The organism is Pantoea sp. AG1095, from assembly GCF_003208415.1.
Classification (GTDB): Bacteria; Pseudomonadota; Gammaproteobacteria; order Enterobacterales; family Enterobacteriaceae; genus Pantoea; species Pantoea leporis.
In genome coordinates this window covers 1-57,671 of the sequence record NZ_QKMJ01000012.1, presented here as the reverse complement: position 1 = coordinate 57,671, position 57,671 = coordinate 1, and the positions used below count along the sequence as shown (strand labels likewise).

The following is a 57,671-nucleotide window of genomic DNA, read 5'->3' as shown; positions in this document are numbered from 1 at the left end:
GCATGGCAATAATAATCATTATCATTCGCGTCTGTAAAGCCCTTTTGCGAATTATTTTGCATTGACGAAGAGCGAGAATTCCTTGATGTTAAAGGGGATTTTATCCATTTTGCACAAGGAGTCGCTCATGAGTCAGATCGTTGTTCGTCATGCTATTCCCGAAGATGCCGCTGCTTTAACGCGCATGTACAGTCAGCCTGAACCGCAAGCCAACACGCTGCATCTGCCGTATCAATCGCCGACGCTGTGGCAGGACCGCCTCAGTAATCTGCGTCCGGGTGTGCATATGCTAGTGGCGTGCATTGACGATCAGATTGCCGGGCAACTCACGGTGGAAGTGCTGTCGGTGGCGCGCCGTCGCCATACCGCGACATTTGGCATGGGCGTCGATTCTGCTTTTCATCGGCGCGGCGTCGGTAAAGCGCTGATGTCAGCGATGATTGATTTGTGCGACAACTGGCTGCAGGTGACGCGCATTGAGCTGACGGTGTTCGCCGATAATCATAAAGCGCTTGGCCTGTATCGGCAGTTTGGCTTTGAGATCGAAGGCACCGCACGTCGCCACGCCATGCGCGACGGCGAAATGGTGGATACGCACTATATGGCGCGCTTGAAATAACCTGTTAAATCGCGCCGCTACAAATGCGTGCACATACCGTAGCGGCGCAATTTATTGCGCATTAGCGATCAATAACCTGCGCTTAAATCATCCACTGAACGCGGATCCGATGCGCCATAACGCGTGCCGTCCGGCCCAATCATAATGCTCTGCGTGCTGCCCATCGCGGGCATCACTTTCACATGCTGGCCTTTGGCTTCCAGCAGGCGCAACGTATCCGGGCTGAAGCCTTTTTCCACGCGCAGCTGATCGGGCAACCATTGATGATGGAAGCGCGGTGCGTTGGTCGCTTCCGCTACGTTCATGCCGAAATCGATGCTGTTCACCACCATTTGCAGCACGGTGGTGATAATACGGCTGCCGCCTGGGCTACCGGTAACCAGCCAGGTTTTACCGTCTTTTGCCACAATAGTAGGCGACATTGATGACAGCGGACGTTTAGCCGGTTGCACCGCGTTCGCCTCGCCGCCGACTAAGCCGTAGACGTTTGGCGTACCCGGTTTGGCCGAGAAATCATCCATTTCATTGTTCATCAAGATGCCGCTTTGTCCGGCGACAATGCCGCTGCCGAAGTAAGTATTCAGCGTGTAAGTCACCGCGACCGCGTTGCCATCTTTATCCACCACCGAGAAGTGCGTGGTTTGATTGCTTTCATACGGCGCCAGTTTGCCCGGCTTGATCTCGCTGGATGGACGCGCTTTATTGACGTCAATCTGCTGCGCCAGGGTTTTGGCGTAGGCTTTGCTGGTCAGCGCCTGCTGCGGCACTTTGACGAAATCAGGATCGCCAAGGTATTCGGAACGGTCGGCGTAAGCGTATTTTTCCGCTTCCGCCATCACCTGCATCGCATCCGCGCTACCAAAGCCGAATTTTGCCAGGTCGAAGTTTTCCAGGATATTGAGGATCTGCACGATGTGAATCCCGCCGGACGATGGCGGCGGCATGGAGAACACTTCATAGCCGCGATAGGTGCCGCTCACCGGTTTACGTTCCACCGCGCGATAGGCCGCCAGATCCTGCTTGCCGATCAGGCCGCCGTGCTGCGCCATTTCACCGGCAATTTCATCGGCGATTTTGCCTTTATAGAACGCATCCGGCCCTTGCTGGGCGATCAGCTGCAGGCTACGCGCGAGGTTTTTCTGCACCAGACGTTCGCCCTTCTGATACGGCTTACCGTCGGCTTTGTAGAAAATCGCGCGGCTGTTGTCGTGGTTGATCAGCGTCTCTTTGCCGTAGGTGGCGAGATCGTCGGCCAGCGCATCGTTCACTACGATACCGTCACGCGCCAGTTTGATAGCAGGCGCCAGTAATGTGCTCAGCGGCAAGGTGCCGTATTTCTGCGCCGCCAGCGCAAAACCGGCCACGGTGCCCGGCGTGCCCGAGGCTAAATGAGAAGTGAGTGACAACTTACTATCAGCGTTGCCCTGCTTATCAAGGAACATATCGCGTGACGCGCGCGCCGGTGCCATTTCTCGGAAGTCGATGGCGGTGGTGCGGCCCGATGCGGTACGTAGCAGCATAAAGCCCCCGCCGCCGAGGTTACCGGCCTGCGGATGCGTCACCGCCAGCGCGAAACCCACCGCAACGGCCGCATCCACCGCGTTACCGCCCTGCTTAAGAATATCGACGCCGACTTCTGTCGCCATCGCATCCACCGATGCCACCATGCCATGTTTGGCTTTTACCGGGTGAAAGGTATCACTATCAACGCCATACGAAACCGGCGGCGCGTTGGCGGGCGCAGCGTGTGCGCCCTGCACCACGGTAAAACTCATCAATAATGCCCAGCCGAACTGACGCACGTTGCCCTGTATCCTCATCCTGCCACCACCCTTTTAAAGTTATTTATACCCTTCATACTTCAAGGTGCAGATGCGTTGGCTGCTCTCGTTCACCCGAATCACTTACTTGTGTAAGCTCATCGGGACTCTCTCGTTTGCCGCCTTCCTGCGCCTTGAATTATTTTGGGTATCCATTTGTTATTTATTGATGCAAGTGTTTGCAAACACGGTAAAAAGCGTAGCAGTAAGCTAAATTCGGCGCACTCCTGGATCATAGGTTTGTGATATCGCATAAACTTATGGCTGCAGCGCGTGTTGCCACTTTGGCAGCATCAGCACACAGCAGGCTGCATGAATGGAGGAAGACCATGAACAAATGGCTAATTGTGATCGCAGCATTGCTGCCGTTAAGCAGCATGGCAAATACGTTGAACAGCACCAACGACCCGAACAAACCCGGCTTCAACCCGAGCCAGCAGCGGATGCAGTCGCAGATGCAGAATCAGCAGCAACAGCAGAAGCTCAGGTTGCAGCAGAATCAGCAGCAGCAAAGTCAGGATGTCCAGCGCAAGGTGCAGGAACAGCGGGATAGCGCCCAGCAGCGGGTGATTCAGTCGCAGCCGGGCCAGAAACAGCAGCAGAACTAGCGGAAGTCGGGACCGATAATATCGATGCGGTCGGTGCAGATAGCATCGACGCCCCAACTCAACAGCTCGCGCGCCCGCGCGGGCTGATTCACGGTATACACCAGAATATGCAGACCGGCCGCTTTCAGCTGCGCGGTGCGTTTGGCGTCGAGTAATTTGTGGTTGAGATGGATCGACACGCAATCCAGACGCGCGGTCAGCGCCTGCCAATCGTCGTGCCACTCATCCAGCAGCAACCCGCGCGGCAGTTCAGGTGCTGCCTCCATCGCCGCCTCCAGCGCTGCGTAAGAGAAGGAGGAGAGCAGCGGTGCGGTTTGTCCTTGCCACAGTTCGCGTGCGGCCAGCGCCACATTGCGGCCAGTTTCCACCTCCTGCCCGGTGGTGGGTTTGATCTCGATGTTCGCCATCATCTGATGCTGGCGACAACGCTCGGCCACTTCGCTCAGCAGCGCCAGCGGTTCGCCTTCGTAATCGCGGCTAAACCAGCCGCCGGCATCCAGCTGTGACAGCTTATGCCACGACAGCGCGCCCGCCACGCCCCAACCGTTGCTGGTGCGATCCAGCGTATCGTCGTGCAGCAGGAAAATTTGCTTATCTTGCGACAGCTTGGCATCAAACTCGATCATGGTGTGACCGTGCTGCGCGCCGACATCAATCGCCGCGAGGGTATTTTCCGGGGCCAGTTTGCCGCCGCCGCGATGCGCGACAATGTGCGGATAAGGCCAGTTGTGTTGACTCATTCCAGACGCTTTCCATAGGTTGAATCGAAGAAGTGTAACGCATCTGACGGCAGATGCAGCCACAAGGTGCTGCCCGCCAGCGGGCGCTCGCTGTGTGGCAAACGGACCACCATGCGTGCGTTACCGATGCGGCCGTGCGCCAGATTGTCCGCGCCGAGCATCTCCAGCGTTTCTACCACCAGCGGAATGCCGCCCGCATCGCGGCTGCTGAGTTTAATGTGTTCGGGACGAATGCCGAGCGTCAGCGGGCGATTGGCCCATTTGGCTCTGCTCTCGCCCAGCAGCAAGCTGTTAAGCGCATCCAGCGTGAAATGCGTGCCGCCGCTGCTGATTTGCCCTGGCAGCAAATTCATGGCGGGCGCGCCGATAAACGAGGCAACAAACTGGCTGGCCGGACGCTCGTAGACTTCCACCGGCGTGCCCACCTGCTCCACCACGCCTTTGTTCATGACCATCACGCGTTGCGCCAGCGTCATCGCTTCTACCTGGTCGTGCGTCACGTAGATGCTGGTGGTTTTCAGGCGGCGATGCAGCTGTTGCAGCTCAAGACGCATCTGCACGCGCAGGCGCGCATCCAGATTCGACAGCGGCTCATCAAACAGGAAAACCGCCGGTTCACGCACGATAGCGCGCCCCATCGCCACGCGCTGACGCTGTCCGCCCGACAGCTCACGCGGGCGGCGATGCAGCAGATGATCCAGCTCGAGGCTGCGCGCGGCTTCCATCACGCGCTGATCAATCTGCACTTTGCCCATGCCGCGAATTTTCAGGCCATACGCCATGTTTTCGCCCACCGTCATGTGCGGATAGAGCGCGTAGTTCTGGAACACCATGGCGATGCCGCGATCTTTCGGCTCCATGTGGGTGACGCGTTTGTCGTCGATGTAGATGTCGCCCGACGATACGCGCTCAAGGCCCGCCACCATGCGCAGCAGCGTCGATTTACCGCAGCCGGAAGGGCCGACCATCACCATAAATTCGCCATCGTTAATGGTGATATTCAGGGGCTGAATGATCTGATTTTTTCCGTCGTACGATTTGGTAACGGTCTGAAGGGTTACGCCTGCCATTTATTTATCACTCTCTACCAGGCCACGCACAAACGCACGTTGCATCACGAGTACCACCACCACCGGTGGAATCAGGGTTAATAACATTGCCGCCATCACTTCATTCCACTGCGTCGGCCCGCCGCTGCTGTTGATCATGCTTTTCACTCCGGCGACGGCGGTGCTGAGGCTGGCATCGTTGATGATCAGCAGCGGCCACAGATATTGGTTCCAGCCGTAGATAAAGGTGATCACGAAGAGCGCGGCGAGATTGGTTTTGGACAGCGGTAACACAATGTCCCAGAAGAAGCGCATCGGGCTGGCACCGTCGATACGCGCCGCCTCAATCAGCTCGTCCGGCAGTGACATAAAGAACTGACGGAACAGGAAAGTGGCCGTCGCCGATGCCATCAGCGGCAGCGTTAAGCCGCTGTAGCTGTCGAGCATATTCAGCGTCGAAATCACTTCCACCGTCGGAAAAATACGCACTTCCACCGGCAGCATCAGGGTGATGAAAATCAGCCAGAAAAACAGCGAACGCAGCGGGAAGCGGAACCACACCAGCGCGAAGGCGGAGAGCATCGAGACGCTGATTTTGCCAATGGTGATGCCGAGCGCCATCAGCAGGCTGTTGAGCATCATCATGCCAAATGCCGGGCCGTTGCCATTCACGCCATGCGTCCAGATCCGCGCGATGTTCTCCCACAAATGCGTGCCCGGCAGCAGCGTCATCGGCACCTGATACACCGCCTCGTTATCCAGCGTCGCCGCGACAAAAGCGATATAGAGCGGGAACAGAATGGTCAGCACGCCCAGCACCAGCAAGGTGTGGCTAAAGATGTCCAGCCCGCGTCGATTCTCAATCATTGGTATTGCACCTTACGCTCGACAAAGCGGAATTGCAGGATAGTCAGGCCAATCACCAACAGCATCAACACCACCGATTGCGCGGCGGAGGATGAGAGATCCAGCCCGGTGAAGCCTTCGCGATAGATTTTGTAGATCAGCGTAGTGGTGGCCTGCACCGGACCGCCGCCGGTGGCGGCATCGATCACCGGGAAGGTATCGAAGAAGGCATACACCAGATTGACCACCAGCAGGAAAAAGCTCACCGGCGTAATCAGCGGCAGGGATAAATTGAAGAAGCGACGCACCGGACCGGCGCCATCGATCGCCGCCGCTTCCACCAGCGATTTGGGAATCGACTGCAGCGCGGCGAAGAAAAACAGGAAGTTGTAGCTCATTTGCTGCCAGATCGACGCCAGCACAATCAGGAACATCGCCTGACCGCTGTTTTGCGCGTAGTTCCAGTTGTAGCCCATTTGGTTCAGCAGATGGCTGAACAAACCGAGGCCCGGATTAAACAGGAACATCCACAGCACCGCCGCTACTACCGGCGCCACCGCGTACGGCAGCAGCAGCAAGGTTTGGTAAAGCTTGCGCAGGCGAATCACGTAATCCACCAGCGCCGCCAGCAGCAGGGAAAAGGTCATACCGCAAATCGTGACCAGCGCACTGAATTCAATGGTGGTCCAAAAGGACGCCAGATAGTACTCGTCGCTGAACAGGCGTTTAAAGTTCGCCATTCCGACGAAGGTGCTGGAGATGCCAAAAGGATCAATGCTTTGCAGTGAATACCACAAGGCTTCACCGGCTGGCCACAGAAAGAAGATGGCCGTGATCACCAGTTGCGGCAGCAGCAGCAAATAGGGCAGAAAACGGGAGCGAAATACCGGGCGCGATGAGGACATAGCAGGCTCAATCCAGGAGAAAAATCGGGGCGAACACCTGGCGTCGGCCCCGAGATAACAGCGTTACTTCACTTGCTGCTCAAAACGGCGCAGCAGTTCGTTACCGCGCTTCACAGCGTTATCCAGCGCAGCTTGCGGTGCCTGTTTGCCGGTCCACACGCCTTCCAGCTCTTCATCCACGACAGTACGAATCTGTGGCATGTTGCCCAGACGCATGCCTTTGGTGAACGGCAGCGGATCTTTGTTCAGCATCTGACGCGTAGCGATGTCTGCGCCAGGGTTCTTGTCATAGAAGCCCTGTTGCTTAGTCAGTTCGTATGCGGCGGTGGTGATAGGCAGGTAACCGGTTTTCTGATGCCATTCGGCAGCGATTTCCGGCTGTGCGAGGAACTTCATGAACTCCGCCGCGCCTTTGTAGGTGTTGGCATCTTTGCCTTTCATCACCCACAGGCTCGCGCCGCCAATGATGGCGTTTTGCGGTGCATTTGGAACAGTTTCATCGTACGGCATCATGCCAACGCCGAAGTTAAATTTGGCGTAGTGTTTGATGTCGGCCAGCGAACCGGACGACGCGGTGGTGATGCCGCAATCGCCGTTGTAGAACTTGGCGGTGGATTCATCTTTGCGACCGAAATAGGTGAAATCCCCCTTCTTGTTCATCGCTTCCAGCATTTCGATGTGGCGCACCTGCACCGGCTTGTTGAATTCAAGTACAGCATCGGTACCGTCAAAGCCGTTATTTTTGGTGGCGACCGGCAACGCGTGCCAGGCGCTGAAGTTTTCAATCTGAATCCAGCCCTGCCAGCCGCTGGCGTAACCGCAGGTCAGGCCCGCTTTACGCAGCGCTTCGGCGTCTTTCGCCAGCTCCTGCCAGGTTTTTGGTGGCTGATCCGGGTTCAGACCGGCTTTTTTGAACGCATCTTTGTTGTAATACAGTACCGGCGTGGAGCTGTTGAACGGCTGCGAGATCAGCTGGCCTTTGCTGTCGCTGTAGTAACCGGCAACGGCTGGCACGAACTGCCTGGGATCCATTTGCACGCCGGCGTCTTTAAACACCTGGTTGACAGGCACGATGGCTTTTGATGCCATCATGGTCGCCGTACCGACTTCATACACCTGCAGCAGCGCAGGCGCTTTACCGGCGCGCACCGCCGCGATACCCGCTGCTAAGCTCTGCTCGTAGTTGCCTTTGTATGTCGGAACGATTTTGTAATCGGGATGAGCCTGGTTAAAACGTTGTGCCAGAGAATCAACTTCTTTGCCTAACTCGCCTTCCATTGAGTGCCAGAAAGGGATCTCAGTTGCAGCCAGCGCATTACCGCTGAGCGCCAGACCGAGCACGGCACTCATCAGGCGGGGACGAAGCGTAAAAGCGGACATAAGGTTTTTCCTGTGCTGTTAAGTACGCGCGAATACGCGCATTTTTTAGTTCGCGACGTAACATGACACGGGGAAATGACGGATTAATAACAGGTTTATGACGGGGATGTGACAGGTGGGTTAGGAGTGCTGGCTGGTACGTGCTGGCTGTCCCCCTCCTCGGTCCTCCCCCATTAATGGGGGAGGAAGATGCTGCTATATGTGAGTTGGGAGTGGCATGTGGCAGCGTCTCCTTCCCCCGCTTGCGGGGGGAAGGCCGGGATGGGGGACAGCGAGCACCAACTTACGCGCCTAAATACGCACTCCGCACTGCTTCGTTGGACAGCAGCGCTTCGCCGCTATCCTCCAGCACTACATGACCGTTTTCGAGCACATAACCCCGATCCGCCAGCTTGAGCGCCTGGTTGGCGTTCTGCTCGACGAGGAATATGGTCATGCCCTCTTTACGCAGCTGCTCAATGGTGTCGAAGATCTGCTGAATGATAATCGGCGCCAAACCCAGCGACGGCTCATCCAGCAGCAGCAAACGCGGCTGGCTCATCAACGCACGACCAATCGCCAGCATCTGCTGCTCACCGCCGGACATGGTGCCCGCGCGCTGTGCTTTACGTTCTGCCAGCCGTGAAAACAGCTGATAAACGCGTTCGATACGCTCCAGATACTGCTGACGCGTGGCGAAAAAACCGCCCATCGCCAGGTTCTCTTCCACCGTCATGCGCGAAAACACCCGACGGCCTTCCGGCACGATGGCAATCGCTTCACGCATGATTTTCGCGGTTTGCCAGTCGGTGATCGTTTTACCATCAAAGGTGATGGTGCCGCTGGTGGCGCGTGGTTCGCCACACAAGGTGCCGAGCAGCGTGGTTTTACCCGCGCCGTTGGCACCGATCAGCGTGACGATTTCACCCTGATTGATGTGCAGATTAATGTTGTGCAGCGCCTGAATCGGACCGTAATGGGCGTTGACATTCTGCAAAGTTAAAATCGGGTTTGCCATGTTACGCCTCACCTAAATAAGCACGGATCACATCCGGATTGTTACGCACCTGTTCCGGCGTGCCGTTAGCCAGCGGCGTTCCCTGATTCACCACGTAAATGCGGTCAGAAATGCCCATCACCAGCTTCATATCGTGTTCAATCAGCAGCACGGAAACCTTGTGCTCACCGCGCAGTTCGGCGATCAGCTCATCGAGTTCGTGCGTTTCTCGCGGGTTAAGACCCGCCGCCGGTTCATCCAGCATCAGGATTTCCGGACGCGTCACCATGCAGCGCGCAATCTCCAGACGACGCTGCTGACCATAAGCAAGGTTACCCGCCTGACGGTTAGCCAGATCCAGCAAACCGATGCGTTCAAGCCAGGTTGCCGCGCGATCCAGCGCTTCGCTCTCACCGCGACGGAAAGCCGGGGTTTTGAACAAGCCGGAGAACACGCCGCTTTTCAGGTGCTGATGCTGTGCCACCAGCAGGTTCTCAATCACCGTCATTTCACGGAACAGACGCACATGCTGGAAGGTACGCACAATGCCCATACGCGCAATCTTCTGGCCCGGCAAACCTTGCAGCTGCTGATCGCGCAGTTTGATGGTACCGCCGGTCGGTTTGTAGAAACCGGTCAGGCAGTTGAACACCGTGGTTTTACCGGCACCGTTCGGACCAATCAGCGAAACAATTTCCTGTGGATGCAGCTCAAGCGCCACGTTGTTGACGGCTAACAGGCCGCCGAAGCGCATCATCAGGCCTTCAACGGCTAATAAAGGCTGACTCATGCCTGCTCTCCTTGTTTACTGCTTTTCATCTTCAGATGCGGACGCTTCATCGGCAGCAGACCTTGCGGACGCCATATCATCATCAGCACCATCAAACCGCCGAGCACCAGCATGCTGTACTCGTTCAAATCACGCATCAGCTCGCGTGATACCACCAGCAGAATCGCTGCAAGGATCACTGCCAGCTGCGAACCCATGCCGCCCAACACCACAATCGCCAGCACAAAGGCCGATTCGACGAAGGTGAAGGATTCCGGGCTGACGAAGCCCTGACGTGCAGCGAACAGCGTCCCCGCGAAGCCGGCGAACACGGCGCTGATGGTGAAAGCAGTCAGCTTGATGCGCGTTGGGCTCAGGCCGAGCGAACGGCAGGCGATCTCATCTTCACGCAACGCTTCCCACGCGCGGCCCAGCGGCATACGCAGCAAACGGTTGATCACAAACAGCGTCAGCACCACCAGCAGCAGCGCCACCAGATAGAGGAAAATCACGCGGTCGCTGGGATCGTATTTCAGGCCAAAGAAATCATGGAAAGTGCTCCAGCCGCCTTCACTGACGCGGCGGCCAAACTCCAGACCAAACAGACTTGGCTTGGGAATCTGCGCGATGCCGTTCGGGCCGCCGGTGATCGCGGTATTATTCAGCAGCAGAATACGCACGATTTCACCGAAGCCGAGCGTGACGATCGCCAGATAGTCACCGCGCAGGCGCAGCACCGGAAAGCCGAGCATCAGGCCAAACGCACCGGCGACTAAACCGGCCAGCGGCAGACTTTCCCAGAAACCAAAACCGTAATAGTGATTAAGCAACGCGAAGGTGTAAGCGCCGATGGCGTAGAAACCGCCGTAGCCCAGCACCAGCAAACCAGACAAACCCACCACCACGTTCAATCCGAGCCCGAGCATTACGTAGATCAGCGTCAGCGTGGCGATATCGACGCTGCCGCGCGAGACCAGAAACGGCCAGATAACGGCGGCGGCAATCACCAGCGCCATCAACAGCTTCTGCTTTGGCGTTGATCCATCAAAACCCGGCAGGACAAAACCTTTGCCGCTGCGTTTGAATTTGCCCTGCACCAGCGGACGCAGCAGCTGGAAGACAAACACCACCGCACAACCCATGAAGATCCAGTTCCAGCGCACCGCGCCTGCATTGGCGACAACCAGTTTGGTGCCGTCCAGATCGAGGCGCACGCCCATAAAGAAAGTAGCGAGAATCAGCAACATCACCGTGGAGATCACGGCGTTGACCAAACCGAGGCGTTTCATACTTTCTCCACCTCCGGACGGCCAAGAATCCCGGTTGGCATTACCAGCAGCACCACAATCAGCAGCGCGAAGGAGACCACATCTTTATATTCGGTCGACAGATACGCCGAGGTAAGCGCTTCTGCGATACCCAGCACCAGGCCGCCAATCATCGCGCCCGGAATACTGCCGATACCGCCCAATACTGCGGCGGTGAAGGCTTTCATCCCGGCCATAAAGCCGATGAACGGGTTAATGGAGCCATAGAATTGACCGAGTAATACGCCCGCTACCGCCGCCATCGCGGCACCAATGATAAAGGTGAGAGAGATAACGCGATCGGTGTTGATACCCAGCAGGCTGGCCATTTTGAGGTCTTCTGCACAGGCGCGGCAGGCGCGGCCCATGCGCGAATAACGGATAAACAGCGTCAGCGCCAGCATCGACAGGAAGGTCACCACCCAAATCACCAGTTGCATGGTGGAGAGCGTGGCCGCAAAGCCGTTGCTTTCGCCCAGCGTCCACTGGCCGGTGATCAGGCTTGGCAGCGCAAGATCGCGCGAGCCTTGCGTCAGGCTGACGTAGTTTTGCAGGAAGATCGACATCCCGATGGCGGAGATCAGTGCGATCAGGCGCTTGGACGATCGTACCGGCCGGTACGCCACGCGCTCGATGCTCCAGCCATAGGCGCTGGAGATGATCACCGCCATCACGAAACCGGCGGCGATCATCAGCCACGAGGTATCGATGCCCATCATCATCAGGGCGGCAATCACGATAAAGGAGACATAGCTACCGATCATATACACCTCGCCGTGGGCGAAGTTGATCATGCCGATAATACCGTAAACCATGGTGTAACCGATGGCGATCAGCGCGTAGGTGCTCCCGAGGGTCACCCCGTTGAACATCTGCTGAATAAAATAGAGAAACTGCTCGGACATAGTGAGGACCTGCTCTGGAGCTAAATAATTCCCTCTCCCGCGTGCGGGAAAGGGAATTTTGGGGGATTACTTAACTGCGGTAGAAGAGCCGTCTTTGTGCCATTTGAAGACACCAAATTCGAAGCCCTTCAGGTCACCTTTCTCATCCCAGTTCAGGTTGCCCATCACGGTTGGAACGGCAGCGCCCTCTTTCAGGTTCTTCGCAATCGCATCGGGTTCATCGCTCTTGCTGCGTTCGATTCCGGCCACCAGCGACTGAATCGCCGCGTAGGTGGTCCAGACGAACGGACCGGTTGGATCTTTGCGGTTAGACGCGGTGTTGGCTTTAATCGCATCAACAATCGCCTTGTTCTCTGGCAGCTGGTCATAACGTTTCGGCAGGGTCACGAACAGGCCTTCAGACGCATCGCCAGCGATGTTAGACAGGGAAGCGTTGCCCACGCCTTCCGGACCCATGAAACCGGCATTCAGGCCAGCGGATTTTGCCTGACGCAGAATCTGGCCCAGCTCCGGGTAATAGCCACCGTAGTAAACGAAATCGACGTTTTCTTTCTTCAGACGCGCAATCAGCGTGGAGAAGTCTTTATCACCGGCGGTGATACCTTCAAACAGCACCACGTTGCCGCCTTTGGCTTTCAGGGTTTTCTGCACCGATTCCGCCAGGCCCTGACCATATTGCTGTTTGTCATGCACCACAGCGATACGTTTTGGTTTGATGTGGTCGAGGATGTAGGTCGCCGCCGTTGGGCCCTGATCGGAATCCAGGCCAGTAGTACGCAGCACGTCAGCATAGCCACGCGCAGTCAGTTCAGGCGCGGTAGCGGCTGGGGTGATCATCAGCACGCCTTCGTCGTTATAAATGTCTGAAGCAGGCTGAGTAGAGGAGGAGCACAGATGGCCGATAACGTATTTGATGCCGTCGTTAACGACTTTGTTGGCAACCGCAACCGCTTGTTTCGGGTCACAGGCATCGTCATATTCCACGCCAACCAGTTTGTCACCGTTAACGCCGCCTTTGGCGTTGATGTCCTTAATCGCCTGCGCGGCACCGGTAAACTGCATGTCACCGTACTGCGCGACCGGACCGGTTGATGCGCCTACGATGGCAATTTTGATGTCTTTAGCCAGCGCCGCATGGCTCATCGCCAGGGCAACGCAGCCCGCCAGTAGTGCGCGTCCTTTACTCATTTTCATGCGAACTTCCCCATCTGTTGTGTCGTGTTTGTTGTGATTGTTTATTTTCTGCCAGTCAAAGAGGAAAACTCATTCTGCAATAATGGGTTAGCGCGCTTTTCTGGCATTTATAGGTAATAAGGCTTTATTTTTCAGGTTATTAAACAGGAACTTTCTTCTGTAAATCAACTGACATATTCAGAATTGACTGAGTGGATCAGCAGAATCGTCTGGTTGTTATGGCCGATTTTTCAGCAGGATACCAGCGCGTTATGCTGGCTTTTTCAACTATCGTTGATGGCTTACTCCACAATCCTGGCAAACTGACTGGCATTTGACCTATTTTCATCAGAAAAAAGTGACAGCGCTCTGACTGTCTAAATTCGCTACACTATCGCCTTTGCACTAGTACAGGTATTAGGTATGAAGCTGACAATCCAGCGCTTAGCATCGTTAACCGCTCAGGATCGTATCGATTTAGCTAAAGTCTGGCCGGAAATCGATATTGTGCAACTGGAAGCACAACTCAGCGACACGCAGCGTTTGTATGCGGCGCGTTTTAACGACCGATTACTGGCGGCGCTGCAGCTGACCCTCAGCGGCACGCAGGGGAAAATCATCCACCTCAACGTTCGCGAAGTCACGCGTCGACGTGGCGTGGGGCAATACTTGCTGGAAGAGACAATCGCGCAGAATAGCGCGTTAGCAGATTGGTGGATTGCCGATGACGGCGACGCCGATCAGGGCGTGCGTGCGGCGTTTATGCAGGCTTGTGGTTTTCGTGCGCAGGCTGAGGGTTGGGTACGTTGAAAGGATGTCGCGCGGAATGTCTGAACATGATGCGTAGCGACCAGGTAATAAAAAGGGCGACTTAAAAGTCGCCCCGTTTTTCCACCCGATCACTATCAGGCTTCAATCGCCACACGCAGTTTCTTCATGGCGTTCTTTTCCAGCTGACGCACGCGCTCCGCAGAGACGCCGTATTTGTCGGCCAACTCCTGCAGCGTGGTTTTGTTGTCATCGTCCAGCCAGCGGGCACGGATAATGTCCTGACTACGCTCGTCGAGGCTCAGCATCGCATCGCTCAGCTTATCAGCCGCATGTGCATCCCAGTTGTCCTCTTCGATGCCATCGGCAAAGTCAGAGGTTTTATCCTGCAGATACAGCACCGGCGCCATCGCTTTGCCTTCGCCTGCTTCGTCATCAGACGACATGTCGAAAGTCATGTCCTGCGCAGCCATGCGCGATTCCATTTCCAGCACGTCTTTACTGCTCACGCCCAGCTCGCGTGCGACCATTTCTACTTCGTCCTGGTTAAACCAACCGAGACGCTGTTTGCTTTTACGCAGGTTAAAGAACAGCTTGCGTTGCGCTTTGGTGGTCGCGACTTTCACAATACGCCAGTTACGCAGCACGTATTCGTGAATCTCTGCTTTAATCCAGTGCACGGCGAACGACACCAGACGCACGCCGACTTCAGGGTTGAAGCGACGCACCGCCTTCATCAGGCCGATGTTACCTTCCTGAATCAGGTCCGCCTGCGGCAAGCCGTAACCGGAGTAGTTACGAGCAATATGAACAACAAAGCGCAGGTGAGACAGGATCAGCGTCTTTGCTGCATCCAGATCGCCCTGGTAATGCAGCCGCTCAGCCAATGCTTTTTCCTCTTCTGCCGTCAGCACCGGCCAGTTGTTGGCAGCCCGAACGTAAGATTCCAGGTTACCCAGAGGAGCAATCGCTAAAGTTTGCATTTCTTTGGTCATTCAAACCCTCACAAATTCAATGGACTTGCTGCACAGTTCCTTGCGCAGACGCTACATTATGTCAACGTCGCGAAAAAACCAGAAGCAATCTGTGCTACTTGGACGACAAAGTTATCCACAAGTTCAATTATAGCAGTGAATATTTTACACACAGATGACGGCGGGGGATATAGGAGAATTCCTCTGCTCCCAGGTCGTCGGCAGCAGAGGAAGAGTATAGCAAAAAACGTTGCTTTTGGTTACTGCGGCGTAAAACGGCGTAAATGTTGCACTGTTGCCAGCCAGGCGGCAATCCAGCCGATGATGGCAGCGATCAGCAGTAACAGCAGCCCTTCATCCCAGGAAAAACCTTCCAGCACAAAGGTGGTACCGAATACGGTTGCTACTTGCGCCACCACCGATTGCAGGCGCAACACCAGCACTTCCGAGAGCAGCAGCGACAGCACCGCGCCGCCCAAACCTAACAGCGCACCGCCGTACAGGAATGGACGCAGGATAAAGCCGTCAGTGGCACCAATCAGCTTCTGCACGTTAATAGTATCGCGCCGCGCAAAGATGCTGAGCCGCACGCTGTTGCCGATCACCAGGAACACCGCAACCACCATCAGCAGGCCAATCATTGAGGCAATCTGTCCCACCAGCCCGGTTAGCGCCGCTAAACGCGCGAACCAGCTGTCATCCATACGCACTTCATCAACGCCCTGCACTTTAGATACGCGATCGCGCAGATTCGCCATGGTGTCCGAATTCTGGAAATTAAGTTTAGGCGTGATGATGGCCACCGCCGGCAGCGGATTCTGCTCCAGCATGTCCATCGAACCACCAAAACCAGACCAGTTGCGGAACTCATTCAACGCTTCTTCACGCGTCAGATAGTTGACGTTGTCCACGCCATCGAGCTGCTTGAGCTGCGCGGTGACATTCTCCGCTGCAGTGTCATCCAGCGCTTTATCCAGATAAACCGTTAGCTGCGGCGCGGGATACCACTGCGTCGCCGCCTGGCTGACGTTCTTCCACACCATGTAGCACACGCTCGGCAGCGTCAGGGAAATGGCGATCACCATCACCGTCAGCAGCGTCGCCAGCGGCTGACGCCACATATCCGACAGCGTGCCGCGCAGCGCATAGCGCCACTGTTCCTGCCAGCCGCCTTTCAGCGCCTTGCTTTTAGAGGGCTGCTTCGCTTTCGGCGCTGGTGCGCGCTTGTTGCGTTTATTGACCATCGTGGCCTCCGTGCAGACGTCCCTGATTGAGCGTCATCACGCGGTAATTCCGGCGTGCAATCAGCCCGACATCGTGCGTTGCCATTAACACCGTGACACCAACGCGGTTGAACTCTTCGAACAGGCGCAGGATGTCTTCCGACAGCGCATTGTCGAGGTTACCGGTGGGTTCATCCGCCAGCAGCACCGCGGGCTTGTTCACCACCGCGCGGGCAATGCCAACGCGCTGCTGTTCACCGCCAGAGAGCTGAATCGGATAGCTTTTCGCTTTGTCGAGCAGGCCGACTTTATCCAGCGCGGCCGACACGCGCCGACGAATATCTTCGCCGCTGGCACCGGAAATGATCAGCGGGATCGCCACGTTGTCGTAGACCGAACGATCCATCAACAAATGGTGATCCTGGAAAATCATGCCGATTTGACGTCGCAGGAAAGGCACTTCGCTGTGACGCAGACGCGAAATATCGTGGCCGCTAAACCAGATCTGCCCGGCGCTCGGGCGCTCAATGCCACAAATCAGCTTTAGTAAGGTACTTTTCCCCGCACCGGAATGGCCGGTCAGGAACGCCATTTCGCCGGGACGCAGATGGAAATCCACTCCCTGCAGCGCCTGACGTCCTCCCAGGTAAGCTTTACTGACCTCTTCAAAGCGAATCATCCCAATCATTCCTCTCGGGCAAACAGTGCCTCAATAAAGTCTGCGGCCTTAAACGGCCGTAAATCCTCGATGCCTTCCCCAACACCGATATAACGAATCGGAATGCCGAACTGATCGGCAACCGAGAAGATCACGCCACCTTTGGCGGTTCCATCCAGTTTCGTCAGGGTGATGCCGGTCAGGCCCACCGCTTCATGGAACAGTTTGGCCTGGCTGATAGCGTTTTGCCCGGTGCTGGCGTCGAGCGTCAGCATCACTTCATGCGGCGCATCTTCGTCCAGCTTCTTCATCACGCGGGTAATTTTCTTCAGCTCTTCCATCAGGTGCGATTTGTTCTGCAGACGACCCGCGGTATCGGCGATCAGTACATCCACATTGCGCGACTTGGCCGCCTGGATGGCGTCAAAAATCACCGAGGCAGAATCTGCGCCGGTATGCTGCGCCACCACAGGAATGTTGTTGCGCTGGCCCCAGACCTGCAGCTGCTCAACGGCGGCGGCACGGAAGGTATCGCCCGCTGCCAGCATCACCGATTTGCCCTGCGCCTGATACTGACGCGCCAGCTTACCGATGGTGGTGGTTTTACCCACGCCGTTGACGCCCACCATCAGGATGACGAATGGCGTTTTGCCACCCACTTCCAGCGGCTGATCCACTTTTTCCAGAATACCTGACATTTCCGCTTTCAGCAGGCCATACAGCGCTTCCGCATCGCGTAGCTGCTTGCGGTTGGCCTGTTGTGTCAGATTGGTGATGATGCGGCGGGTGGTTTCGACGCCAACGTCGGCAATCAGCAGCTGCTCTTCCAGCTCTTCAAACAGATCGTCATCGATTTTCTTGCCGCGGAACAGGCTGATAAAGCCCGAACCGAGGTTTTCGCGGGTTTTTACCAGGCTGCGTTTCAGTCGGGCGAAGAAGCCCTCTTTGGTCGGACGCTCCTGCTCCTGCGCGATGATTGGCGCAGCGGCCAGCGGCAGATCGCTCACGGTATCCTGCGTGGCTTCGGCTAGCTCAGCATCTTCCGCATAGGTTTCCGCTAACGCCAGCGCTTCCAGTTCTTCGTCAGTTAATGGCGCTTCTTCGTGCAGTTCAGGCTCATCAATTGCCAGCTCTTCCAGCTGCGGCTCTTCTTCGATAGGTGCCACATCCGGCGCTGCTATCTCTTCTGGCAGCACCTCTTCAACGATTGCGGTAACCGGCTCAGGTTCCTGCGGCTCGATGACCGGCTCTTCAATCAGTTCCGGTTCAACCTGCTGCTGTTCCGCCACCTGTTCGGTGACGGCGACGGTTTCAACAGCCTGCGCTTCGGCGCGATCGAGCGCACTCTCTTCAACGGCAGGCTCAGCGACCACCTCGGCAGTTTGCTGCTGCTCTTCAGCAGGTTGTTGCGTCTCTTCTTCTTTGCCAAAGCCTAACCAGGAAAAAAAGCCGCGTTTTTTCTCTTTTGCCATTGTGTGACCCTACTCCTCGATGGCTTATTCCCGGTAGCACGCTTGTTCCCAGGGGATAAAATATTCAATTTTAAGCGGGTGAGCGGCGTAAAAATCAGGTAATTACGCGCGCTATACCAACTCAGTAGTCTAACACTTTCCAGCCAGCGCACCACAGCACCCTTTTTTAACGTTTCTTCTGCCCGCTACGCCCGTTAAACTACGCAACAAAATATGACGAGTTGTGAGCGAAATGAGTAAATCCCCCCGCAGCAGCAGCGCTGGCCAGATCCGCATCATTGGCGGTCAGTGGCGCGGCCGTAAATTACCGGTGCCGGATAGCGCAGGTTTGCGCCCGACCACCGATCGTGTACGTGAAACCCTGTTTAACTGGCTGGCGCCGGATATTCAGGAAGCGCGCTGCCTCGATTGCTTCGCCGGCAGCGGCGCGTTAGGGCTGGAAGCGCTGTCTCGCTATGCCGCGTCGGCCACGCTGCTGGAGCTGGAGCGTTCGGTGGCGCAACAGCTGTCACAGAATCTGCAAACGCTGCGTGCTACGCAGGCAAAAGTGGTGCAAACCAACACGCTGCAGTGGTTAAGCCAGCCGGGCGAACCGTTTGACGTGGTGTTTGTTGACCCGCCTTTCCGTAAAGGGCTGTTACAGGAAACATTGTCGCTGCTGGAGCAAAATGGCTGGTTAGCGGCTGAAGCGCTGATTTATGTCGAGAGCGAAGTGGAAAATGGCACGCCTGTCGCACCCGCAAATTGGGATTTGTACCGCGAGAAGATTGCCGGTCAGGTGGCTTATCGCTTATATCAACGCCAACAGGAGACGCACGATGTGGCTTAATTTGGGACGTTTGCTGATGATTTGCGTCTGGGCCTTTTTATTGCTCAATCTGGTGCAACCTTTCCCAACGCCGCTGCGCTATTTCGTGCACGTGGCGCTGTTCTTTATGGTGATTATGCACGGCCTGCAGCTAGTGTTGCTGCGCGCCACCCAGCCAAAAGACGCCCCAAAACTGAGCGGCGTAACCCAGGCGAAGATCTTCTTTTTTGGCGTGTTTGAGCTGCTGGCGTGGCAGAAAAAGCATTATCCGAAGATGTAGTTTCGTGCGGTTTATAGCCAGGTCGCAATGAATGGCGGCCCTATTGTGCCGGAGTAAAACTCACAAAACGCGTGCCTTTCATCTTCAACTCGCCCTTCGCGCCCTTATCGATCTGGTGATACTGGTTCGCATTCACCGTCACTTTAATATCGCTGGCACCGTTCAGCGGATGGAACCAGGCTTCATATTTCATCTCTTCCGCCACAATCTCTTCGCGCTGTCGTGAACGGCGATTGGGCGACGGAAATTCGCGTTTGGTTTTCACTTCCACGCTCAGCGAGCGCACCGGCGAGGCATCGTTCACCGCCGTTTCGCGGCGCTGTTTAATAAACTGACGGGTCGCCAAAACGGCAATAATGGCCAGTACGATGAAAAAGATTAGCGGTGGTTTGCTCATGATTTATCTCGTGCTTTGCGTTAATTCGGAACGGGTAAAGACGACAAAGCATACAACCAGAGTCGGCTGATTGTCACATTCGCCGCCGGTAACTTACACTGAGATCGTGATTTTGGGAAAATTCATCAAACTGGCGGACATTTCGTCCAGAAAAGGGAGAAAACATGCTTTGGTCTTTCCTTGCCGTACTTTTTTCCGGCTGGCTTTACGTCGATGCTTCATACCGTGGTCCGCAATGGCAACGCTGGCTATTTAAACCTGTCACCTTGCTGTTGCTCGTTGCCTGGGCGTGGCAAGCGCCAACCTTCAACACCACCGATTATTTGATTCTGGCCGGGCTGGTCGCCACGCTGGTGGGTGACGCGTTAATGCTGTTACCGCGTCAGCAAATGCTCTATGCGCTGGGCGCATTCTTCCTGTCGCATCTGCTATACACCATCAGTTTTGCCGCACACATGACCATGAGTTTCTTCTGGCCGATCCCCCTCACCTTCCTGATCATTGGCGTGATCGTTATCGGGATTCTGTGGAGCAAACTGGAAGATCTGCGCTGGCCTATCTGCACCTTGATCGGCATGACGCTAGTGATGAACTGGATGGCGGCGGAGAACTACTTCTTCCGTCCAACTGACTTCAGTTTCTCGCTGCTGGTGGGTGCCGCGTTGCTGCTGTTAGCCAATATTGTCTGGTTTATCTCGCATTATCGCCGCCGTTTCAGCGCCGATAGCGCCATCGTCGCCGCCTGCTACTTCGCCGGTCACTTCATGATTGTGCGTTCACTGTGGCTCTACTGAAGATAACCTTACCTTCCGCTTGACTCTGGAGTCCACTCCAGAGTGTAGCATTAGGGCGCGGGCATCAGCCCGCCCCTGATTCCGGAGGTTATATGCATCAACATGCTCACCCTTGCCGCTGTGGCAAATCACACCGTCAGTCACAGCCGCTGTGCTCGATTCGCAGCGTAAAACCCGCAACATTGAACATCTCCGCGGCGCAGCCCATCACGCCAGACAGCGATTGCGGCTGCTGTGACAGCGACAGCGGATCGCCAGGCGGCGAAAGCGACGCCGAAAGCGACAGGCCCGCCCTCTCTTCACATCAATTCCGCTGGCAGATTGCGGGCATGGATTGCCCCAGCTGCGCGCGTAAAATCGAAACCGCCGTGCAACGTGTACCGCAGGTTCAGCAAGCACGCGTGATTTTTGCCAGTGAAAAACTGGTGGTCGATGCCGACCAGGATATCCGCGCCATCATTGAACAGGTGGTGAAAAATGCCGGCTTCGCGCTGAGCGCCAGCGATTCCCCATCGCCTCCACAACCCGAAAGCCGCTGGCAGGAAAACGCCGGTTTGCTGCTGCTTGGCGGAATGATGCTCGCCAGTTGGCTGCTGAGCCAGCTTTCGCCGGTTTGGGGCGATCGCCTGTTTATCGCCACCACGTTGTTAGGTTTAGCGCCGATCGCGCGCAGCGCCTGGAAACTGCTGCGTAGCGGTTCGCCGTTCAGCATTGAGATGCTGATGACCATTGCCGCCGCTGGTGCGCTGGTGATTGGCGCGCACGCCGAAGCCGCGATGGTGCTCCTGCTGTTTCAACTGGGTGAACGCCTCGAAGCGTACGCCGCCACACGCGCACGCCTTGGCGTCACCGCGCTGATGGCGCTGCGTCCCGCTATCGCCACGCGCATTAACGGCACACAGCGGGAAAACGTCCGCTTAGAAGCGCTGCAGCCCGGCGATGTGATTGAAGTGGCGGCCGGCGGACGTTTACCGGCCGATGGCGAACTGCTGCACGCCAGCGCCAGCTTTGATGAAAGCGCGTTGACCGGCGAATCGCTGCCGGTAGCGCGTGAGCCTGGCGAGCAGATCATGGCCGGTGCCACCAGCCTTGATTGTCTGGTGACGCTGAAAGTCATTTCCCAGCCGGGCCAAAGTGCCATTGACCGCATCCTGCAACTGATTGAGGAAGCCGAAACCCATCGTGCGCCGGTTGAGCGTTTTATCGATCGCTTCAGCCGCATCTATACGCCCGCCATTATGCTGCTGGCGCTGCTGGTGATGGTGCTGCCGCCGCTGCTGGGTTTTGGTGCGTGGTTGCCGTGGATTTATAAAGGGCTGACGCTGTTGCTGATTGGTTGCCCTTGTGCGCTGGTGATCTCCACGCCAGCCGCCATCACTTCCGGCCTGGCTGCTGCCGCGCGTCAGGGCGCACTGATCAAAGGCGGCGCGGCGCTGGAGCGCCTCAGTCGCGTGAGTATGATGGCGTTCGATAAAACCGGCACGCTGACCGCCGGTAAACCGCAGATCAGCCACATCCAGCCATTTGGCGTGATGGCGGAAAACAACTTGCTCACCATCGCCGCCGCCGTAGAACAGGGTTCCACCCATCCGCTGGCGCGGGCGATTGTCAGCGAGGCCGAGCGGCGCGCGCTCAGGCTTCCGCAAGCTGCACAGCAGCAAACGCTGGCCGGCAGTGGTATTCGTGCTGCGATAGATGGCGTGACCTATCAACTGCTGGCGCCGCGCGAAGTCAGCCATCTTGATAATGCACAACAGCAGCAGATTGCTCAGCTGGAAGCGCAAGGCCAAACTGTAGTGCTGCTGTTGCAGGAGCAGCAGGTTCTCGGCGCGTTAGCCTTGCAGGATCAGTTGCGCCCTGAAGCCCTCAGTGCGCTGTCTGAACTGAAGAAGCTTGGCGTTAACAGCGTGATGCTGACTGGTGACAATCCACGCGCGGCTGCGGCCATTGCCGCTAAGCTCAACATCGATTATCGCGCAGGTTTACTGCCCGCCGATAAAGTTGCGGCGGTGAGGACGTTAGGCACACAGCACGCATTGGCAATGGTCGGCGATGGCATTAACGATGCGCCCGCCATGAAAGCCGCCACCATCGGCATTGCGATGGGCAGCGGCACCGATGTGGCGCTGGAAGCCGCAGATGTGGCATTAACGCAAAATCAGCTGGCGATTCTGCCGCGCACCATTGTGCTGGCACGGCGCACGCGTGCCATCATTCGTCAGAACGTGGCGCTGGCGTTGGGATTAAAGGCGATTTTTCTGATCACCACGCTGCTCGGCTTCACCGGTTTGTGGCTGGCGGTCTTAGCGGATTCCGGTGCCACCGCACTGGTGACAGCCAACGCGCTGCGCTTGCTGCGTCAGCGTTAGGCGCCTTTTTTAATCAGAAACTGGTACGGCAGGCTTTCGGTCTGCTGTGCCAGCAACTCATGCTCCATAAAGCGGCAGAAACCAGGGATATCGCGCGTGGTGGCGGGATCGTCAGCAATGATCAGCAAGGTTTCACCGGCCTGCATGCTGCGCACGGTTTTACGCACCATCATTACCGGCTCCGGGCAGCGCAGGCCAAGGGCATCAAGCTGATGGTCTGGCGCAGAAAAGGGATCGCTCATGATTCTCTGTCAGTTGTTAGGGATGGCGCTCATTCTAGCGCGCGAATAAGCCAACGCAAGGCGATAACGATTGCGTTAAAATTAACCATTGCATAAATTGCGCAACGCGTTAAGATGCCGCCGATTTTTTATTTACCACCGTGCCAATGCACGAACCTGGGTTCCCTCACCCCATCACTAAAAAGGCTTACAATGATTAACTTCTCTGCACGTCAGCGCATGCATGCGCTGTTTTGGCTATCGCTATTCCATCTGCTGGTGATCACCTCCAGTAACTATCTGGTCCAGCTGCCGGTTTCCATCTTCGGCTTCCACACCACATGGGGCGCGTTTAGCTTTCCGTTTATTTTCCTCGCCACCGATCTGACCGTGCGCATCTTTGGCGCGCCGCTGGCACGTCGCATTATTCTGGCGGTGATGATTCCCGCGCTAGTGATCTCCTACATTGTTTCCTGCGTGTTCTATCAGGGCGAATGGCAAGGTTGGGCGTCACTGGAAGAGATGAATCTGTTTGTTGCCCGTATCGCCTGCGCCAGCTTTATGGCTTATGCGCTGGGACAAATCCTCGATGTGCACGTTTTTAACCGTTTGCGCCGTTTATCGCAGTGGTGGATTGCGCCAGCGGCAGCGATGTTCCTCGGTAATATCAGCGATACGCTGGCCTTCTTTTTCATCGCCTTCTACAAGAGCCCAGATCCGTTTATGGCCACGCATTGGGTCGAAATCGCACTGGTGGATTACAGCTTCAAGGTTCTGATCTGCATGATCTTCTTCCTGCCCGCTTACGGCGTGCTGCTAAATGCCATGCTGAAGCGCTTAGCCGAACGTTACGCGCAGCAGCAGATCAATTTCGGCTAATTGCACATACACTAAATGCCGCATTACGCTAAGATTTCCTGACACTCCGGCGGTTGCTTTTGCTAACTAAATCCGCTTGTATAACGGCTGACTGGAATCATGTAAAAGGGAAAAGAATGCGTAACGTAGTGAAATATGTGGGTATTGGCCTGTTGGTTATCGGCCTGGCGGCATGTGACCAGAAGAAAGATGATGCGGCAGCGAACAGCAACGGTGCGAGCGCCAGCCAGTCGGCCCAGACGGTTAACCTGATGGACGGCAAACTGAGTTTCTCTCTACCGGCGGGCATGTCTGACAAGAGCGGCAAGCTCGGCTCTGAATCCACCAACATGCACGTCTATGCCGACGAAACCGGTCAGCGCGCGATTATCGTAATTGCCGGCGATCCCACCAACGAAGCGCTTGATGCGCTGGCACAGCGTCTGGAACAGCAGCAGCGCGGTCGCGATCCTCAGCTGCAGGTGGTATCTAACAAAGCGGTGACGCTGAAAGACCAGCCGGCACAGCAGCTGGATACGGTGATTTCTGCCAACAATCAGACCTCATGGTCTTCGGTGATTCTGGCGAAAGTGGATGGCAAACTGCTGACGCTGCAAATTACCTTGCCAGCCGACAACCAGCAGCAAGCGCAAAGCGATGCTGATGGGATCGTCAAAAGCATCACGTTGAAATAATACCCTTCATCCTTCGAACGGCAGGTGCGTTGGCTGCATTCGTTCACCCCGGTCACTTACTAAAGTAAGCTCCCGGGGATTCGCTCATTTGCCGCCTTCCTGCCGTCCAAATGATTTTGGGTATCGATTTGGGGGTTCACGTAGGGTCGCCATTCATGGCGACTTGGTTCTGCAATCCTCGCCTTACAATCTCACTGGCGAAATGTGCCAGATCTCATCCGCATATTCCTGAATGGTGCGGTCCGACGAGAAATAACCCATATTGGCGATATTCAGCGCCGCGCTGCGTTGCCACTTATCCGGCTGGCGATACAGCTTGTCCACCTTGTCCTGCGTATCCACATAGCTGCGGTAATCCGCCAGCAGCTGATAGTGATCGCCGAAGTTCACCAGCGCATCAAACAGATTGCGATAGCGCCCTGGCTCCTGCGGGCTGAACACCCCGCTGGCGATTTGCGTCAGCGCCTGATGCAGCTCAGGATCATCCTCATAATACTTACGCGGGTTGTAACCGTCGGTGCGCAGCTTCTCGACCTGCGGCGTAGTATTGCCGAAGATAAAGATATTCTCCTTGCCGACATGCTCCAGCATCTCAACATTGGCACCATCCAGCGTACCGATGGTTAACGCGCCGTTCAGCGCAAACTTCATGTTACTGGTACCAGAGGCTTCGGTACCGGCAGTGGAGATCTGCTCGGAGAGATCCGCCGCCGGAATGATGATCTGCGCCAGGCTCACACCATAGTTTGGAATGAACACCACCTTCAGCTTGTTCTTCACCTGCGGATCGTTGTTGATCACATTGGCGACATCGTTGATCAAGTGAATGATGTGTTTCGCCACGTAATAGGCCGACGCCGCTTTGCCGGCGAAGAGATTAACGCGCGGCACCCATTCGGCGCTGGGATCGGCCTTGATGCGGTTGTAGCGCGTAATCACGTGCAGCACGTTCAGCAGCTGGCGTTTGTATTCGTGGATGCGCTTGATCTGCACATCAAACAGCGCATGCGGATCGAGCACGATATCCATGTTCTTCGCCACCCAGTCCGCCAGGCGTTTTTTGTTAGCAAACTTGGCGTCGGCGATCTGCTGGATAAAGGCCGGATAATCGATCTGCGTGGTCAATTCGTTGAGCTGGCCAAGATCGGTGCGCCAGTTGCGGCCAATCGCCTCGTCCAGCACCTCGGAGAGCGCCGGATTCGCCAGCGCCAGCCAGCGACGTGGCGTCACGCCGTTAGTTTTATTGCAGAAACGGCCCGGGAACAGACGCGCGAAGTCAGCGAACAGCGATTGCACCATCAAGTTGGAGTGCAACTCTGACACACCGTTAACTTTGTGGCTCACCACCACCGCCAGCCACGCCATGCGAATGCGGCGGCCGTCGTTCTCATCGATGATCGAGATGCGCGCTAACAGCTCCCAATCATCCGGGTAATATTCCTGAATGGTTTTCAGGAAGTAGTCGTTAATTTCAAAAATAATGCTGAGATGACGCGGCAGGATCTTGCCAATCATATCCACTGGCCAGGTTTCCAGCGCTTCCGTCATCAGCGTGTGGTTGGTGTAGGAGAACACCTGACAGGTCACTTCAAAGGCATCGTCCCAGCTGAATTTCTGCTCGTCGATCAGTATGCGCATCAGTTCCGGGATCGCCAGCACCGGATGCGTATCGTTGAGGTGGATGGCAATTTTGTCCGGCAAATTGTCCCAGGTTTCATGCATCTGCCAGTGACGATTGAGAATATCCTGCACCGTCGAGGAGACGAGGAAATACTCCTGACGCAGACGCAGCTCGCGCCCCGAATAGGTGGAGTCATCGGGATAGAGCACGCGCGACACGTTTTCCGAGTGGTTTTTATCTTCTACCGCGGCGAAGTAATCACCCTGGTTGAACTTACCGAGGTTGATTTCGTTACTGGCCTGCGCGCCCCACAAGCGCAGCGTGTTGGTGGCATCGGTATCAAAACCGGGAATGATTTGATCGTAAGCCATCGCCACGATCTCCTCGGTTTCCACCCAGCGCACCCGCGCGCCTTCATGTTGCAGACGGCCGCCGAAGCGCACTTTGTAGCGCGTGTTAAAGCGCTGGAATTCCCACGGATTGCCGTACTCCAGCCAGTAATCCGGCGATTCGCGCTGCTGGCCGTCAACGATATTCTGCTTAAACATGCCGTAGTCATAACGAATGCCGTAGCCGCGCCCCGGTAAACCGAGCGTGGCGAGCGAATCCAGGAAGCAGGCCGCCAAACGTCCCAAACCGCCGTTACCGAGGCCGGGATCGTTCTCCTCTTCCATCAGTTCGCTGAGGTCGAGGCCCATCTCTTCCAGCGCCTGATTGAGATCCTCATAAATGCCCATCGCCAGCAACGCGTTGCCGAGCGTGCGCCCCATCAGGAACTCCATCGACAGGTAATAAACCTGCCGCACATCCTGCGAGAGCTGCGCGCGGCTGGAGCGCAGCCAGCGTTCCACCATGCGATCACGCACCGCCAACAGCGCGGCGTTGAGCCACTCATGCTTATTCGCGATCGATGGATCTTTACCAATAGTAAACATCAGCTTATAGGCGATTGAGTGCTTCAGTGCATCAACCGTCAGCGTGGGTGAGGCATAGGTGAAAGGTGCATTCATATCAAGTATCCCAATCTCTCATTACAGCAAACGTTGATAAAGATCGCGGTAGGCTTGTGCTGCCACCTGCCAACTAAAATCCATCCCCATCGCCTGCCGCTGAACGTAACGCCAGAGTGCAGGACGAGACCACAGAACAAATGCGCGCCGAATCGCCCGCAGCAGCGACCAGGCATTACTGTCTTCAAAAGTGAAACCGCTGGCGACGCCATCCGCCAGATTCTCAAGCGAGCTGTCTTGCACCGTATCCGCCAGTCCGCCAGTGCGACGCACCAGCGGCAGCGTACCGTATTTCAAACCATACAGCTGGGTTAAGCCGCACGGCTCAAAACGGCTCGGCACCATAATCACATCCGCGCCGCCAACAATGCGGTGCGAGAAGGCTTCGTGATAACCAATCTGCACGCCAACGCGGCCCGGATGCTCCGCCGCCGCCGCAAGGAAACCTTGCTGCAGCTCCGCATCGCCCTGGCCGAGCAGGACCAACTGTCCGCCCTGCGCCAGTAAGCCCGGTAGCGCTTCCAGCACCAGATCCAGCCCTTTCTGTTTGGTCAGACGGCTGATGACGCAGAACACCGGTGCTTTATCATCCACCTTCAGGCCCATGGCAATTTGCAGCTGGCGCTTGTTCTCCGCTTTGCTCTCCAGCGTTTCGCTGTCGTAGCGCGCGGTGAGCAGCAGGTCGTGCGCCGGATCCCAGATGCCCGGATCGACACCGTTCAAAATCCCGCTCAGGCGCCCTTCACGCAGTCGCTGTTCGAGCAGTGATTCCATGCCGTAACCAAATTCCGGTCGGGTAATCTCCAGCGCGTAAGTCGGGCTGACCGCCGTAATGTGATCGGCAAAGAACAGCCCCGCCTTGAGGTAGGAAATTTGCCCGAAGAACTCCAGTCCATGCATGTCGAAGAACGCGCGCGGGATCTGGATCTCATCCAGATGACGCGCCGAAAACAGCCCTTGGTACGCCAGATTATGCACGGTGAACACCGTTTTCGCCGGACGCCCACGCGCCGCAATATAGGCGCAGGTTAAGCCAGCATGCCAGTCATGCGCATGCACGATATCTGGCTGCCAGTAGGTATCCAGCCCGCTGGCAATCTCGGCGCCCATCCAGCCCAGCAGCGCAAAACGCAGGTAGTTATCGACGTAAGCAAACTGCGACGTATCGTGATACGGGCTGCCGGGACGTTCATACAATCCCGGCGCATCGATTAAATAAATACCAACGCCGTTAAATTGTCCAAAAAGTAAGCGTACCGGTCCCGCAAAAGTTTGCAACTCCGCCAGGACCTCTGTATCAGGAATCCCTTTACGCAGATCCGGAAAGGCGGGAATCAACACCCGCGCATCCGTACCATCGGCTATTTGCGCCTGTGGTAATGCACCGACGACATCAGCCAGTCCGCCGGTTTTCAACAGCGGGAAAAGCTCTGAACAGACATGTAAAACCTGCATCCTGAACCCCTATTGTTATCGCACACGTTCCACGCGGCAATTTTCTCTATATTCTTTCGTCACTTACTGACCGCCTCCGGCCAATTTGGCCAGCATGGCGCGCGTCACCAGTACGATGCCCTCTTCAGAACGGTAAAAACGACGGCTGTCTTCGTCGGGGTTTTCGCCAATGACCATGCCTTCTGGCAGTTCGCAGGCGCGATCGATCACGCAGCGACGCAGACGACACGATCGGCCAACCACCACATCAGGCAGCAGCACTGCGGAATCAATATTGCAAAACGAGTTGATTCGAATACGCGGGAACAGCACCGAGTTCACCACCACCGAACCGGAGATGATGCAGCCGCCAGAGACCAGCGAATTCATTGTCATGCCGTGGCTACCGGATCGATCCTGAACAAATTTCGCCGGCGGCAGCGGCTCCATGTGGGTACGAATCGGCCAGCTGTGATCGTACATATCCAGCTCAGGCGTGACCGACGCTAAATCGAGATTGGCGCGCCAGTAAGCTTCCAGCGTTCCGACGTCGCGCCAGTACGGCTCGGCGTTTTCATCAACCTGCACGCAGGAGAGCGTGAAGGAGTGCGCATACGCCTCGCCGCTGGCGACAATTTTCGGCAGCAGATCTTTGCCGAAATCGTGGCTGGAATCGGCTACATGCAGATCCTCTTCCAGCAGCTGGTAAAGGTAATCGGCGTTGAAAACATAAATGCCCATGCTGGCCAGCGCGCGGGTATCGTCACCCGGCATTGACGGCGGCTTCGGCGGTTTTTCGACAAAATCGATCACGTTGTTTTCGGCATCCACCGCCATCACCCCAAACGCCGTGGCTTCAGCTAACGGCACCGGCAAGCAGGCGATGGTGCATTTGGCACCGCGATCGACGTGGTCGAGCAGCATGCGCGAGTAATCCATTTTGTAGATATGATCCCCGGCGAGGATCACGATGTACTGCGCGTTATAGCGGCGAATAATGTCGAGGTTTTGCGTCACCGCATCGGCAGTCCCGCGATACCAATGTTCGGTAGCGGCACGCTGCTGCGCCGGCAGCAGATCGACAAACTCGTTCATCTCTTCGTTGAACAGCGACCAGCCACGCTGGATGTGCTGCACCAGCGTATGCGACTGATATTGGGTGATCACGCCGATGCGCCGAATGCCCGAGTTGATGCAGTTGGACAGCGCAAAGTCGATGATGCGGAACTTGCCACCGAAGTGCACGGCAGGTTTGGCGCGTTTCGCGGTGAGATCTTTCAGGCGCGTACCGCGCCCGCCAGCAAGGATCAGGGCGACCGTTTGTGTAGGGAGCTGGCGCGCCAGCATCAGATGATCTGTTCTATCTAATTTCACCATGTCTGACTCCTTATGATTGCTTTAGGAACACACACACACCGTGTGCGGGACCGTGCCAGACAGTTGTCAGGATGGGGTTATCTTCCCCGGCGAAAGGAGGAATGGCACGCCACTCTCCGTCTGGTAAGGCGATATCACTCACCGATTCCGTGGCGTTTATTGTTATTAACCAGCGGCCGGAGAGCAGGATCTGCATTCGGTGCGTCCCCTGTTCCCACTGCTCGGTTTCCAGTGGTGTGCCGCTGGCATTGCACCACTGCACGCTGCCATCGTCCTCCTGCCACCAGCGATCCTGCGTCAACGCGGGAATGCGCTGGCGCATACGGATTAACGCAGCAGTGAAGTCGACCAGGCCAAAATCATCCTGTTGCCAGTTCAACCAGGTTAGCGGGTTGTCCTGACAATAGGCGTTGTTGTTGCCATGCTGGCTGTGACCGCGTTCGTCACCCGCCAGCAGCATCGGCGTGCCCTGCGCCAGCAGCAGCGTGGTCAGTAAGCCATGCACGCTGCGCCGCCGCCGTTCGACAATATCGAAATTGACCTGCAGTCCCTCTTTGCCGTGGTTATGGCTGAAGTTACTGCTGCTGCCGTCGCGATTGTCTTCGCCGTTAGCCTGATTGTGTTTGTTGTTAAAACTCACCACATCGCGCAGCGTGAAGCCGTCGTGAGCGGTAATGAGATTGATGCTGGCGTGCGGCAGCCGCGCCTCACGCTGGAAAACGTCGCTGGATGCGGCAAAACGGCGGGCGAAATCGCCATTATTCAATTGACCATGCAGCCAGTAACGGCGCGCCGCATCGCGAAAATGGTCGTTCCACTCGGCGAAGTCCGGCGGAAAGTTGCCGACCTGATAACCGCCGGGGCCGATGTCCCACGGCTCGGCAATCAGCTTCACCTGCGACAGCAGCGGACAGGCTTTGATGGCGGCAAACAGCGGCGCATCCTGATGAAACTCCGGTGTGCGTCCCAACACGCTGGCGAGGTCAAAACGGAACCCATCAACATGGCAAACACGCACCCAGTAGCGCAGCGCTTCCAGCGCCCACGTCATCACCTGCGGATGACTGAGATTTAGCGTGTTGCCGCAGCCGGTCCAGTTTTGATAGTCGCCGTTGCCATCCAGCCAGTAATAGCTGGCGTTATCCACGCCGCGTAGGGAAATCGTTGGCCCGATCTCTTCCAGCTCGGCGGTATGGTTGAACACCACATCCAGAATCACTTCGATGCCCGCGGCATGCAGTGCTTTAACCGCCTGCTGAAACTCCTGCAGCGGCGTTAAACCGTTTTCGCCCGAGGCGTAACGCGCATCCACCGCCCACAAGGCAAAGGGGTTGTAGCCCCAGTAATTACTCAATCCCAAACGGCGCAGGCGCGGCTCGCTGGTGAATTGGGCAATCGGCAACAGTTCCAGCGCGGTGATGCCGAGGTGGCGCAGGTACTTCACCATAGCAGGATGACCCAGCGCCGCATAAGTGCCACGCAATCTTTCCGGAATTTCCGGATGCTGCTGGGTTAAGCCGCGTACGTGCGCTTCATAGATCACCGTGTTGCCCCACGGCGTGCGCGGCGCGTGATCGTCCTCCCAGTCAAAATCTTCGGCAGTCACCAACGATTTCGGCGCGATGGCGGCGTTATCCAAACCATCCGGCTCGCGTTCGCCGCCGTTGAAACGCGCGTCGTCCGCCACTTCACCCGCCACCGCTTTGGCGCAGGGATCGACCAACAGCTTAGCCGGATTGAAGCGATGTCCCTGCTGCGGCGCCCACGGACCGTGTACGCGATAGCCGTAGCGCTGGCCGGGCTTCAGCGCGGGAAAATAGCCGTGCCAGATATCACCGCTGCGCGCGGGCAGTGCGAAACGGCGCTCAGCACCGTGCGCGTCGAACAGGCAGAGTTCAACGCGTTCGGCATGCTGGGAGAACAGCGTAAAATTAACGCCGTGCCCATCATAGTGCGCACCTAACGGTTCCGGCTGCCCCTGCTCCAGCATCAGTCGCTCTCCCGCACCAGCCAAAGCGTTGCCAGCGGCGGTAAGGTCAAACTCAGCGACTGCGGCCGACCGTGACTCTCCATCTCATCGGTGTGTACCAAGCCGTGATTGCGCGTGTCGCTGCCGTGATAATCGTGCTGATCGGTATTCATGATCTCGCGCCAGCCGCCACGCTGGTTGACGCCAAAGCGATAGTTGTGACGCGCCACTGGCGTAAAGTTGCTGGCTACGATGATTTGATTGCCGTCGCGATCGCGGCGCACAAATACAAACACGGAGTTTTCGTAGTCATCGACCACCAGCCACTCAAAACCTTGCCCATCAAAGTCGAGTTGATGCAGCGGCGCGTAATGGCGATAGGTGTGATTGAGATCGCGCACCAGACGATGCACGCCGTTGTGCCAGTTATCCTCACCTTCCAGCAGATGCCAGTCGAGGCTGGTGTCGTGGTTCCATTCGCGACCCTGCGCAAATTCATTGCCCATAAATTGCAGCTTCTTACCGGGGAAACCCCACATCCAGCCGTAATAGGCGCGCAGGTTAGCGAACTTCTGCCAGGCATCGCCCGGCATGCGATCGAGAATCGAACGTTTGCCGTGCACCACTTCGTCATGCGACAGCGGCAGCACGAAGTTTTCGGTGTAGTTGTAAATCATGCCAAAGGTCATCAGCTGATGATGATAACGGCGATGCACCGGGTCGAGCTTCATATAGTCCAGTGTGTCGTGCATCCAGCCAAGGTTCCATTTGAACCAGAAGCCGAGGCCGCCATCTTCTGAAGGGCGCGTAACGCCGGGATAATCGGTGGACTCTTCCGCCACCGTGACGCTGCCCGGTGCGGCGCGACCCAAAACGCGGTTAGTGTGACGCAGGAACGAAATCGCTTCGAGGTTCTCGCGTCCACCAAACTGGTTCGGCACCCATTCGCCTTCGGCGCGGCTGTAATCACGGTAGATCATTGACGCCACCGCATCGACGCGCAGCCCATCAATGCCGAAACGCTCCATCCAGTACAAGGCGTTGCCGGAGAGATAATTGCTCACTTCACGGCGACCAAAGTTGTAGATCAGCGTGTTCCAGTCCTGATGAAAACCTTCGCGCGGATCGCTGTGTTCGTAGAGTTCGGTGCCATCGAACTTCGCCAGGCCGAAATCATCGCTTGGGAAGTGGCCTGGCACCCAATCGAGCAGCACGTTAATGCCAGCATCATGCGCGGCGGCCACGAAGTGGCGGAACTCATCGCGCGTACCGAAACGGCGCGTCGGCGCATACATGCCGAGCGGCTGATAGCCCCAGCTGCCGTCGAAGGGGTGTTCGTTAATCGGCATCAGTTCGATGTGGGTGAAGCCCATCTCTTTAACGTAAGGAATGAGCTGTTCCGCCAGCTCTTTGTAGCTGAGCCAGAAGTTGTTATCGGTGTGACGTCGCCATGAACCAAGGTGCACTTCATAAATCGAAATCGGCTGGTCAAAAGCATTGGCGGCCTTACGCTGCGGCTGCATCTCGGTTTTCGGCGGCAGCCCGCAGATCATCGAGGCGGTTTGCGGACGCATCTGCGCTTCAAAGGCGAAGGGATCGGCTTTGATGCGCATCTGGCCGGAATTATCCACGATTTCAAATTTATACAGCTGACCGTTTACCGCGCCCGGCACAAACAGTTCCCAAACGCCAAGTTCACGGCGAAAACGCATGGGATGACGTCGGCCATCCCAGAAGTTGAACTCGCCTACCACCGAGACGCGACGCGCGTTAGGTGCCCAAACGGCGAACCGCGTGCCGTGCACGCCATCAATGGTGGTGCCGTGCGCGCCGAGGGTTTCGTAGGGACGCAGATGCGTGCCTTCACCCAATAACCATGCATCCATCTCCTCCAGCAGCGGGCCGAAGCGATAGGCATCATCAATCAGGTTTTGCTGGCCGTGCCAGTTCACTGCCAGCTGATAACCAAAGCGGTTTTTACGACGCGGAATCACGCCACTGAAGAAACCGCGTGAGTCGAGGCAGGTAAGCTGAGCACATTTGCGTCCGGTGTTGGTTTCAATGACCCAAACATCGGAGGCATCGGGCAGCAGCGCACGCACTTCAAGGCCTGCAGCCGTTTGGTGCATGCCCAGTAGTGAAAAGGGATCGGCATAATTCCCGGCAAAAAGGGCATTGATCGCCTGGCGATCGGGAAGCTCTGACATGACTTTCTTCCTATGATTTTGCGCAGGCGACCAGAGTCGGCAGGATTATCGCCTCGGGTGCGCTGCTTTTCATTGAGCCATAGGTACACCGTGAGGACACAACCGTCCGTGGGAAAGATCTTCACCGTGTACAACAACCATTCAGTTCGAAAAAACAAAAACAGTTAACAACCGGCACATCTCTGTTAAATCATAGCTTGGGGATAGCAGAAGCCAGGGAGGATCGTGAAAAATACTTATCGGGCAAGCAAAAAAGGGAAGCGGATCACTTGTCAGGCGCAATTTGCATGAATTTTTGCGGCCTGGATAATTAAAAAAAGGCCGGGAAACCCCGGCCTTTCTGGTTTGCCGCTGCGCTTAGTCGATCAGCAGACGCAGCATGCGGCGCAGCGGTTCAGCCGCGCCCCACAGTAACTGATCGCCCACCGTGAAGGCGGAAAGGTATTCCGGCCCCATGTTCAGTTTGCGCAGGCGGCCTACTGGCGTGGTCAGGGTGCCGGTGACGGCGGCTGGCGTCAGTTCGCGCATGGTGATGTCGCGGTCGTTTGGCACCACTTTCACCCATTCGTTATGCGAGGCCAGCAGCTGTTCGATTTCGCTCAGCGGCAGGTCTTTTTTCAGCTTCAGAGTGAATGCCTGGCTGTGGCAGCGCAGCGCGCCAACGCGCACGCACAGGCCATCAACCGGAATCACACTGCTGGTACGCAGGATTTTGTTGGTCTCCGCCTGGCCTTTCCACTCTTCACGGCTCTGGCCGTTATCCAGCTGCTTGTCGATCCACGGAATCAGGCTGCCCGCCAGCGGTACGCCGAAATTGTCGGTTGGCAAAGTGCCAGAACGGGTGAAATCGGTCACGCTGCGTTCGATATCCAGAATTGCCGAAGCCGGATCCTGGAGCGATTTCGCCACGTGGTCATGCAGCATGCCCATCTGCGTCAGCAGTTCACGCATATGACGCGCGCCGCCGCCTGATGCCGCCTGATAAGTCGCCACCGAGGCCCATTCAACCAGATCGTTAGCAAACAGACCGCCCAGCGACATCAGCATCAGGCTGACGGTGCAGTTACCGCCGACAAAGGTTTTGATGCCGTTATCGAGGCCCTGACGAATCACGTTATGGTTAACCGGATCGAGAATGATGATGGCGTCATCTTTCATGCGCAGCGTGGAAGCTGCATCAATCCAGTAACCCTGCCAGCCGCTTTCGCGCAGCTTCGGATAGACTTCACTGGTGTAATCACCGCCCTGGCAGGTGATAATAATATCCAGCGCCTTCAGCGCCTCGATATCAAAAGCATCCTGCAGCGCACCGGTCGACTTACCGCCGAATGTGGGTGCCGCCTGACCAAGCTGTGACGTGGAGAAGAAGACCGGATTGATGACATCAAAATCGCGTTCTTCGCTCATGCGTGACATCAGCACTGAGCCGACCATGCCACGCCAACCAATAAAACCTACATTCTTCATTTTCTGTCCGTCTCGGGTGCTCTCGAAAGAGGCCGTGTGGTGCGAGGAAAAGACTGGCCGGATAATCGTGCCGGTCTGCGTAATAATCAGGTTTACCTATGACCGTCAACTCTACAAAATGCAGCACTTCTGGCAAGTGAATTAATTCGATTGCGCCAACTTTTTCAGCAGTACAACTAATAATGGCTAACCAACATGACTGAAATGATATCCGCGACCATATTGCTGTTGTTGATTATGGATCCGCTGGGCAACCTGCCGATTTTTATGTCGGTATTGAAGCATCTGGAACCCAAACGCCGCCGCGTGGTACTGATGCGCGAAATGCTGATTGCGCTGATTCTGATGCTGCTGTTTTTGTTCGCCGGTGAACGCATCCTGGCGTTTCTCAATCTGCGCACCGAAACCGTGTCGATCTCCGGCGGCATCATTCTTTTCCTGATCGCCATCCGCATGATTTTCCCGTCAGAGGAGAGCAGCTCGAGTGGCTTGCCGGCCGGTGAAGAGCCGTTCCTTGTGCCGCTGGCGATTCCGCTGGTGGCCGGTCCGTCGCTGCTGGCGACGCTGATGCTGTTGTCGCATCAATATCCCAACCAAATGACGCATCTGGTCGGCGCGCTGCTGATCGCGTGGGGTTTGACGGTGGTGATTCTGCTGATGTCGGGTCTGTTTTTACGCCTGCTGGGCGACAAAGGCGTTAACGCGCTGGAGCGCCTGATGGGATTGATTTTGATTATGCTGGCGACGCAGATGTTCCTGGATGGGATTCGTACCTATCTGAAGCTGTAATACATTCAGAGCGCAGGCAGCGTAACGGCGCAATTTATTGCGCCGTTACGCTATGTGCATGAATTGAATGTGATGCTTTTTTGAATATTACTTCTGCTTCTTATCGATCGGTTTACCCGACCAGTAACCGGCCAGCAGCGAACCTGACAGGTTGTGCCACACCGAGAACAGCGCGCCCGGCAAGGCCGCTAACGGCGAGAAGTAAAGTTTGCCCAGCGTCGCCGCCAGACCTGAGTTCTGCATGCCCACTTCCAGCGCCAGCGTGCGGCAGGTCGATTCATCGAAGCCAAACAGCTTACCGCCCCAATAACCGCCCAACAGACCGATCGCGTTGTGCAGGATCACCGCCACAATCACCATCAAGCCGACAGAACCGATAAAGCCCTGGCTGCCAGCCACCACCGCGCTAATGATCAGCAGAATGCACACCATCGAAAACGCCGGCAGATAAGGCTCAACGCGGCGCACCACGCTATTCATGGAGTGATGGATAATCAGACCCAGGCTAATCGGAATCACCACGATTTTCACGATGCTGAGCAGCATGCCGACCACATCCACCTGAATGTGGGTATCAACGTAGAAGCGTGTCAGCAGCGGTGTGGCGAATACACCTACCAGCGCCGACACGGATGAGATGGTCACCGACAGCGCCACATCGCCCTTTGCCAGATAAATCATCACGTTAGAAGCGGTGCCGCTGGCCACGCTGCCGACCAGAATCATGCCTGCCGCCAGATCCGGTGGCATCTGGAACAGCTTCGCCAGGCCCCACGCGGCCAGCGGCATCACCAGATAATGCAGGAAAGTCCCGGCGATCACCGGCGCCGGACGCACCAGCACGCGTTTGAAATCATCAATGTTTAGCGTCACGCCCATGCCGAACATAATCAGCATCAGCAGGTAAGTCACCCACGGCCCAATGCCGAGAAAGGTGCCAGGAGAATAATAAGCAGCGACCGAGAGCAGCACGGCCCAGAGCGGGAACAGGCGGGTAAGTTTGCCGAGCATAACCAGACTTCCTTAGGAATTTTTTTATATTGCCACAGATGAAATGTCGCGCAGGGAACGACCACAGCGACGGACGCGGGATCATAACATTTCATTATCTTGACGTAAGGCGGGAAGTCGCTTGCGGGGCAAAATGCGGATCGGCTGCTGCCGATCCGCTGAAATACGGCAAAGTTACTCTGCTTTTTCCAGTGCAAAGCGGTAGATCGCACCACCAATCGCGGCACCGATAATCGGTAACAACCAGAACATCCACAGCTGTTCCAATGCCCAGCCGCCCTGGAAGATCGCCACACCGCTACTGCGCGCCGGGTTGACTGAGGTATTGGTGACGGGAATGCTCACCAGGTGAATCAGCGTTAGCGCCAGGCCGATTGCAATGGGCGCGAAGCCAGCCGGAGCACGTTTATCGGTCGCGCCCATGATCACAATCAGGAATACGGCGGTCAGCACCAGTTCGGCGATCATGCCCGCCTGCAGGCTAAAGCCCCCCGGCGAATGTTCACCGTAACCGTTCGACGCGAAGCCGCTGGCCACGGCATCGAAACCGGCTTTACCGCTGGCGATCAAATACAGCACGCCAGCCGCCGCAACCGCGCCGACCAGCTGCGCGATAATATAAGGCACAACCTGCGCCGCCGGGAAACGTCCGCCAACCGTCAGACCGAGGGTGACCGCCGGGTTAAAATGGCCGCCCGAAATATGGCCGACGGCAAATGCCATTACCAACACCGTCAGACCAAACGCCAGCGCAACACCAGCAAAACCAATACCCAATTCTGGAAACGCCGCGGCCAAAACCGCACTACCACAACCGCCCAACACCAGCACGAAAGTGCCCAGCGTTTCAGCCACTAATCTTTTCATCTCTGCTCCCTCAAATAATTTAATGTTTTCGCGGCGGGATTATCGTTTTTGGCGATTGAAGCGCAACCGAAGAATAAGGGATTAGGGTGATTTTTAGGCGATAGCAGCGTATTTGAGACGGTTCTCGCGAGCCATAATGGGGTTCATCAGAAATGTCTGGAGCGAAGCAGTGAATGCCGCTGGGCTTGAATTATTGTTTAAAAAATTTCACCAATAAAAAAGCCGGACCCGGTCCGGCTTGATTCCGCATGCTAAAAACTGGCCTTAAGAACCAAAAAGATTCTTGTGCAGCGCACGTACCACTTCTTCCGCGTCTGGGGTGGGAACCAGGAAGCAAAGGTTATAACTGCTGGCACCGTAGCAAATCATGCGCAGGTTGAACGGCTCGAGTGCGCCAAACACTTCTTTGCCGACGCCGCACGCTTTTGACAGGTTGTTGCCAATGATCGCCACCAGCGCCAGATTCTCTTCCACTTCCACACGGCACAGTGAAGAGAGCTCGGTCAACAGCGCCTGGGTCAGCAAGCTGTCGCCGGTGGTGGTTGAACCGGTGCTGTCCAGCGTCAGCGCCACGCTCACTTCGGAAGTTGTCACCAGATCAACGGAGATGCTGTGGCGCGCCAGAATGTTAAACACTTCGGCGAGGAAGCCATGTGCATGCAGCATGTTCAGGCTGTGCAGCGTTACCAGCGTCTGCTTACGACGCAGCGCCAGCGCACGGAACAGCGGTGGATTCTTGGTTTCGTTGCACACGCGCGTACCGCCTGCAGCGGGATCTTTGCTCGAACCGACAAACACCGGAATATCGCTACGCACGGCCGGCAGCAAAGTGGCCGGATGCAGCACTTTGGCACCAAAGATCGCCATCTCCGCTGCTTCTTCGAAGGTAATCTCTTCGATGCGTTTAGCGGTGGACACCACGCGTGGATCGGTGGTGTAGATACCGGCCACATCGGTCCAGATATCAATGCGCGCGGCCTGCAGCGCTTCGCCCAGCAGCGCAGCGGTATAGTCGCTGCCGCCACGACCAAGCGTGGTGGTGCGGCCTTTGATTTCGCTACCGATAAAGCCCTGCGTCACCACCAGCGCTTCCGCAATGCGCGGCTGCAGCTGCGTTGCGGCCAGCTCTTTCAGCGTCGCCACTTCGGGTTCTGCGCGACCAAAACGATCGCTGGTGCGCATCACTTTACGCACGTCAAACCATTCGCTGTTGACCTGACGCTCGCGCAGAATCTCCACGAACAGCAGCGTCGACATCAGCTCACCGTGGCTCACCAGCTCATCGGTTAGCGCATGTGAGGTTGCCAGCGAGGTGGCTTCAGACAGCATGGTGATGTTTTCCAGCATGCGATCAATCTCATCGCGGATCACATCCGGCGATTGCAGACGATCGATGATGGCATATTGAATACGGCGGATTTCATCCAGCAGGTAAGCGCGCTGCGCTTGTTCCTGGCCTTCAGCAAGGGCAACCAGCAGATTGGTCACGCCAGCGGAGGCAGAGAGCACCACTAAGCGGGTATTGGCGTCCGACAGCACAACATCTGCGCTGCGGTTCATAGCATCAAAATCGGCAACGCTGGTGCCGCCAAATTTAGCCACGATAAGATTTTGGGACATATTACGAACCCCGTGTCAGGTTATCTTTCTTCCGTTTTGGGGCGGAAGACATAGTAGCAGCCTAGGCACAAGAGAAGAGCAGAATTGGGCAGACAAGATCAGTAGTAGACAAGTCACCAAAAGCGCTTCACCTTGCGAACCGTCCGACTGTGGACGATTCTGGTGACAACCCAGAGGATTCAGCCCCTGCAGCCGACAGTGCAACACCCCGCGTGTTGCCCCACCTCGGCGTCACACCCCCTGATGTGTTCTCTGCGGATACGGATCCTCAAACACACTGCCTGGGCGACGCGCCTCTTCTGGCTTACACCCGGAGGTGTAAGTAGCGCGCATAAATTACTGATTATTTTCCCCCCTGTCCATCCCCGCACTTTGAGGATTTCTCACATTTACACTTCGGTAAACGCATCGTTGAACAAACGCGCCCACCAACAGCGGCCTAAAGTAGTGTCCGAATCAGACAAAAGCGGCTTTTTTCTGATGCGGCACAGGGAATTCTGCTGGCGCAGCACCGACAATCGCTGCCGGATTTACCTGAAACAGTGCGGCCACGGTCACAAATTTTTTCCCTTAGCCAGTAACTGTGGTCATACTCATCCCCGTGCAAGAATGCTATGGATGCCGGGCCAGCAGGACGCCCCGGATGGAATGACGGTTCTTATATCAACTAGAGTGTTGCCATGAAAAATATCAATCCGACCCAAACCGCTGCCTGGAAAGCGCTGCAGCAGCATTTTGAGCAGATGAAATCGGTGCAAATCGCCGACCTGTTTGCGCAAGATGCCGATCGTTTTGCGAAATTCTCTGCCACTTTCGATGACCAGATGCTGGTGGATTTCTCAAAAAACCGCATCACCGAGGAAACCCTCGAAAAATTACAGGCGCTGGCTAAAGAGACCGATCTGGCAGGCGCCATCAAATCGATGTTCTCTGGCGAGAAGATCAACCGCACCGAAGAGCGTGCAGTTCTGCACGTTGCGCTGCGTAACCGCAGCAACACGCCCATTATGGTGGACGGCAAAGATGTGATGCCGGAAGTCAACGCGGTGCTGGCGAAGATGAAAGGCTTCTCCGAGCGCATCATCAGCGGCGACTGGAAAGGCTATACCGGCAAAGCCATCACCGACGTGGTGAATATCGGGATTGGCGGTTCAGACCTCGGCCCGTTCATGGTGACCGAAGCGCTGCGTCCGTATAAAAACCACCTGAATATGCACTTTGTTTCTAACGTCGATGGCACCCATATCGCCGAAACGTTGAAAGATCTCAGCCCGGAAACCACGCTGTTCCTCGTGGCATCTAAAACCTTCACCACGCAAGAAACCATGACCAACGCCCACAGCGCGCGTGACTGGTTCCTGAAAACTGCGGGCGATCAGCAGCACGTGGCGAAGCACTTCGCTGCGCTGTCGACCAACGGTAAAGCGGTGGGTGAGTTCGGTATTGATACCGACAACATGTTTGAGTTCTGGGATTGGGTTGGCGGCCGCTATTCACTGTGGTCAGCTATCGGCTTGTCGATCATTCTCTCCATCGGCTTCGAGAACTTCGAGCAGCTGTTGAGCGGCGCGCACGCCATGGATAAGCACTTCGCCAACACGCCTGCTGAGCAGAACCTGCCGGTCCTGCTGGCGCTGATCGGTATCTGGTACAACAACTTCTTTGGTGCCGAAACCGAAGCGATTCTGCCGTACGACCAGTACATGCATCGCTTTGCTGCTTACTTCCAGCAGGGCAACATGGAATCCAACGGTAAATACGTTGATCGTGAAGGTAATCCAGTGGATTACCAGACCGGCCCAATCATCTGGGGCGAGCCTGGCACCAACGGCCAGCATGCGTTCTATCAGCTGATTCATCAGGGCACCAAACTGATTCCGTGCGACTTTATCGCACCAGCACTGAGCCACAACGTGTTGACCGATCACCATCCAAAGCTGCTGTCGAACTTCTTCGCACAAACCGAAGCGCTGGCGTTTGGTAAGTCACGCGATGTGGTGGAGAAAGAGTTTACCGATGCGGGTAAATCTGCCGAATCTGTCGCGCACATCGTGCCGTTCAAAGTGTTCGAAGGTAACCGCCCAACCAACTCCATCCTGCTGCGTGAAATTACCCCGTTCAGCCTGGGTGCACTGATTGCGCTGTATGAGCACAAGATCTTCACTCAGGGCGCGATTCTCAACATCTTCACCTTTGACCAATGGGGTGTTGAGTTGGGTAAACAGCTGGCAAACCGTATTCTGCCAGAACTGGAAAATGACGCTGAAATTAGCAGCCACGATAGCTCCACTAATGGCTTAATTAATCGCTACAAATCCTGGCGTTAATTTTCCGGCTAATTTACACAAGGCGGCGTAATTGCCGCCTTTTCTTTGTCAACCATGCCATCTCACTCGCAATATTATTAATTACTGCATTAAACAGGGTTAGAAAATTCTTAAAGTGGCGTAAGGAAATTCGTAATTCATTTCAATTTACCGTACCTTACCTGGCTTAAAAATGGACCTAATCCAGCCCGATAAATAGTTTATCTAACTGATTGATCTATGATTTTAATTTAAGCCTTATAAGTAAATTCCGATTATTCCCATTCCGTACCAATAATTAGTGCAAAAGTGAAAAACTCTGCCGTGAAATGCGCAGCCATTCACTTATCCTATCAGCCTGAAAAAAGGCGTTAAAAAAAAGCAGCTAACGCCAATTCGCCGTATTTATCACCAGAAAAACCCCGACTTCCTGCCCTCTTTTACTCATGCTGAACTCTGGTAATTTGTTGCCCTATACTGAACGCGCCCGAAATCTGGGTAAATCCTACATTCATTGATTCATATAAATGCAGGAAACGTTGTTATGAAAAAACTGATGGTTGCCGGTGCAGCCTTACTTTACGTTGCCGTTTCTTCCGCTGCGATTGCCGCGCCGGAAGAAGCTGGTGCTGCAGCAGGCGCGCAGGCGGGAGCAATCTCTTCCGGCGCGTCTACCGCTGTGGGTATCGGCGCGCTCGGTGCGTTAGTGGGTCTCGGCATTGCTGCTTCTGGCGGCGGTGACGGTGCAAATACCGGTACAACAACAACCACCACAACGAGCACCACTCGTTGATGTAGCACCTTTAAGCATAACCACACACCCGTGTGGTTATTTTTTGCTTGGCTTATTTAGACAGGGATACACCGTGCGCCGACTCTCTTTGCTACTTCTTTGCCTGTTGTTGCAGGCCTGCACACAAACACAAAAAGGTCTCGAACAAACCGTGATGCTGGCCGTGAATGGCCCGGATGATGTCACGGTCACCAACGAGCAGGTTGCTAACCTGCCCTACGCCAGCCTCTATGCCCGCATCAATGAAGGACCGCGCATCTTCGTGGTGCTCGGTTACAACGAAAACGGCCAACAGAAGTGGATCACCCAGGATAAAGCGATGCTGGTGATGCAGCATGGCCGTCTGATCAAAACCCTGGGTTTACCGAGCAACCTCGCTGACGTCAGTAACCTGGCGCAGGATCCGCTCGCCGATGCGCTGCATCTGCAAAACGGTGCCAGCTGGACGCGCGTGGTGCAGTGGCGCGAGCAAGATAAAGTGCGTGCCGCCACAGCGGTTTCCCGCTTCGAGCGCGGTGACGATACGGTGCTGGACATCGCCGGTGAACGCGTACCGTGCCGCGTCTGGCATGAAACCGTGCGCATGGAGAACGTAGGCGCGGAGTGGCAGAACACCTTCTGGATCGATAACCGTGATGGCACGGTATTGCAGGCCAACCAGATGCTGGCCGCCGATGCCTTCCCCGTTGAAACCACCATTCTGAAGCCGGCGAAATCATGAAAAAAATAACTCCAATGCTGGCAGCATTGACGCTGCTCACGGCTGGCCACGCACTGGCGGCGGCGCAAGTCACCGTTCACGATCTGCCGGGAAAAAACACACTACAAATTAACGATGCGCAGAATCTTAGTCAGTTGCTCACCCATCCTGAACTGCGCAGTTGGTGGCCGGGCACGGTGATTGCCGAACGCGGCGCAACGGCGGTAGCACAGCAGCAACAGAAGCAGCTGCTGGCCGATCTGCGCGCCTGGCAAGCCGAAAGCGGCGAGTCGTTGGCCGCAACCATCGGCTCGGTTATCCACCAGCTTGGCGCGCTGCAGGTAACGGGCCGCCAGTTCACCTCGCTCGATCCCGATGACGTGCGTCTGCGTCCACAGGATAACCGCACGCTGCAAGGCAGCTATGACCTCTATACGCTGGCGCAGCCGACGCAGGTGCTGGTGCTGGGGGCGTTGAGCAATCCGGGTAAAGCGCGCTGGCAGCCGGGCCGCGAAGTGCGTGATTACCTTGAAGGCCACGATCGTCTGTCCGGCGCGGAACGCAGCTATGCCACGGTGATTGCGCCGTCCGGCAGCACCCAGCAAGTTCCGGTCGCTTACTGGAATCATCGCCATATCGAAGTGGAACCCGGCAGCATTATCTGGCTCGGTTTCACCTCATGGAGCTTGCCATGGGGCCAAAGCGATTTGAATGAGCGCATGCTTTCCGTTCTGACTCACCGGATACCAGACTGATGAAAAAACAATTACTTCTCAGCCTGTTGGCTGCTTCTGTTTCCGCCGCTTGCCAGGTGCATGCGGAAACCTGGCCTGAACCGGTCGGTCCTTCTCAATCGGATTTTGGTGGCGTTGGCCTGATGCAGACGCCCACCGCGCGTATGGCGAAAGAGGGCGAATTTAGCGTCAACTTCCGCGATAACGATCAATATCGCTACTATTCTGCCTCGCTGCAGCTGTTCCCGTGGCTGGAAACCACCGTACGCTATACCGATGTGCGTACCCGCCGTTACAGCGCAGTAGAAGGTTTCAGCGGCAACCAAAGCTATAAAGATAAAGCCTTCGATGTGAAGCTGCGCCTATGGCAAGAGAGCTATTGGCTGCCAGAAGTGGCGGTTGGCTCACGCGATTTAGGCGGTACCGGTCTTTTCGACAGCGAATATCTGGTGGCGAGCAAAGCATGGGGCCCGTTCGATTTCACCTTGGGTCTGGGCTGGGGTTATCTCGGCAACAGCGGCACCATTAAGAACCCGTTCTGCTCCTACAGCGACAGCTTCTGTAGCCGCACCGGCGGTGGCGAAGCGGGTTCAATTAATGGCTCGCAGATGTTCCACGGTCCGGCGGCGCTGTTTGGCGGCGTAGAGTATCAAACACCGTGGCAGCCGCTGCGCCTCAAGCTGGAGTACGAAGGCAATGATTATCAGGATGATTTCGCCGGTCGTTTGGATCAGCGCAGTAAGGTCAACGTCGGCGCGATTTATCGCCTCACCGACTGGGCGGACATCAACGCCAGCTACGAGCGCGGCAACACCTTTATGTTCGGCTTTACCCTGCGCACCAATTTCAACGATCTGCATCAGTCGCATATCGATAGCGAGAAGCCGGCCTACAACCCGCAGCCGCAGGGCGATCTGTTGCAGCCAACGGTGGTGGCAAACCAGCTGACCGATCTGAAGTACAACGCAGGACTGAATGGCCCGCATATTCAAACCAAAGGCAGCACGTTGTATGTGTCCGGCGAGCAGACCAAATATCGCGATACGCGCGAAGGGGTCGATCGCGCCAATCGCATTATCATGAACAACCTGCCGGCCGGCATCGATACCATCGACGTCACCGAGTCGCGCTTCAATATGCCGCAGGTGAGCACGCGCACCAACGTTGCCAGCCTGCATAACGAACTCGTGGGTTATCCGCTGGGGCATGAACAGCCGCTGCAGCAGACGCGTGAAAATCCGGTCGATCCCGGTGCCACCGAGCAAGGTTTCTTCATCCGCAAAGATCGTCTGAACTACAGCCTGTCGCCGGTGCTGAATCAGTCCGTCGGCGGACCGGAAAGCTTCTACATGTATCAGGTTGGCGTGATGGCCAACGCCGATTACTGGCTTACCGATCACCTGTTGGTCGGCGGCAGCCTGTTTGGCAACCTCGCCAATAACTACGATAAGTTCAACTACAACGGCGCACCGGCGGATTCAACGCTGCCGCGCGTGCGTACGCATATTCGTGATTACGTTGAGAACAACGTTTACGTTAACGATCTGCAAGCCAACTACATGCAGGCGCTCGGCAACGGTTTCTACGGCCAGGTTTACGGCGGTTATCTGGAAACCATGTACGGCGGCGTCGGCGGCGAAGTGCTGTATCGTCCAATTGATAGCAACTGGGCATTCGGGGTTGATGCCAACTACGTGAAGCAGCGTGATTGGGACAACATGATGCAGTTCACCGATTACAAAGCGCCAACCGGACATTTCACCGCGTACTGGCGTCCGTGGTTTATGCAGGACGTATTGGTGAAAGCCAGCGTCGGTGAATATCTGGCGAAGGATAAAGGCGTTACCGTAGATGTGTCGAAGCGGTTTGATAGCGGCGTGATGGTGGGCTTCTACGCCACCAAAACCAACGTGTCGGCGGAAGCCTATGGCGAAGGCGACTTCACCAAAGGCTTCTACATTTCGGTGCCGATGGATCTGTTTACCGTGACGCCAACGCGAGGCCGCGCGCAGGTGAACTGGGTGCCGTTGACGCGTGATGGTGGGCAGATGCTGGGTCGCAAATATCAGCTGTATGACCTGACGTCAGATCGTGATGCGCGATTTAATTAACATCAGCGCGGGTGGTGTGAAACCCGCGCGATAAATCGCGCCGCTACGGAGAGGTGCACATACTCCGTAGCGGCGCCATTTATTGCGCGTTACCGACTATTAATCTGCGTCATAACCCAAATTGGGTGCCAGCCAGCGCTCAACTTCGCTCACGCTCATGCCTTTACGCGCGGCGTAATCTTCCACCTGATCGCGCTGAATCTGCGCCACGGCGAAGTATTTGCTATCAGGATGGCTGAAGTACCAGCCGGAAACCGCTGCGCCTGGCCACATGGCGTAAGACTCGGTGAGTTTCATGCCGGTATGTTTTTCTACCTCCAGCAGCTGCCAGATCGGTGCTTTCTCAGTGTGTTCCGGACAAGCCGGATAACCCGGTGCGGGACGAATGCCCTGATAGTTCTCGCGAATCAGCTCTTCGTTGCTGAGATTTTCATGGGCGGCAAAGCCCCAAATCACCTTCCGCACGCGCTCGTGCAGATATTCAGCAAAGGCTTCTGCCAGGCGATCCGACACCGCTTTCACCATGATTTTGTTGTAATCATCGTGCTGCTTGTCATACGCCTCGGCCAGCGCATCTTCCTCAATTCCGGCGGTAACCGCAAACGCGCCGAGATAATCGGCTTTGCCGCTGGATTTTGGGGCCACAAAGTCGGCTAAACAGTAGTTGGCGAAGTCGGTTTTCTCGGTCTGCTGACGCAAATGATGACTGACGCACAGCACCTGATTGCGGTTCTCGTTGCTGTAGATTTCAATGTCATCGCCGACACGGTTGGCCGGGAAAATCCCCACCACGCCGCGTGGATTGAGCGTGCCGGTGCTGCTCAGCATATCGAGCATGGCGTTGGCATCGGCAAACAGGCGTTTGGCCTCTTCGCCCACCACTTCATCTTCCAAAATGCGCGGATATTTGCCGGCCAGCGACCAGGTCATAAAGAACGGCGTCCAGTCGATGTAATTGCGCAGCGTTTCAATGCTGGCTTCGACCGGACTCACACCGAGACGGTGCGCCACCGGCGGCGTATAGCTTTCCCAATTGATGACATAATCATTATCGCGCGCAGTTTGCAGGCTCACCGGCGGCGTGCGCGGCTTTTTGCGCGCGTGCTGAATACGCACCGTGTCGTACTCTTTGCGCGTGCGTGCCACGAAATCTTCTTTCAGCGTCTCGGAGAGCAGCGATGACACCACGCCCACGGTGCGCGAGGCGTTCTGAACGTACACGGTTGGGCCGCTGTAATTCTGCTCGATTTTCACTGCGGTATGCGCTTTCGAGGTAGTCGCGCCGCCAATCAGCAGCGGGATGGTGAATCCCTGGCGCTCCATCTCTTTGGCGACGTTAACCATCTCATCCAGCGACGGCGTGATCAGGCCGGAAAGCCCGATGATATCGGCGTTCTCGGCAATCGCGGTTTTGAGGATTTTGTCACTCGGCACCATAACGCCGAGGTCAATGATTTCGTAGTTGTTACATTGCAGCACTACGCCGACGATATTTTTGCCGATGTCATGCACATCGCCTTTTACCGTTGCCAGCACAATCTTGCCGTTGCTGCGTCCGGCCTCTTTGCTGGCCTGAATATAAGGTTCGAGATAGGCCACCGCTTGCTTCATCACGCGCGCTGATTTTACCACCTGCGGCAGGAACATCTTGCCCTCGCCGAACAGATCGCCAACCACGTTCATGCCGGACATCAGCGGCCCTTCAATCACTTCAATCGGCCGCGCTGCTGCCTGGCGCGCCTCTTCGGTATCCAGCTCAATAAACTCGGTGATGCCTTTCACCAGCGAGTATTCCAGACGTTTTACCACGTCCCAGCTGCGCCATTCGGCCTGCTGTTTCTCCTGCTCGCCGTCGCTTTTGCTGCCGCGATATTTCTCCGCCAGTTCCAGCAAGCGCTCGGTGCCATCGTCACGACGATTCAGCACCACATCTTCCACCGCGTCACGCAGTTCGGCAGGCAGATCGTCGTAAATCGCCAGCTGACCGGCGTTCACGATGCCCATGTCCATGCCGTTGCGGATGGCGTAATAGAGGAACACCGCGTGAATCGCTTCACGCACCGGTTCATTGCCACGGAACGAGAACGACACGTTGGAGACGCCGCCGGAGATCATCGCGTGTGGCAGTTCGCGCTTGATGTCTTCGCAGGCACCGATAAAGTCCATCGCGTAATTGTTGTGTTCTTCAATGCCGGTCGCTACGGCAAAAATATTCGGGTCGAAAATGATGTCTTCTGGCGGGAAACCGACCTCTTCGGTCAAAATCTTGTAGGCGCGACGACAGATCTCGATTTTGCGCGCCCGCGTATCCGCCTGGCCCACTTCGTCAAACGCCATCACCACCATCGCTGCGCCGTAGCGACGCACTTTGCGCGCGTGCGCGATAAACGGTTCCACGCCCTCTTTCATCGAAATAGAGTTCACAATGCCTTTGCCCTGAATGCACTGCAGGCCTTTCTCGATCACTTCCCATTTGGAGGAGTCGATCATAATTGGCACGCGGGCGATATCCGGCTCACCAGCAATCAGATTGAGGAAGCGCACCATCGCCGCTTCCGCATCCAGCATGCCTTCATCCATGTTGATGTCGATGATTTGCGCACCGTTCTCTACCTGTTGGCGTGCCACATCCAGCGCTTCGTTGTATTTCTCTTCTTTGATCAGACGCTTAAATTTGGCCGAGCCGGTGACGTTGGTGCGTTCACCGACGTTGACGAACAGCGAATCGGCCTGAATGTTCAGCGGTTCAAGCCCGGCTAAGCGACAGGCAACCGGAATCTCTGGCAGCTGGCGCGGCGCAACGCCTTCTACTGCGGCCGCCATCGCCGCGATGTGTTCCGGCGTGGTGCCGCAGCAGCCGCCGATAATATTGAGGAAACCGGCGCGCGCCCACTCACCAATTTGCTCAGCCATGATCGCCGCATCGAGATCGTATTCACCAAAGGCGTTGGGCAAACCGGCGTTCGGGTGCGCGGTCACATAGCTTTCGGCAATGCGCGACAGCTCCGCCACATACTGGCGCAGTTCGTCCGGGCCCAGCGCGCAGTTGAGGCCAAACGACAGCGGTTCGGCGTGGCGCAGCGAGTTATAGAAACCTTCGGTGGTTTGGCCGGAGAGCGTACGACCGGACGCATCGGTGATGGTGCCGGAGATCATCAGCGGCAGCTTCACGCCCATCGCTTCCATCTCGGCCTGCACCGCGTAGATCGCCGCTTTGGCGTTGAGGGTATCGAACACCGTTTCGATCATGATGAGGTCGGAGCCACCGGCGATCAGCGCATGCGTCGATTCGCGGTAGGCTTCCACCAGCTGGTTAAAGGTGACGTTACGATAGGCGGGATCGTTGACGTCCGGCGAGATAGAACAGGTGCGGTTGGTCGGGCCCAACACGCCCGCCACGTAGCGCGGACGATGCGGCGTTTTCGCCGTCCATGCGTCGGCGCTGGCACGCGCCAGTTTGGCGGCTTCGAAGTTGATCTCCGCCGACAGCGCTTCCATCGCGTAATCGGCCATCGCAATGGTGGTGGAGTTGAAGGTGTTGGTCTCGAGAATATCCGCGCCGGCAGCGAGATAGGCATCGTGGATTTCGCGGATCACCTCTGGTTTGGTTAGCACCAACAGATCGTTGTTGCCCTTCAAATCAGATGGCCAGTCGGCAAAGCGGCTGCCACGGAAATCCTGCTCACTCAGTTTATAACTCTGGATCATGGTGCCCATGCCACCGTCCAGAATCATAATGCGTTGCGCCAGCTGCTGCTGCAGCATTTCTGTTTTGTTGCTCACTCTCGCCCCGTCCACGTCATTGCGTTGGCTAATATGCCAGCCAGTCATACTGGCACAACTTGCAGGTGATCAAAAGTCAGCTCAGATGAGACATTTTCAGCTATTGCCGATGACAGGTCTGACCAGAAAGTCAGCGTTTGCATTAATGCGGTTAAAAACGAAAATGGTTTCCAGCATTAATGCGAATTGGAGACGTCATGGCAACCCCTGCGCCCGTGAAACGCGGCAAGAAACCGCGTGCGACAACGGCTACCACCAGCGCGCCCGTCGGCGGGCAAGTACAATCTTTGACGCGTGGTCTGCGCCTGCTGGAGCTGATTGCCGAATCCCACGGCAGCGTGGCGCTGACCGAACTGGCACAACAGGCCGGTTTACCCAACTCCACCACTCATCGCCTGCTCTCCACCATGCAGCAGCAAGGTTTTGTGCATCAGGTGGGCGACTTGGGTTTGTGGACCATTGGTTCGCACGCGTTTGTGGTCGGCAGCAGCTTCCTGCAGAGCCGCAATCTGCTGGCGATTGTGCATCCGCTGCTGCGCAAGCTGATGGAAGATGCCGGCGAGACGGTGAATCTGGCGGTGCTGGATCTCAGCGATTATCAGGCGGTGATCATCGATCAGGTGCAGTGTACGCAGCTGATGCGCATGTCCGCGCCGATTGGCGGCAAGCTGCCGATGCATGCATCCGGCGCCGGCAAAGCGTTTCTGGCGCATCTGAGCGATGAGCAAGTTACCGCGCTGCTGCATCAAAAAGGGCTGCATCACTACACGCCGAAAACGCTGATGTCGCCGCACAGCCTGAAGGAGAATCTGGCGCTGATTCGTAAGATGGGCTTTTCGCACGATGATGAAGAGCACGCGCTGGGTCTGCGCTGCGTTGCGGCACCAATTTATGACGAACATGGCGAACCCTTCGCCGCCATCTCAATCTCCGGCCCGATTGCGCGCATGACTGACGACCGCATCACCGAGCTGGGTGCGCTGGTGATCCGCGCCGCGAAGCTGGTGACCCAAACCTATTCTGGCCGCTAAGCGGTCACCGACGCATAGCGCGCGCTGAAACGCTGGCTAGCGCGCCACGCAATTACCTCTTCAATATGCCCTTCGCGGATGCGCGTTTGCAGCGCGCGCCACCAGTTGGGATCAAACAGCTGCGGATGCAGCGCCTGCAGCAGTTTGCCGGTCGAGGGTTCGCTGCACAGCGCATAGCGGAAGGTTTCCGGGAACACATCATCCGGCCCGACGCTGTACCAAGGCTCAGCCTGCAGCTCATCTTCCTCATAGCGCGCCTGCGGCACATCGCGGAACACCAGTTCGGTCATCGGGCGGATTTCGTCGTAATCGTAAAACACCACGCGGCCATGACGCGTCATGCCAAAGTTTTTGTACAGCATGTCGCCGGGGAAAATATTCGCCGCCGCCAACTGACGAATCGCATCACCATATTCGCCAATCGCGTGCTGCCGCTGTTCCGGCGAAGCCTGAGCCAGCCACAGATTAAGCGGCTCCATGCGGCGTTCCAGCCACAAATGGCGGATGATCACCACATCGTCGCGCAGCTCGAGCTTTTCCGGGATATCGCGCTCAAACTCCGCCATCAGCTCGGCCGGAATACGCGCGCGCGGTAACGCAAAGTGCTCAAACTCCTGCGTATCCGCCATACGACCCACGCGATCGTGCTCTTTGACCATGCGATAGCAGTCGCGCACCTGCGCATCGGTGACCTCTTTTTGCGGTGCGAAGCGGTCTTTGATCACCTTAAATACGCGATCAAAACCCGGCAGCGTGAACACCATCATTACCATGCCGCGAATGCCGGGTGCGACGGTGAAATCTTCCTGACTGTGCGCCAGATAATGCAGGTATTCACGGTAGCATTCGGTTTTACCGTGCTTCTGACAGCCAATCGCCATGTAGCGCTCTGCCACGGTTTTTCCCGGCAGAATCGGTTGCAGCCACGCCACCAGCGCGGCCGGAACCGGCGCGTACACCATGAAATAGGCGCGGGCAAAACCAAACACGATGCTGGCATCATCGCTGTCGGTGAGACAGGTATCGATCCACAAACGGCCAGCATCATCGCGCTGAATCGGCAGCAAACAGGGCACCATGCCATCACTCAGCTGCAGGCGCGCCACTATCCACGCGGTTTTGTTGCGGTAAAACAGTTCGCTGGCGACATCCAGCGTCGCCGTCGCCAGCTGTGTGGCACCAAACTGCTCGTGCAGATGGCGCACAATCCAGCCGATATCGCGCGTTTGATCCTGCCACGTTAGACGCAGCGGAATGTCATTCAGCACCTGACGCAGTGTTTCCTCCCAACTCTGCTGCGGACGATAGAGGCGTGACAGCGGGCGCGGCGCAACCGGTGCGGGCGCATAGGGCTGCGACGGCAAGATAAACAGACGCTCGGGCGACAAATGGCTGTGGCCCTGCAGGCGACAATAGACCGAATTGAAGAAGCTTTCGGCGATTTCATGGCGCGGGTAGCCGGGCAGCAAGGTTTCGTAATGGCTTTTCACCCGCAGCCAGAATGCGTCATCCCAGTCCGAAGTGTCATTGAGAATGCGCAGCTGGTTGGTGACCAGGCCAACATGGTGATCGTAAAGATGGATACGCGCTTTCATTGCCTGCTGCACCGCGTGCCAGTCGGCCTGCTCGAAGCGCTGTTGCGCACCGGCGGTGATATCCAGAAAGCGGCCATACTGCGCGTCAAAACCTTGCAGAATGGTGTGGGCGATCAGCGATTCTCTCGGCGTCATCGGCAACGCTCCTTTAGCGGTAAGTGGTCGCCATTGAATGGCGACCTTACAACGGCTTCAGAATTGTGCGGCTTCGGTGGAGCCGGTCAGCGCGGTCACGGAGGATTGTCCGCCCTGGATGACGTTGGTGACGCGATCGAAATAGCCGGTGCCCACTTCCTGCTGATGCGATGAGAAGGTGTAACCCTTATCGCGCGCCGCAAACTCCGGCTGCTGCACTTTCTCCACGTAATGGCGCATGCCTTCGCCCTGTGCATAGGCGTGCGCCAGGTCAAACATGTTGAACCACATGCTGTGAATCCCGGCGAGCGTAATGAACTGGAAGCGATAGCCCATTTCGCTCAGCGCCTGCTGGAAACGGGCGATAGTGCGATCGTCAAGGTTCTTCTTCCAGTTGAACGAAGGCGAGCAGTTGTAAGCCAGCAACTTGCCGGGATACTGCGCGTGAATCGCGTCGGCAAAGCGCTGCGCCATCTCCAGATCTGGCGTTGAGGTTTCGCACCACAGCACATCGGCATAAGGCGCATACGCTAGCCCGCGGCTGATCGCCTGTTCAATCCCGGCACGCGTGCGGAAGAAGCCTTCCGAGGTGCGCTCGCCGGTGATAAACGCCGCATCGCGCGGGTCGCAATCTGAGGTGATCAGATCGGCGGCATCCGCATCGGTGCGCGCCAGCAACACTGTCGGCACGTTCATGACGTCTGCGGCCAGACGCGCCGCCACCAGTTTCTGAATCGCTTCCTGCGTTGGGACTAATACCTTGCCACCCATGTGGCCGCACTTCTTCACCGCCGCCAGTTGGTCTTCAAAATGCACCGCGCCGGCACCGGCCTGAATCATCGATTTCATCAGCTCGAACGCATTGAGCACGCCGCCAAAGCCCGCTTCCGCATCGGCGACAATCGGCAGGAAGTAATCAATAAAATCACTGTCTTCTGGCGATACGCCGCTGGCCCACTGAATTTGATCGGCACGCTGGAAGCTCTGGTTAATCCGCTCCACCACATTTGGCACCGAATTCACCGGATACAGCGATTGGTCGGGATACATCTGCCCGGCCAGGTTAGCATCTGCCGCCACCTGCCAGCCGGAGAGGTAAATCGCCTCTATGCCGGCTTTCGCCTGCTGCACCGCTTGTCCGCCGGTCAACGCGCCGAGGCTGTTGATGTAGCCTTTGCTCGATTCACCATTCAGCAGCGACCAGAGTTTGGTGGCGCCGCGTTCCGCCAGCGTGCAGGCGGGATTGACCGAACCGCGCAGATTGACCACATCCTCCGCACTGTACGGACGAGTAATTCCCTGCCAGCGCGCATCATTCCAGCTCGATTCCAGTTGTTTGATCTGTTGCGTACGATTCATCGTCATATCTCCAGGTTCAAGGCAGCAGGCGGTAGCCCGGCAGAGTGAGGAAGGAAACCAGTTCGTCATCGGTGGTAATTTGCGCCATCAGCGCGGCGGCATCGTCGAAGCGTCCATTTTGAAAACGTTCTGCGCCAACGGTTTGCTGCAAGGTGGCCAGCTCTTCCTCCAGCAGCCGTTCAAACAGCGCCACCGTGACCGGCTGGCCATCGCTGAGAATTTGTTTGTGATGAATCCATTGCCAGATGGAGGTGCGGGCGATTTCAGCGGTGGCGGCATCTTCCATCAACCCATCAATCGGAACGCAGCCGTTGCCGCTGATCCAGGCTTCCAGATATTGCAGCGCCACGCGGATATTGGCGCGCATGCCGGCTTCAGTACGCTTGCCGCGACAGGGCGCCAGCAGACGTTCGGCGGTGATTGGCGCATCCTGCTCACGCGTGATGTGCAGTTGGTTGGGCTGATCGCCCAGCCGACGGTCAAACTCCTCCATCGCGATATCAGCCAGGCCGGGATGCGCCACCCAGGTTCCGTCGTGACCGTTGCCCGCTTCTCGCGCCTTATCTTCCTGCACCTTTTGCGTCACCCATACATTGCGCTCCGCGTCTTTGCTCGGAATCAGCGCCGACATACCGCCCATCGCCAGCGCGCCACGACGATGACAGGTTCGAATCAGCAGGCGTGAATAGGCATCGAGGAATGGCTGATCCATGCTGATTTGCTGGCGATCCGGCAGGATACGATCGGGATGCTGGCCCAGCGTTTTGATGTAGCTGAAGATGTAATCCCAACGGCCACAGTTCAGGCCAACGACGTGATCACGCAGTTCCCACAGGATCTCATCCATCTGGAATACCGCCGGCAGCGTTTCGATCAATACCGTGGCTTTGATGGTGCCGCGCGGCAGATCGAAGCGATCTTCACTGAAGCGGAAGATCTCACGCCACCACGCCACTTCAGCGGCATGCTCGGTTTTCGGCAGATAGAACCATGGCGCGTGGCCCTTCTCCAGCAGCGCTTCAACGTTGTGGAAAAAGTAGAGCGCAAAGTCGAACAATCCGCCGGGAATGGCCCGATCGCGCCACTCCACATGCTTTTCATTCAGATGCAGACCGCGCACCCGACACATCAGGAGCGCCGGATTGGCGCGCAGCTGGTAGATCTTGCCGGTTTCACTGGTGAAGCTCAGCGTGCCATTGACGGCATCGCGCAGTGTTAATTGTCCGTCGATCAGCTTCTGCCAGGTTGGCGCCAGTGAATCTTCAAAATCGGCCATGAAGACGTTGACGTTCGCGTTGAGCGCGTTGATCACCATTTTGCGATCCGGCGGCCCGGTGATCTCTACGCGACGATCCTGAAGCAGCTGCGGAATAGGACGAACTTGCCACGCATTTTCACGAATGGAAGCGGTTTCCGAATCAAAGCCGGGTAACTCACCCTGATCGTAACGCTTCTGTCGTTGCTGGCGTGCTTTCAGCAGGCGTTCGCGCTCTGGTGCAAAGCGCACCACTAATGCGTGTATAAAGTCGATTGCTTCTGGGGTAAGCAGCTGCTTTTCCGCGTGGGTAAAGGGCTGGCTGAAGGTTAGCGTATTGCTGATAACCGAGTCTGTCATGCGGGCTGCCTCCTGAGTTGATCCATCGTTTAACGATCGGATCCGGATGTAGGGTGTTTTATAACCTGCAAGATCAGAGCATATTGATTTTTATTTTAATTTCAAAAACTATTTCCATTTTTATGTTTATGTTAATTTATCAGATTGATATTTATGTAATTTAATCTCTCGAATTAAGGGCAATAACTTCCACTGGTGAATTGAAGACAAAAAAAAGCCGCGATAGCTTTCGGCTAGCGCGGCAGGATCAAACGAGGTGTTTGATCTATTCGAGTGTTGGATTCATCCGGCGCAGATCGAACGGCGTGATCTGATAAACGTAGTAGTTCAGCCAGTTGGAGAACAGCAGGTTGCCGTGGCTGCGCCAGGTGGCGCGCGGTGGCAGCTCTGGGTTATCGTGCGGGAAGTAGTTGAACGGTACGTCCGGCTGCAGGCCAGCATCGTAATCGCGATGATATTCACCCGAGAGCGTCAGCGCATCGTACTCAGGATGGCCGGTGACAAACGCCAGGCGCTTGTCTTTGCTCGCCATCAGATATGCGCCGGTGGATTCCGACTCGGCAAACAGCTCGAGATCGGTGTAATCGCGGATCAGCTGGCTCGGGAAATCAGCATAGCGTGAATGCGGGGCCAGGAAATTGTCGTCAAAACCGCGCGTTAGCAAGGCGTGGGGATGCAGAATTTGGTGCTCATAAACACCGGACAATTTGTTCTGCCGCGTCTGCTTAGGAATGCCATATAGAATGTTGAGTGCCGCCTGAACCGCCCAACAGACAAAGAGCGTGGAGGTAACGTGTTCATTCGCCCAATGCAGCACGCGCTGAATCTGCGGCCAGTAAGCGACATCATTGAAATCGACCAATCCCAGCGGCGCGCCGGTCACAATCAGTCCATCGAAGTTATCGTTTTGGATGTCTTCGAAGTTGCAGTAGAAGTTGTTCAGATGCTCCGTCGGCGTGTTGCGCGACTCGCGACTATCAATGCGCAGCAGCTGCACATCAATCTGCAACGGTGAGTTAGAGAGCAGACGCAGGAACTGATTTTCCGTCTCAATCTTCTTTGGCATCAGGTTAAGAATCAGCACTTTTAGCGGACGGATCTCCTGAACACTGGCGCGCGACGACGTCATGACAAAGACGTTTTCATCACGCAAAAAATTCACTGCCGGTAATTCGTCGGGAATCCTGATTGGCATAACCTACTCACCTCTTACTGATAACCGTATAAACGTTTAGACATCCAGATGCCCGACATTAGCTTGTTATGTCGGGAATGTCGAGTCTTCATGCGGTTTATGAAAATGTTTCAGCTTTAGGTGGGATTTGGGATAAGTCGTGGCGTATTTATGCTGGATTAGCTTCTTGAAATGAAAGTTTGAGATGAGAGACGTAAAAAAGCCCCGGACTTTCGTCCGGGGCTTCTTCACTATTTGATGCCTGGCAGTTCCCTACTCTCGCATGGGGAGACCCCACACTACCATCGGCGCTACGGCGTTTCACTTCTGAGTTCGGCATGGGGTCAGG

At 56.3% G+C, this 57,671-nt stretch carries 47 protein-coding genes, 1 rRNA gene and 1 riboswitch; of the genes, 16 read left to right on the top strand and 32 right to left on the bottom strand.

Translation table 11 applies throughout. The features are described from left to right. Positions 1-127: 127 nt before the first annotated feature. A complete protein-coding gene (locus DEU53_RS19825; protein ID WP_101763085.1) occupies positions 128-619 on the top strand; it encodes a GNAT family N-acetyltransferase in 492 nt (163 codons plus the stop codon). A gap of 68 nt (positions 620-687) precedes the next feature. Here the strand turns inward: DEU53_RS19825 and ggt are convergent, their stop codons facing one another. Next, positions 688-2,439 (bottom strand): gamma-glutamyltransferase, encoded by a 1,752-nt coding sequence (gene ggt, locus DEU53_RS19820; RefSeq protein WP_110868136.1) that lies wholly within the window; start codon positions 2,437-2,439, stop codon positions 688-690. 329 nt (positions 2,440-2,768) lie between these two features. Between ggt and DEU53_RS19810 the strand changes: the two genes are divergently transcribed. Continuing rightward, positions 2,769-3,047 (top strand): DUF2756 domain-containing protein, encoded by a 279-nt coding sequence (locus tag DEU53_RS19810; RefSeq protein ID WP_101763088.1) that lies wholly within the window; start codon positions 2,769-2,771, stop codon positions 3,045-3,047. Here the strand turns inward: DEU53_RS19810 and ugpQ are convergent. The 10 genes from ugpQ to DEU53_RS19760 all read right to left on the bottom strand — a co-directional run bounded on the left by ugpQ (position 3,044) and on the right by DEU53_RS19760 (position 13,118). Then, positions 3,044-3,787, bottom strand: coding sequence for a glycerophosphodiester phosphodiesterase (gene ugpQ / locus DEU53_RS19805; RefSeq protein ID WP_110868135.1), 744 nt, complete (start codon positions 3,785-3,787; stop codon positions 3,044-3,046). The two genes, DEU53_RS19810 and ugpQ, sit on opposite strands and share 4 nt — an antisense overlap. Beyond that, positions 3,784-4,857 carry a sn-glycerol-3-phosphate import ATP-binding protein UgpC gene (locus tag DEU53_RS19800; RefSeq protein WP_110868134.1) on the bottom strand — a complete coding sequence of 358 codons (1,074 nt, stop codon included), beginning with the start codon at positions 4,855-4,857 and terminating at the stop codon, positions 3,784-3,786. The genes ugpQ and DEU53_RS19800 overlap by 4 nt, the downstream gene beginning before the upstream one ends. Beyond that, a complete protein-coding gene (gene ugpE / locus DEU53_RS19795; protein ID WP_101763091.1) occupies positions 4,858-5,703 on the bottom strand; it encodes a sn-glycerol-3-phosphate ABC transporter permease UgpE in 846 nt (281 codons plus the stop codon). Continuing rightward, the gene (ugpA, locus tag DEU53_RS19790) at positions 5,700-6,587 is read right to left on the bottom strand and encodes a sn-glycerol-3-phosphate ABC transporter permease UgpA (RefSeq protein ID WP_101763092.1); all 888 of its coding nucleotides are present in this window, start codon (positions 6,585-6,587) and stop codon (positions 5,700-5,702) included. Before ugpA ends, ugpE begins: the two co-directional genes overlap by 4 nt. 63 nt (positions 6,588-6,650) lie before the next feature. Continuing rightward, complete coding sequence (gene ugpB / locus DEU53_RS19785; protein ID WP_110868133.1) at positions 6,651-7,967, bottom strand: sn-glycerol-3-phosphate ABC transporter substrate-binding protein UgpB; 1,317 nt, start codon at positions 7,965-7,967, stop codon at positions 6,651-6,653. Between the two features lie 283 nt (positions 7,968-8,250). Continuing rightward, on the bottom strand, positions 8,251-8,964 hold the full coding sequence (gene livF / locus DEU53_RS19780; RefSeq protein WP_110868132.1) for a high-affinity branched-chain amino acid ABC transporter ATP-binding protein LivF: 714 nt from the start codon (positions 8,962-8,964) through the stop codon (positions 8,251-8,253). Position 8,965: 1 nt separating this feature from the next. Continuing rightward, positions 8,966-9,733, bottom strand: a complete 768-nt coding sequence (livG, locus tag DEU53_RS19775) for a high-affinity branched-chain amino acid ABC transporter ATP-binding protein LivG (protein ID WP_110868131.1) — start codon at positions 9,731-9,733, stop codon at positions 8,966-8,968. Then, positions 9,730-11,001: a high-affinity branched-chain amino acid ABC transporter permease LivM gene (locus DEU53_RS19770; protein WP_110868130.1), complete on the bottom strand. Its 1,272-nt coding sequence runs from the start codon at positions 10,999-11,001 to the stop codon at positions 9,730-9,732. Before DEU53_RS19770 ends, livG begins: the two co-directional genes overlap by 4 nt. Continuing rightward, the gene (livH, locus tag DEU53_RS19765; RefSeq protein WP_101763097.1) at positions 10,998-11,924 is read right to left on the bottom strand and encodes a high-affinity branched-chain amino acid ABC transporter permease LivH; all 927 of its coding nucleotides are present in this window, start codon (positions 11,922-11,924) and stop codon (positions 10,998-11,000) included. Before livH ends, DEU53_RS19770 begins: the two co-directional genes overlap by 4 nt. A gap of 66 nt (positions 11,925-11,990) precedes the next feature. Next, positions 11,991-13,118: a branched-chain amino acid ABC transporter substrate-binding protein gene (locus DEU53_RS19760; RefSeq protein WP_061718403.1), complete on the bottom strand. Its 1,128-nt coding sequence runs from the start codon at positions 13,116-13,118 to the stop codon at positions 11,991-11,993. 402 nt (positions 13,119-13,520) lie between these two features. Here DEU53_RS19760 and panM point away from each other — a divergent pair, with 402 nt between their 5' ends. After that, the gene (panM, locus tag DEU53_RS19755) at positions 13,521-13,907 is read left to right on the top strand and encodes an aspartate 1-decarboxylase autocleavage activator PanM (RefSeq protein WP_110868129.1); all 387 of its coding nucleotides are present in this window, start codon (positions 13,521-13,523) and stop codon (positions 13,905-13,907) included. 95 nt (positions 13,908-14,002) lie between these two features. Here the strand turns inward: panM and rpoH are convergent, their stop codons facing one another. The 4 genes from rpoH to ftsY all read right to left on the bottom strand — a co-directional run bounded on the left by rpoH (position 14,003) and on the right by ftsY (position 18,192). Beyond that, on the bottom strand, positions 14,003-14,860 hold the full coding sequence (rpoH, locus tag DEU53_RS19750) for an RNA polymerase sigma factor RpoH (protein WP_064737937.1): 858 nt from the start codon (positions 14,858-14,860) through the stop codon (positions 14,003-14,005). A gap of 239 nt (positions 14,861-15,099) precedes the next feature. After that, a complete protein-coding gene (ftsX, locus tag DEU53_RS19745) occupies positions 15,100-16,083 on the bottom strand; it encodes a permease-like cell division protein FtsX (RefSeq protein ID WP_101763100.1) in 984 nt (327 codons plus the stop codon). Further along, complete coding sequence (ftsE, locus tag DEU53_RS19740) at positions 16,073-16,741, bottom strand: cell division ATP-binding protein FtsE (protein WP_008109888.1); 669 nt, start codon at positions 16,739-16,741, stop codon at positions 16,073-16,075. The genes ftsX and ftsE overlap by 11 nt, the downstream gene beginning before the upstream one ends. 5 nt (positions 16,742-16,746) lie before the next feature. Beyond that, on the bottom strand, positions 16,747-18,192 hold the full coding sequence (gene ftsY, locus DEU53_RS19735) for a signal recognition particle-docking protein FtsY (protein ID WP_101763101.1): 1,446 nt from the start codon (positions 18,190-18,192) through the stop codon (positions 16,747-16,749). A 232-nt stretch (positions 18,193-18,424) separates the two neighbouring features. Here ftsY and rsmD point away from each other — a divergent pair, with 232 nt between their 5' ends. Both rsmD and DEU53_RS19725 read left to right on the top strand, forming a co-directional pair. After that, a complete protein-coding gene (gene rsmD, locus DEU53_RS19730; RefSeq protein ID WP_101763102.1) occupies positions 18,425-19,021 on the top strand; it encodes a 16S rRNA (guanine(966)-N(2))-methyltransferase in 597 nt (198 codons plus the stop codon). Continuing rightward, complete coding sequence (locus tag DEU53_RS19725; RefSeq protein ID WP_008109883.1) at positions 19,011-19,280, top strand: DUF1145 family protein; 270 nt, start codon at positions 19,011-19,013, stop codon at positions 19,278-19,280. The genes rsmD and DEU53_RS19725 overlap by 11 nt, the downstream gene beginning before the upstream one ends. A gap of 40 nt (positions 19,281-19,320) precedes the next feature. Here DEU53_RS19725 and DEU53_RS19720 read toward each other — a convergent pair whose 3' ends face one another. After that, on the bottom strand, positions 19,321-19,677 hold the full coding sequence (locus DEU53_RS19720; RefSeq protein ID WP_101763103.1) for a DUF2500 domain-containing protein: 357 nt from the start codon (positions 19,675-19,677) through the stop codon (positions 19,321-19,323). Positions 19,678-19,841: 164 nt separating this feature from the next. Between DEU53_RS19720 and DEU53_RS19715 the strand changes: the two genes are divergently transcribed. Further along, entirely contained in the window at positions 19,842-20,471 is a 630-nt protein-coding gene (locus DEU53_RS19715) for a lysoplasmalogenase (protein ID WP_101763104.1), read from the top strand. A 92-nt stretch (positions 20,472-20,563) separates the two neighbouring features. Further along, positions 20,564-22,840, top strand: coding sequence for a zinc/cadmium/mercury/lead-transporting ATPase (locus DEU53_RS19710; protein ID WP_110868128.1), 2,277 nt, complete (start codon positions 20,564-20,566; stop codon positions 22,838-22,840). Here the strand turns inward: DEU53_RS19710 and tusA are convergent. Then, positions 22,837-23,082 carry a sulfurtransferase TusA gene (tusA, locus tag DEU53_RS19705; protein ID WP_036649974.1) on the bottom strand — a complete coding sequence of 82 codons (246 nt, stop codon included), beginning with the start codon at positions 23,080-23,082 and terminating at the stop codon, positions 22,837-22,839. The genes DEU53_RS19710 and tusA overlap by 4 nt on opposite strands. Positions 23,083-23,274: 192 nt before the next feature. Between tusA and DEU53_RS19700 the strand changes: the two genes are divergently transcribed. Continuing rightward, on the top strand, positions 23,275-23,940 hold the full coding sequence (locus DEU53_RS19700) for a 7-cyano-7-deazaguanine/7-aminomethyl-7-deazaguanine transporter (RefSeq protein ID WP_110868127.1): 666 nt from the start codon (positions 23,275-23,277) through the stop codon (positions 23,938-23,940). Between the two features lie 116 nt (positions 23,941-24,056). After that, a complete protein-coding gene (locus DEU53_RS19695) occupies positions 24,057-24,614 on the top strand; it encodes a DcrB family lipoprotein (protein ID WP_061718408.1) in 558 nt (185 codons plus the stop codon). Between the two features lie 183 nt (positions 24,615-24,797). Here the strand turns inward: DEU53_RS19695 and glgP are convergent, their stop codons facing one another. From glgP to asd, 6 genes are all read right to left on the bottom strand, one after another. After that, positions 24,798-27,245, bottom strand: a complete 2,448-nt coding sequence (gene glgP, locus DEU53_RS19690) for a glycogen phosphorylase (RefSeq protein ID WP_101763107.1) — start codon at positions 27,243-27,245, stop codon at positions 24,798-24,800. Between the two features lie 21 nt (positions 27,246-27,266). Next, the gene (glgA, locus tag DEU53_RS19685) at positions 27,267-28,700 is read right to left on the bottom strand and encodes a glycogen synthase GlgA (protein ID WP_110868126.1); all 1,434 of its coding nucleotides are present in this window, start codon (positions 28,698-28,700) and stop codon (positions 27,267-27,269) included. 63 nt (positions 28,701-28,763) lie between these two features. Next, entirely contained in the window at positions 28,764-30,056 is a 1,293-nt protein-coding gene (gene glgC / locus DEU53_RS19680) for a glucose-1-phosphate adenylyltransferase (protein WP_101763109.1), read from the bottom strand. Between the two features lie 10 nt (positions 30,057-30,066). Continuing rightward, positions 30,067-32,046 carry a glycogen debranching protein GlgX gene (glgX, locus tag DEU53_RS19675; protein ID WP_110868125.1) on the bottom strand — a complete coding sequence of 660 codons (1,980 nt, stop codon included), beginning with the start codon at positions 32,044-32,046 and terminating at the stop codon, positions 30,067-30,069. After that, positions 32,046-34,232 (bottom strand): 1,4-alpha-glucan branching enzyme, encoded by a 2,187-nt coding sequence (gene glgB / locus DEU53_RS19670; protein ID WP_110868124.1) that lies wholly within the window; start codon positions 34,230-34,232, stop codon positions 32,046-32,048. The genes glgX and glgB overlap by 1 nt, the downstream gene beginning before the upstream one ends. Positions 34,233-34,589: 357 nt before the next feature. Further along, positions 34,590-35,699, bottom strand: coding sequence for an aspartate-semialdehyde dehydrogenase (gene asd, locus DEU53_RS19665; RefSeq protein ID WP_101763112.1), 1,110 nt, complete (start codon positions 35,697-35,699; stop codon positions 34,590-34,592). A gap of 195 nt (positions 35,700-35,894) precedes the next feature. Here asd and DEU53_RS19660 point away from each other — a divergent pair, with 195 nt between their 5' ends. Further along, the gene (locus DEU53_RS19660) at positions 35,895-36,488 is read left to right on the top strand and encodes a YhgN family NAAT transporter (protein ID WP_110868123.1); all 594 of its coding nucleotides are present in this window, start codon (positions 35,895-35,897) and stop codon (positions 36,486-36,488) included. 87 nt (positions 36,489-36,575) lie between these two features. Here DEU53_RS19660 and panS read toward each other — a convergent pair whose 3' ends face one another. From panS to lysC, 3 genes are all read right to left on the bottom strand, one after another. Next, entirely contained in the window at positions 36,576-37,499 is a 924-nt protein-coding gene (gene panS / locus DEU53_RS19655; protein WP_101763113.1) for a ketopantoate/pantoate/pantothenate transporter PanS, read from the bottom strand. A 174-nt stretch (positions 37,500-37,673) separates the two neighbouring features. Next, positions 37,674-38,366, bottom strand: a complete 693-nt coding sequence (aqpZ, locus tag DEU53_RS19650) for an aquaporin Z (RefSeq protein WP_110868122.1) — start codon at positions 38,364-38,366, stop codon at positions 37,674-37,676. Between the two features lie 264 nt (positions 38,367-38,630). Then, complete coding sequence (lysC, locus tag DEU53_RS19645; protein ID WP_110868121.1) at positions 38,631-39,986, bottom strand: lysine-sensitive aspartokinase 3; 1,356 nt, start codon at positions 39,984-39,986, stop codon at positions 38,631-38,633. Positions 39,987-40,098: 112 nt separating this feature from the next. Beyond that, a riboswitch (Lysine riboswitch) is annotated at positions 40,099-40,293 on the bottom strand. Positions 40,294-40,666: 373 nt separating this feature from the next. Here lysC and pgi point away from each other — a divergent pair. The 5 genes from pgi (at position 40,667) to DEU53_RS19620 (ending at position 46,630) form a co-directional block, all read left to right on the top strand. Then, on the top strand, positions 40,667-42,313 hold the full coding sequence (gene pgi, locus DEU53_RS19640) for a glucose-6-phosphate isomerase (RefSeq protein ID WP_110868120.1): 1,647 nt from the start codon (positions 40,667-40,669) through the stop codon (positions 42,311-42,313). A 523-nt stretch (positions 42,314-42,836) separates the two neighbouring features. After that, on the top strand, positions 42,837-43,085 hold the full coding sequence (yjbE, locus tag DEU53_RS19635; protein WP_101763117.1) for an exopolysaccharide production protein YjbE: 249 nt from the start codon (positions 42,837-42,839) through the stop codon (positions 43,083-43,085). A gap of 73 nt (positions 43,086-43,158) precedes the next feature. Beyond that, on the top strand, positions 43,159-43,806 hold the full coding sequence (locus DEU53_RS19630) for a YjbF family lipoprotein (RefSeq protein WP_110868119.1): 648 nt from the start codon (positions 43,159-43,161) through the stop codon (positions 43,804-43,806). Next, positions 43,803-44,540: a capsule biosynthesis GfcC family protein gene (locus DEU53_RS19625; RefSeq protein ID WP_110868118.1), complete on the top strand. Its 738-nt coding sequence runs from the start codon at positions 43,803-43,805 to the stop codon at positions 44,538-44,540. The genes DEU53_RS19630 and DEU53_RS19625 overlap by 4 nt, the downstream gene beginning before the upstream one ends. After that, a complete protein-coding gene (locus tag DEU53_RS19620) occupies positions 44,540-46,630 on the top strand; it encodes a YjbH domain-containing protein (protein ID WP_110868117.1) in 2,091 nt (696 codons plus the stop codon). Before DEU53_RS19625 ends, DEU53_RS19620 begins: the two co-directional genes overlap by 1 nt. 99 nt (positions 46,631-46,729) lie before the next feature. Here DEU53_RS19620 and metH read toward each other — a convergent pair whose 3' ends face one another. Beyond that, positions 46,730-50,413 (bottom strand): methionine synthase, encoded by a 3,684-nt coding sequence (metH, locus tag DEU53_RS19615; protein WP_110868116.1) that lies wholly within the window; start codon positions 50,411-50,413, stop codon positions 46,730-46,732. 197 nt (positions 50,414-50,610) lie between these two features. Between metH and iclR the strand changes: the two genes are divergently transcribed. After that, entirely contained in the window at positions 50,611-51,444 is an 834-nt protein-coding gene (iclR, locus tag DEU53_RS19610) for a glyoxylate bypass operon transcriptional repressor IclR (protein ID WP_110868115.1), read from the top strand. Here iclR and aceK read toward each other — a convergent pair. The 5 genes from aceK to rrf form a co-directional block, all read right to left on the bottom strand. Further along, complete coding sequence (gene aceK / locus DEU53_RS19605; protein WP_110868114.1) at positions 51,441-53,174, bottom strand: bifunctional isocitrate dehydrogenase kinase/phosphatase; 1,734 nt, start codon at positions 53,172-53,174, stop codon at positions 51,441-51,443. The genes iclR and aceK overlap by 4 nt on opposite strands. 57 nt (positions 53,175-53,231) lie before the next feature. Then, complete coding sequence (gene aceA / locus DEU53_RS19600) at positions 53,232-54,533, bottom strand: isocitrate lyase (RefSeq protein ID WP_101763124.1); 1,302 nt, start codon at positions 54,531-54,533, stop codon at positions 53,232-53,234. Positions 54,534-54,549: 16 nt separating this feature from the next. Beyond that, positions 54,550-56,148, bottom strand: a complete 1,599-nt coding sequence (gene aceB / locus DEU53_RS19595; RefSeq protein ID WP_110868113.1) for a malate synthase A — start codon at positions 56,146-56,148, stop codon at positions 54,550-54,552. A gap of 265 nt (positions 56,149-56,413) precedes the next feature. Then, positions 56,414-57,343 (bottom strand): homoserine O-succinyltransferase, encoded by a 930-nt coding sequence (gene metA, locus DEU53_RS19590; RefSeq protein WP_101763126.1) that lies wholly within the window; start codon positions 57,341-57,343, stop codon positions 56,414-56,416. 239 nt (positions 57,344-57,582) lie between these two features. Further along, positions 57,583-57,671: ribosomal RNA gene (gene rrf, locus DEU53_RS19585) — 5S ribosomal RNA — on the bottom strand; the annotation flags it as partial.

What these genes read in the sequence shown, in the direction of transcription:
- DEU53_RS19825 (WP_101763085.1), top strand. Translation starts at nt 128, where the DNA reads ATGAGTCAGATCGTTGTTCGTCATGCTATTCCCGAAGATGCCGCTGCT.
- ggt (WP_110868136.1), bottom strand. Translation starts at nt 2,439, where the DNA reads ATGAGGATACAGGGCAACGTGCGTCAGTTCGGCTGGGCATTATTGATG.
- DEU53_RS19810 (WP_101763088.1), top strand. Translation starts at nt 2,769, where the DNA reads ATGAACAAATGGCTAATTGTGATCGCAGCATTGCTGCCGTTAAGCAGC.
- ugpQ (WP_110868135.1), bottom strand. Translation starts at nt 3,787, where the DNA reads ATGAGTCAACACAACTGGCCTTATCCGCACATTGTCGCGCATCGCGGC.
- DEU53_RS19800 (WP_110868134.1), bottom strand. Translation starts at nt 4,857, where the DNA reads ATGGCAGGCGTAACCCTTCAGACCGTTACCAAATCGTACGACGGAAAA.
- ugpE (WP_101763091.1), bottom strand. Translation starts at nt 5,703, where the DNA reads ATGATTGAGAATCGACGCGGGCTGGACATCTTTAGCCACACCTTGCTG.
- ugpA (WP_101763092.1), bottom strand. Translation starts at nt 6,587, where the DNA reads ATGTCCTCATCGCGCCCGGTATTTCGCTCCCGTTTTCTGCCCTATTTG.
- ugpB (WP_110868133.1), bottom strand. Translation starts at nt 7,967, where the DNA reads ATGTCCGCTTTTACGCTTCGTCCCCGCCTGATGAGTGCCGTGCTCGGT.
- livF (WP_110868132.1), bottom strand. Translation starts at nt 8,964, where the DNA reads ATGGCAAACCCGATTTTAACTTTGCAGAATGTCAACGCCCATTACGGT.
- livG (WP_110868131.1), bottom strand. Translation starts at nt 9,733, where the DNA reads ATGAGTCAGCCTTTATTAGCCGTTGAAGGCCTGATGATGCGCTTCGGC.
- DEU53_RS19770 (WP_110868130.1), bottom strand. Translation starts at nt 11,001, where the DNA reads ATGAAACGCCTCGGTTTGGTCAACGCCGTGATCTCCACGGTGATGTTG.
- livH (WP_101763097.1), bottom strand. Translation starts at nt 11,924, where the DNA reads ATGTCCGAGCAGTTTCTCTATTTTATTCAGCAGATGTTCAACGGGGTG.
- DEU53_RS19760 (WP_061718403.1), bottom strand. Translation starts at nt 13,118, where the DNA reads ATGAAAATGAGTAAAGGACGCGCACTACTGGCGGGCTGCGTTGCCCTG.
- panM (WP_110868129.1), top strand. Translation starts at nt 13,521, where the DNA reads ATGAAGCTGACAATCCAGCGCTTAGCATCGTTAACCGCTCAGGATCGT.
- rpoH (WP_064737937.1), bottom strand. Translation starts at nt 14,860, where the DNA reads ATGACCAAAGAAATGCAAACTTTAGCGATTGCTCCTCTGGGTAACCTG.
- ftsX (WP_101763100.1), bottom strand. Translation starts at nt 16,083, where the DNA reads ATGGTCAATAAACGCAACAAGCGCGCACCAGCGCCGAAAGCGAAGCAG.
- ftsE (WP_008109888.1), bottom strand. Translation starts at nt 16,741, where the DNA reads ATGATTCGCTTTGAAGAGGTCAGTAAAGCTTACCTGGGAGGACGTCAG.
- ftsY (WP_101763101.1), bottom strand. Translation starts at nt 18,192, where the DNA reads ATGGCAAAAGAGAAAAAACGCGGCTTTTTTTCCTGGTTAGGCTTTGGC.
- rsmD (WP_101763102.1), top strand. Translation starts at nt 18,425, where the DNA reads ATGAGTAAATCCCCCCGCAGCAGCAGCGCTGGCCAGATCCGCATCATT.
- DEU53_RS19725 (WP_008109883.1), top strand. Translation starts at nt 19,011, where the DNA reads ATGTGGCTTAATTTGGGACGTTTGCTGATGATTTGCGTCTGGGCCTTT.
- DEU53_RS19720 (WP_101763103.1), bottom strand. Translation starts at nt 19,677, where the DNA reads ATGAGCAAACCACCGCTAATCTTTTTCATCGTACTGGCCATTATTGCC.
- DEU53_RS19715 (WP_101763104.1), top strand. Translation starts at nt 19,842, where the DNA reads ATGCTTTGGTCTTTCCTTGCCGTACTTTTTTCCGGCTGGCTTTACGTC.
- DEU53_RS19710 (WP_110868128.1), top strand. Translation starts at nt 20,564, where the DNA reads ATGCATCAACATGCTCACCCTTGCCGCTGTGGCAAATCACACCGTCAG.
- tusA (WP_036649974.1), bottom strand. Translation starts at nt 23,082, where the DNA reads ATGAGCGATCCCTTTTCTGCGCCAGACCATCAGCTTGATGCCCTTGGC.
- DEU53_RS19700 (WP_110868127.1), top strand. Translation starts at nt 23,275, where the DNA reads ATGATTAACTTCTCTGCACGTCAGCGCATGCATGCGCTGTTTTGGCTA.
- DEU53_RS19695 (WP_061718408.1), top strand. Translation starts at nt 24,057, where the DNA reads ATGCGTAACGTAGTGAAATATGTGGGTATTGGCCTGTTGGTTATCGGC.
- glgP (WP_101763107.1), bottom strand. Translation starts at nt 27,245, where the DNA reads ATGAATGCACCTTTCACCTATGCCTCACCCACGCTGACGGTTGATGCA.
- glgA (WP_110868126.1), bottom strand. Translation starts at nt 28,700, where the DNA reads ATGCAGGTTTTACATGTCTGTTCAGAGCTTTTCCCGCTGTTGAAAACC.
- glgC (WP_101763109.1), bottom strand. Translation starts at nt 30,056, where the DNA reads ATGGTGAAATTAGATAGAACAGATCATCTGATGCTGGCGCGCCAGCTC.
- glgX (WP_110868125.1), bottom strand. Translation starts at nt 32,046, where the DNA reads ATGCTGGAGCAGGGGCAGCCGGAACCGTTAGGTGCGCACTATGATGGG.
- glgB (WP_110868124.1), bottom strand. Translation starts at nt 34,232, where the DNA reads ATGTCAGAGCTTCCCGATCGCCAGGCGATCAATGCCCTTTTTGCCGGG.
- asd (WP_101763112.1), bottom strand. Translation starts at nt 35,699, where the DNA reads ATGAAGAATGTAGGTTTTATTGGTTGGCGTGGCATGGTCGGCTCAGTG.
- DEU53_RS19660 (WP_110868123.1), top strand. Translation starts at nt 35,895, where the DNA reads ATGACTGAAATGATATCCGCGACCATATTGCTGTTGTTGATTATGGAT.
- panS (WP_101763113.1), bottom strand. Translation starts at nt 37,499, where the DNA reads ATGCTCGGCAAACTTACCCGCCTGTTCCCGCTCTGGGCCGTGCTGCTC.
- aqpZ (WP_110868122.1), bottom strand. Translation starts at nt 38,366, where the DNA reads ATGAAAAGATTAGTGGCTGAAACGCTGGGCACTTTCGTGCTGGTGTTG.
- lysC (WP_110868121.1), bottom strand. Translation starts at nt 39,986, where the DNA reads ATGTCCCAAAATCTTATCGTGGCTAAATTTGGCGGCACCAGCGTTGCC.
- pgi (WP_110868120.1), top strand. Translation starts at nt 40,667, where the DNA reads ATGAAAAATATCAATCCGACCCAAACCGCTGCCTGGAAAGCGCTGCAG.
- yjbE (WP_101763117.1), top strand. Translation starts at nt 42,837, where the DNA reads ATGAAAAAACTGATGGTTGCCGGTGCAGCCTTACTTTACGTTGCCGTT.
- DEU53_RS19625 (WP_110868118.1), top strand. Translation starts at nt 43,803, where the DNA reads ATGAAAAAAATAACTCCAATGCTGGCAGCATTGACGCTGCTCACGGCT.
- DEU53_RS19620 (WP_110868117.1), top strand. Translation starts at nt 44,540, where the DNA reads ATGAAAAAACAATTACTTCTCAGCCTGTTGGCTGCTTCTGTTTCCGCC.
- iclR (WP_110868115.1), top strand. Translation starts at nt 50,611, where the DNA reads ATGGCAACCCCTGCGCCCGTGAAACGCGGCAAGAAACCGCGTGCGACA.
- aceK (WP_110868114.1), bottom strand. Translation starts at nt 53,174, where the DNA reads ATGACGCCGAGAGAATCGCTGATCGCCCACACCATTCTGCAAGGTTTT.
- aceA (WP_101763124.1), bottom strand. Translation starts at nt 54,533, where the DNA reads ATGAATCGTACGCAACAGATCAAACAACTGGAATCGAGCTGGAATGAT.
- aceB (WP_110868113.1), bottom strand. Translation starts at nt 56,148, where the DNA reads ATGACAGACTCGGTTATCAGCAATACGCTAACCTTCAGCCAGCCCTTT.
- metA (WP_101763126.1), bottom strand. Translation starts at nt 57,343, where the DNA reads ATGCCAATCAGGATTCCCGACGAATTACCGGCAGTGAATTTTTTGCGT.